Annotated in this window: 50 protein-coding genes and 1 tRNA gene (1 of these 51 running past the window's edge); 31 read left to right on the forward strand and 20 right to left on the reverse strand. The window is 65.1% G+C overall.

Annotated elements, in window-relative coordinates:
• Positions 1-256: 256 nt before the first annotated feature.
• A complete protein-coding gene (gene ligD, locus FNL14_RS10105) occupies positions 257-1,501 on the reverse strand; it encodes a non-homologous end-joining DNA ligase (RefSeq protein ID WP_142059712.1) in 1,245 nt (414 codons plus the stop codon).
• A 108-nt stretch (positions 1,502-1,609) separates the two neighbouring features.
• On the reverse strand, positions 1,610-2,167 hold the full coding sequence (locus tag FNL14_RS10110) for an NAD(P)H-dependent oxidoreductase (protein ID WP_142059714.1): 558 nt from the start codon (positions 2,165-2,167) through the stop codon (positions 1,610-1,612).
• A 128-nt stretch (positions 2,168-2,295) separates the two neighbouring features.
• Between FNL14_RS10110 and FNL14_RS10115 the strand changes: the two genes are divergently transcribed.
• The 6 genes from FNL14_RS10115 (at position 2,296) to FNL14_RS10140 (ending at position 10,433) form a co-directional block, all read left to right on the forward strand.
• The gene (locus FNL14_RS10115; protein ID WP_255470777.1) at positions 2,296-2,904 is read left to right on the forward strand and encodes a TetR/AcrR family transcriptional regulator; all 609 of its coding nucleotides are present in this window, start codon (positions 2,296-2,298) and stop codon (positions 2,902-2,904) included.
• A gap of 353 nt (positions 2,905-3,257) precedes the next feature.
• The gene (locus FNL14_RS10120) at positions 3,258-4,241 is read left to right on the forward strand and encodes an ABC transporter permease (RefSeq protein WP_142059716.1); all 984 of its coding nucleotides are present in this window, start codon (positions 3,258-3,260) and stop codon (positions 4,239-4,241) included.
• Between the two features lie 2 nt (positions 4,242-4,243).
• Positions 4,244-5,233, forward strand: coding sequence for an ABC transporter permease (locus FNL14_RS10125; protein WP_142059718.1), 990 nt, complete (start codon positions 4,244-4,246; stop codon positions 5,231-5,233).
• The gene (locus tag FNL14_RS10130; RefSeq protein ID WP_142059720.1) at positions 5,230-7,467 is read left to right on the forward strand and encodes an ABC transporter ATP-binding protein; all 2,238 of its coding nucleotides are present in this window, start codon (positions 5,230-5,232) and stop codon (positions 7,465-7,467) included. The genes FNL14_RS10125 and FNL14_RS10130 overlap by 4 nt, the downstream gene beginning before the upstream one ends.
• A 61-nt stretch (positions 7,468-7,528) precedes the next feature.
• Positions 7,529-9,244, forward strand: coding sequence for an ABC transporter family substrate-binding protein (locus FNL14_RS10135; RefSeq protein WP_142059722.1), 1,716 nt, complete (start codon positions 7,529-7,531; stop codon positions 9,242-9,244).
• A gap of 133 nt (positions 9,245-9,377) precedes the next feature.
• Positions 9,378-10,433 (forward strand): Gfo/Idh/MocA family oxidoreductase, encoded by a 1,056-nt coding sequence (locus tag FNL14_RS10140; protein WP_142059724.1) that lies wholly within the window; start codon positions 9,378-9,380, stop codon positions 10,431-10,433.
• 59 nt (positions 10,434-10,492) lie between these two features.
• Here the strand turns inward: FNL14_RS10140 and ald are convergent, their stop codons facing one another.
• On the reverse strand, positions 10,493-11,611 hold the full coding sequence (ald, locus tag FNL14_RS10145; protein WP_142059726.1) for an alanine dehydrogenase: 1,119 nt from the start codon (positions 11,609-11,611) through the stop codon (positions 10,493-10,495).
• 233 nt (positions 11,612-11,844) lie between these two features.
• On the opposite strand from ald, the gene FNL14_RS10150 reads away from it, so the two are divergent.
• Entirely contained in the window at positions 11,845-13,065 is a 1,221-nt protein-coding gene (locus FNL14_RS10150; protein WP_142059728.1) for a CdaR family transcriptional regulator, read from the forward strand.
• Here the strand turns inward: FNL14_RS10150 and FNL14_RS10155 are convergent.
• Entirely contained in the window at positions 13,062-13,484 is a 423-nt protein-coding gene (locus FNL14_RS10155; protein WP_142059730.1) for a helix-turn-helix domain-containing protein, read from the reverse strand. The genes FNL14_RS10150 and FNL14_RS10155 overlap by 4 nt on opposite strands.
• A gap of 84 nt (positions 13,485-13,568) precedes the next feature.
• On the opposite strand from FNL14_RS10155, the gene FNL14_RS10160 reads away from it, so the two are divergent.
• The gene (locus FNL14_RS10160; protein ID WP_142059732.1) at positions 13,569-14,372 is read left to right on the forward strand and encodes an alpha/beta fold hydrolase; all 804 of its coding nucleotides are present in this window, start codon (positions 13,569-13,571) and stop codon (positions 14,370-14,372) included.
• Between the two features lie 27 nt (positions 14,373-14,399).
• On the opposite strand, the gene ptsP is transcribed toward FNL14_RS10160, so the two are convergent.
• The gene (gene ptsP / locus FNL14_RS10165) at positions 14,400-16,085 is read right to left on the reverse strand and encodes a phosphoenolpyruvate--protein phosphotransferase (protein WP_091419566.1); all 1,686 of its coding nucleotides are present in this window, start codon (positions 16,083-16,085) and stop codon (positions 14,400-14,402) included.
• Between the two features lie 162 nt (positions 16,086-16,247).
• On the opposite strand from ptsP, the gene FNL14_RS10170 reads away from it, so the two are divergent.
• The 10 genes from FNL14_RS10170 to FNL14_RS10215 all read left to right on the forward strand — a co-directional run bounded on the left by FNL14_RS10170 (position 16,248) and on the right by FNL14_RS10215 (position 26,622).
• The gene (locus FNL14_RS10170; protein WP_091419568.1) at positions 16,248-16,976 is read left to right on the forward strand and encodes a TetR/AcrR family transcriptional regulator; all 729 of its coding nucleotides are present in this window, start codon (positions 16,248-16,250) and stop codon (positions 16,974-16,976) included.
• Positions 16,977-17,059: 83 nt separating this feature from the next.
• The gene (locus tag FNL14_RS10175) at positions 17,060-19,141 is read left to right on the forward strand and encodes a PTS mannitol transporter subunit IICBA (protein ID WP_142059734.1); all 2,082 of its coding nucleotides are present in this window, start codon (positions 17,060-17,062) and stop codon (positions 19,139-19,141) included.
• Positions 19,141-20,304 (forward strand): mannitol-1-phosphate 5-dehydrogenase, encoded by a 1,164-nt coding sequence (locus tag FNL14_RS10180; RefSeq protein WP_142059736.1) that lies wholly within the window; start codon positions 19,141-19,143, stop codon positions 20,302-20,304. Before FNL14_RS10175 ends, FNL14_RS10180 begins: the two co-directional genes overlap by 1 nt.
• Positions 20,305-20,480: 176 nt before the next feature.
• Complete coding sequence (locus FNL14_RS10185) at positions 20,481-21,428, forward strand: siderophore ABC transporter substrate-binding protein (RefSeq protein WP_142059739.1); 948 nt, start codon at positions 20,481-20,483, stop codon at positions 21,426-21,428.
• Positions 21,429-21,449: 21 nt separating this feature from the next.
• A complete protein-coding gene (locus FNL14_RS10190; RefSeq protein ID WP_142059741.1) occupies positions 21,450-22,457 on the forward strand; it encodes an ABC transporter permease in 1,008 nt (335 codons plus the stop codon).
• Positions 22,450-23,499, forward strand: coding sequence for an iron chelate uptake ABC transporter family permease subunit (locus FNL14_RS10195; protein ID WP_255470778.1), 1,050 nt, complete (start codon positions 22,450-22,452; stop codon positions 23,497-23,499). Before FNL14_RS10190 ends, FNL14_RS10195 begins: the two co-directional genes overlap by 8 nt.
• Complete coding sequence (locus tag FNL14_RS10200; RefSeq protein ID WP_142059743.1) at positions 23,496-24,257, forward strand: ABC transporter ATP-binding protein; 762 nt, start codon at positions 23,496-23,498, stop codon at positions 24,255-24,257. Before FNL14_RS10195 ends, FNL14_RS10200 begins: the two co-directional genes overlap by 4 nt.
• Before the next feature lie 124 nt (positions 24,258-24,381).
• Positions 24,382-24,882: a GNAT family N-acetyltransferase gene (locus FNL14_RS10205; protein WP_142059855.1), complete on the forward strand. Its 501-nt coding sequence runs from the start codon at positions 24,382-24,384 to the stop codon at positions 24,880-24,882.
• A 38-nt stretch (positions 24,883-24,920) separates the two neighbouring features.
• A complete protein-coding gene (locus FNL14_RS10210) occupies positions 24,921-25,370 on the forward strand; it encodes a MarR family winged helix-turn-helix transcriptional regulator (RefSeq protein ID WP_370455847.1) in 450 nt (149 codons plus the stop codon).
• Positions 25,371-25,398: 28 nt separating this feature from the next.
• A complete protein-coding gene (locus tag FNL14_RS10215; protein WP_142059745.1) occupies positions 25,399-26,622 on the forward strand; it encodes an MFS transporter in 1,224 nt (407 codons plus the stop codon).
• A gap of 88 nt (positions 26,623-26,710) precedes the next feature.
• Here the strand turns inward: FNL14_RS10215 and FNL14_RS10220 are convergent, their stop codons facing one another.
• From FNL14_RS10220 to rraA, 3 genes are all read right to left on the reverse strand, one after another.
• Positions 26,711-28,150 (reverse strand): sugar porter family MFS transporter, encoded by a 1,440-nt coding sequence (locus tag FNL14_RS10220; protein WP_142059747.1) that lies wholly within the window; start codon positions 28,148-28,150, stop codon positions 26,711-26,713.
• 304 nt (positions 28,151-28,454) lie between these two features.
• Positions 28,455-30,107 (reverse strand): MDR family MFS transporter, encoded by a 1,653-nt coding sequence (locus FNL14_RS10225; RefSeq protein ID WP_142059749.1) that lies wholly within the window; start codon positions 30,105-30,107, stop codon positions 28,455-28,457.
• Between the two features lie 98 nt (positions 30,108-30,205).
• A complete protein-coding gene (gene rraA / locus FNL14_RS10230; protein WP_142059751.1) occupies positions 30,206-30,700 on the reverse strand; it encodes a ribonuclease E activity regulator RraA in 495 nt (164 codons plus the stop codon).
• A 156-nt stretch (positions 30,701-30,856) separates the two neighbouring features.
• Here rraA and FNL14_RS10235 point away from each other — a divergent pair, with 156 nt between their 5' ends.
• The 5 genes from FNL14_RS10235 to FNL14_RS10255 all read left to right on the forward strand — a co-directional run bounded on the left by FNL14_RS10235 (position 30,857) and on the right by FNL14_RS10255 (position 35,395).
• Complete coding sequence (locus FNL14_RS10235; RefSeq protein WP_142059754.1) at positions 30,857-32,161, forward strand: MFS transporter; 1,305 nt, start codon at positions 30,857-30,859, stop codon at positions 32,159-32,161.
• A 136-nt stretch (positions 32,162-32,297) separates the two neighbouring features.
• The gene (locus FNL14_RS10240; RefSeq protein ID WP_091419589.1) at positions 32,298-32,906 is read left to right on the forward strand and encodes a TetR/AcrR family transcriptional regulator; all 609 of its coding nucleotides are present in this window, start codon (positions 32,298-32,300) and stop codon (positions 32,904-32,906) included.
• 281 nt (positions 32,907-33,187) lie between these two features.
• Positions 33,188-34,387 carry an NADP-dependent malic enzyme gene (locus FNL14_RS10245; RefSeq protein WP_142059756.1) on the forward strand — a complete coding sequence of 400 codons (1,200 nt, stop codon included), beginning with the start codon at positions 33,188-33,190 and terminating at the stop codon, positions 34,385-34,387.
• 88 nt (positions 34,388-34,475) lie between these two features.
• Positions 34,476-34,979 (forward strand): DUF456 domain-containing protein, encoded by a 504-nt coding sequence (locus FNL14_RS10250; protein ID WP_142059758.1) that lies wholly within the window; start codon positions 34,476-34,478, stop codon positions 34,977-34,979.
• A gap of 41 nt (positions 34,980-35,020) precedes the next feature.
• The gene (locus tag FNL14_RS10255; RefSeq protein WP_142059760.1) at positions 35,021-35,395 is read left to right on the forward strand and encodes a nuclear transport factor 2 family protein; all 375 of its coding nucleotides are present in this window, start codon (positions 35,021-35,023) and stop codon (positions 35,393-35,395) included.
• 1 nt (position 35,396) lies between these two features.
• Here FNL14_RS10255 and FNL14_RS10260 read toward each other — a convergent pair whose 3' ends face one another.
• Positions 35,397-35,603, reverse strand: coding sequence for a hypothetical protein (locus FNL14_RS10260; protein ID WP_091419595.1), 207 nt, complete (start codon positions 35,601-35,603; stop codon positions 35,397-35,399).
• A gap of 152 nt (positions 35,604-35,755) precedes the next feature.
• On the opposite strand from FNL14_RS10260, the gene FNL14_RS10265 reads away from it, so the two are divergent.
• Positions 35,756-36,733: a hypothetical protein gene (locus FNL14_RS10265; RefSeq protein ID WP_142059762.1), complete on the forward strand. Its 978-nt coding sequence runs from the start codon at positions 35,756-35,758 to the stop codon at positions 36,731-36,733.
• Positions 36,734-36,739: 6 nt separating this feature from the next.
• Here the strand turns inward: FNL14_RS10265 and FNL14_RS10270 are convergent, their stop codons facing one another.
• Positions 36,740-37,387, reverse strand: coding sequence for a LysE family translocator (locus tag FNL14_RS10270; protein WP_142059764.1), 648 nt, complete (start codon positions 37,385-37,387; stop codon positions 36,740-36,742).
• Positions 37,388-37,492: 105 nt separating this feature from the next.
• On the opposite strand from FNL14_RS10270, the gene FNL14_RS10275 reads away from it, so the two are divergent.
• The gene (locus FNL14_RS10275) at positions 37,493-37,948 is read left to right on the forward strand and encodes an Lrp/AsnC family transcriptional regulator (RefSeq protein WP_142059766.1); all 456 of its coding nucleotides are present in this window, start codon (positions 37,493-37,495) and stop codon (positions 37,946-37,948) included.
• A gap of 8 nt (positions 37,949-37,956) precedes the next feature.
• Here the strand turns inward: FNL14_RS10275 and FNL14_RS10280 are convergent, their stop codons facing one another.
• The 3 genes from FNL14_RS10280 to FNL14_RS10290 all read right to left on the reverse strand — a co-directional run bounded on the left by FNL14_RS10280 (position 37,957) and on the right by FNL14_RS10290 (position 40,641).
• Positions 37,957-38,610 carry a hypothetical protein gene (locus tag FNL14_RS10280; protein ID WP_142059768.1) on the reverse strand — a complete coding sequence of 218 codons (654 nt, stop codon included), beginning with the start codon at positions 38,608-38,610 and terminating at the stop codon, positions 37,957-37,959.
• Positions 38,607-40,094 carry a WXG100 family type VII secretion target gene (locus FNL14_RS10285; RefSeq protein ID WP_142059770.1) on the reverse strand — a complete coding sequence of 496 codons (1,488 nt, stop codon included), beginning with the start codon at positions 40,092-40,094 and terminating at the stop codon, positions 38,607-38,609. Before FNL14_RS10285 ends, FNL14_RS10280 begins: the two co-directional genes overlap by 4 nt.
• A 79-nt stretch (positions 40,095-40,173) precedes the next feature.
• Positions 40,174-40,641: an Lrp/AsnC family transcriptional regulator gene (locus FNL14_RS10290; protein WP_091419606.1), complete on the reverse strand. Its 468-nt coding sequence runs from the start codon at positions 40,639-40,641 to the stop codon at positions 40,174-40,176.
• Between the two features lie 351 nt (positions 40,642-40,992).
• On the opposite strand from FNL14_RS10290, the gene gluQRS reads away from it, so the two are divergent.
• The 3 genes from gluQRS (at position 40,993) to FNL14_RS10305 (ending at position 42,855) form a co-directional block, all read left to right on the forward strand.
• A complete protein-coding gene (gluQRS, locus tag FNL14_RS10295) occupies positions 40,993-41,892 on the forward strand; it encodes a tRNA glutamyl-Q(34) synthetase GluQRS (protein ID WP_142059772.1) in 900 nt (299 codons plus the stop codon).
• 82 nt (positions 41,893-41,974) lie between these two features.
• A complete protein-coding gene (locus tag FNL14_RS10300; RefSeq protein WP_255470780.1) occupies positions 41,975-42,175 on the forward strand; it encodes an AsnC family protein in 201 nt (66 codons plus the stop codon).
• A gap of 26 nt (positions 42,176-42,201) precedes the next feature.
• The gene (locus FNL14_RS10305; protein ID WP_142059776.1) at positions 42,202-42,855 is read left to right on the forward strand and encodes an HD domain-containing protein; all 654 of its coding nucleotides are present in this window, start codon (positions 42,202-42,204) and stop codon (positions 42,853-42,855) included.
• Here the strand turns inward: FNL14_RS10305 and FNL14_RS10310 are convergent.
• Together FNL14_RS10310 and FNL14_RS10315 are read right to left on the reverse strand one after the other, a co-directional pair.
• Positions 42,833-44,092, reverse strand: a complete 1,260-nt coding sequence (locus FNL14_RS10310; protein WP_142059778.1) for a low temperature requirement protein A — start codon at positions 44,090-44,092, stop codon at positions 42,833-42,835. The genes FNL14_RS10305 and FNL14_RS10310 overlap by 23 nt on opposite strands.
• Positions 44,093-44,101: 9 nt before the next feature.
• A complete protein-coding gene (locus FNL14_RS10315) occupies positions 44,102-45,418 on the reverse strand; it encodes an ATP-binding protein (RefSeq protein ID WP_050057264.1) in 1,317 nt (438 codons plus the stop codon).
• 214 nt (positions 45,419-45,632) lie between these two features.
• On the opposite strand from FNL14_RS10315, the gene ggt reads away from it, so the two are divergent.
• Positions 45,633-47,489, forward strand: a complete 1,857-nt coding sequence (ggt, locus tag FNL14_RS10320) for a gamma-glutamyltransferase (RefSeq protein ID WP_142059780.1) — start codon at positions 45,633-45,635, stop codon at positions 47,487-47,489.
• Positions 47,490-47,577: 88 nt separating this feature from the next.
• Here ggt and FNL14_RS10325 read toward each other — a convergent pair whose 3' ends face one another.
• The 5 genes from FNL14_RS10325 to FNL14_RS10345 all read right to left on the reverse strand — a co-directional run bounded on the left by FNL14_RS10325 (position 47,578) and on the right by FNL14_RS10345 (position 53,561).
• Complete coding sequence (locus tag FNL14_RS10325) at positions 47,578-49,101, reverse strand: amino acid permease (protein WP_142059782.1); 1,524 nt, start codon at positions 49,099-49,101, stop codon at positions 47,578-47,580.
• 76 nt (positions 49,102-49,177) lie between these two features.
• Positions 49,178-50,110 (reverse strand): glutaminase, encoded by a 933-nt coding sequence (locus tag FNL14_RS10330; RefSeq protein WP_142059784.1) that lies wholly within the window; start codon positions 50,108-50,110, stop codon positions 49,178-49,180.
• On the reverse strand, positions 50,107-51,702 hold the full coding sequence (locus tag FNL14_RS10335; protein ID WP_142059786.1) for a CdaR family transcriptional regulator: 1,596 nt from the start codon (positions 51,700-51,702) through the stop codon (positions 50,107-50,109). Before FNL14_RS10335 ends, FNL14_RS10330 begins: the two co-directional genes overlap by 4 nt.
• Before the next feature lie 209 nt (positions 51,703-51,911).
• Positions 51,912-52,904, reverse strand: coding sequence for a patatin-like phospholipase family protein (locus FNL14_RS10340; RefSeq protein WP_142059788.1), 993 nt, complete (start codon positions 52,902-52,904; stop codon positions 51,912-51,914).
• A gap of 567 nt (positions 52,905-53,471) precedes the next feature.
• Positions 53,472-53,561, reverse strand: a tRNA-Ser gene (locus FNL14_RS10345).
• Positions 53,562-53,938: 377 nt separating this feature from the next.
• On the opposite strand from FNL14_RS10345, the gene FNL14_RS10350 reads away from it, so the two are divergent.
• Positions 53,939-55,741: an HNH endonuclease signature motif containing protein gene (locus FNL14_RS10350; protein WP_142059859.1), complete on the forward strand. Its 1,803-nt coding sequence runs from the start codon at positions 53,939-53,941 to the stop codon at positions 55,739-55,741.
• 182 nt (positions 55,742-55,923) lie between these two features.
• Positions 55,924-56,726, forward strand: the 5' portion of a protein-coding gene (locus tag FNL14_RS10355) for a zinc-binding alcohol dehydrogenase (protein ID WP_142059790.1). Its footprint extends 256 nt past the window's final position; the window shows 803 of its 1,059 coding nt (coding positions 1-803); it begins with the start codon at positions 55,924-55,926; the stop codon falls past the right edge of the window.

The following is a 56,726-nucleotide window of genomic DNA, read 5'->3' on the forward strand; positions in this document are numbered from 1 at the left end:
GGGGAGGAAGGGGCAGGAGCGGGAGGAGCGGGGGTGCAGGAGCCGAGCCACAGCGGAAGGGCGAGGGCTGTTGCCGCCACCACAGCACGGACCACCGCCACCCGTTGTCCATCACTGCGCCTGCCTGCCATGCGCGCACCGCAATCCCGTCCCGGTACTTTCCGTGGATTAACGTTACGGCGGGTGCATCCGGCAAAGAATGTCCGGGAGGTACCGGTTGGGACAAGAGTTGGTCACGGCGGTGCCGTTCCCGCCATCAGGAATCCGGTCGCCCCGGCCATACCTTGCCAGCCCACGGATCGTAGTCGGCGATGAGCTCCTCCTGCCTCGGCCGGTCTGCCTCGGGGATGTGCTGCAGGTTCACGCGGACGCGGTACCAGAGGGAGCTGGAACCGCGCATTCCATCAACCAGTACATCCGCCGGATGCAGGGCAGGCAGGAGGCCGGCATGCCGTGACTTCCACTCCTCAAGCGCGGCCAGTGCCTCGGGTTTGGTCTTGGTGCGCGCAACCTCGATCAGCGGCATGACCGACTGCCGGCGTCCAGAGCCGTCCCCGCTGCGCGGCGCCTTCTCCGCCGGACCCAGTTCGGCCGCCAGTGCAAGAAGCCCCTCAAGCGAACCCGCCACGTCGTCTATCCCGGCGTGGGGGTCGCCCACCTCCTCGAAACGTTCGGGAACGGTGAGCACCGTGAACTGTTCGGGCCGCGCGGAGCGCACTTCATCCCAGGCCAGCGGCGTGGAAACACGGGCATCCGGCAGGGGCCGGACCGAGTAGGCCGAGGCCACGGTACGGTCCTTCGCGTTCTGGTTGAAGTCGACGAAGACGCTCTCGCCGCGCTCCTCCTTCCACCACCGCGCCGTGGCGAGGCCCGGGGCGCGGTTCTCCACTTCTCGGGCCAGTGTTTCAGCGGCAAGCCGCACATCACGGTAGGACCACTGCGGTGCAATGCGCACCAGGATATGCAGCCCGCGGGACCCGCTGGTCTTCGGCCATCCGGCCAGCCCGACGTCGTCAAGCACTTCCTGCGCCACGTAGGCGACGTCTACAATTTGCGACCAGTCCACCCCCGGCATGGGATCCAGGTCCACCCGCAGCTCGTCCGGGTGCTCGAGGTCCTCCGCGCGGACGGGATGCGGGTTGAGGTCCAGGCAGCCAAGGTTCACCACCCAGGCCAGGCCTGCGGCATCGCGGATCACGGCTTCTTCGGCTGACGTTCCCGATGCATAGTGGAGCGTCGCCGTATCGACGAAGTCCGGGTGGTTCTCGGGTACGCGCTTTTGGAAGAACGGTTCCGCATCGATGCCCTTGGGGAACCGCTTGAGCACCATGGGCCGGCCGCCGGCGCCGCGCAGGGCTCCGTCCGCCACGGACAGGTAGTAGTTCACCAGGTCCAGCTTGGTCAGCCCGGGCCCGGGGAACACCACCTTGTCGGGGCTCGAGACGCGAACCTCGGCGCCGGCGATGTCAAGGATCCTGGCCGCGGCTTTCGAGGGGTTCATGGCGTCACGCTAGCAACGATCCGGCGCGGCAGCCAGAGTTGCGGACCTGCCGGGTTAAACACGAGATGCCCGGCGCGTAGTATCGCGCCGGGCACCCGGGAAGGCTGCTTAGGCAGCAGGCTGGACGGCTGCAAGGGCATCAAAGACGCCCTTGATCTGCTCCACAACCTCTGCGTCGTCCTTCGGGTGCAGTTCAGCGAAGCGCACCATGGAGCCTGGAACGGCGAGCTTGACGTCCTCGAGGATCTGGGCGCCGGCGATTCCTGCCGCCTTGCGTGCCTCGTCCTGGGCCCAGACTCCGCCGTACTGGCCGAAGGCGGTGCCGACGACGGCGGTGGGCTTGCCGGCAAGGGCGCCCGCGCCGAACGGGCGGGACAGCCAGTCGATGGCGTTCTTCAGCGCGGCGGGAACGGTGCCGTTGTGCTCGGGGGTGACCAGCAGGACGGTGTCCGCCTCATGGGCCGCGGCGCGCAGGGCGGCAGCAGCAGCCGGGACCTGGCCTTCGACGTCGATGTCCTCGTTGTAGAAGGGGATGTTGCCCAGGCTTTCGTGGATGACAACCTCCACCTGCTCCGGTGCGTTCAGCTGGATGGCTTCAGCCAGCTTCTGGTTGGTGGACTCGGCGCGCAGGCTGCCGACGAGGGTGAGGACGGTGCTCTTGGTCATATGGACTCCTGGGGTTGGGGCGGCGGGAGGGGGACCGCCGGCCGGGTAAACAAGAGAGGCTTGATGCCTTCACCCATGTAAACGGACTACGGTCCGCTTCTTATTCCCCCGGGTCTAGAATGTGGGATGTGAGCTCCATCCCAATGCGGCCCGATCTTCCGTCAAAGGGTGCCGCGGAACGCAGCGATGCTGCCCGGAACCGGGAGCGGCTGCTTACGGCAGCCCGGGAACTGATCAGCGAATGCGGCGCGGCAGGGCTGACGATGGACCGGCTCGCGGAGCAGGCGGGGGTAGGCAAGGGCACCGTCTTCCGCCGTTTCGGCAGCCGCGCGGGGCTTATGCTGACCCTGCTGAGCGAATCCGAGGCAGCTTTCCAGGAGCGCTTTATGTTTGGGCCCCCGCCGCTTGGCCCTGGAGCGCCGGGCCTGCAGCGCCTCATCGCGTTCGGCGTGGAACGCATCGCCTATACCGTGGAGTTCGGCGAGTTGGCGCTCGCGGCCCAAAACACTTCCCGCGGGGAGTTCGAGCCTCCTGCTGCCGCCCTGTGGCACCGGCACATCGAACTGCTGCTGCGTGAGGAGGGGCTCGAAGCGGACCCGTGGCTGATGGCCCGCTCACTGGCCGCCACCCTCACCCCGGACCGCCTCCTCAACCTCCTCCAGGTGCATGGCGTGAGTACGGAGCGGTTGGCTGCTTCCTGGCAGGATCTTGTCACAAGGGTTGTCAGCGGAGCGTAGATTACGCCCTTTCCTGCACCCTCGTCCAGTCACATCAACTTCACAAAGTTATTCATAACAATCTGATACGTGCAGTTATGTTTGCGCGCATGGGCCCGTATTTTGCGGGGCCGCTTGTGATAGTTTCCTCTTCGAATGTGACCCGCAACATAGTCCACAGGACTGGCCCACCAGCCGGCGGGTTGCCAGCTACCCGCTGGCAAAGGACCCGGCGAGGCGGCACAACCCCCGCCACCGCCGGGAAAACGGAAGGATCCAGCACGTGATTGTTGATTTGCCCGATACCCTGACCCACCTGCCGGCTCCCTGGTGCCCCGACGTCCGGCTGGCGGCGGCGAAACAGAACTAGGCCCATGCTCAGGTACCTCGCAAAGCGCGGCATCACGTACGTTTTTATGATCTTCCTGACGACCTCGGCGGGATACTTCCTGGCGGTCAGTTCCCTGAAACCGGCCTTGCTGGAACAGGAACGCATTCCCCGCCCCACTCCCGAGCAGGTGGCCAATTCCATGCGCCTCAAAGGCCTGGACCCGGACCTCAGCCCGTGGGAGCGGTACGTGGAATGGCTCACGGCCATCGTCTCCCGCTGGGACTGGGGCCGCAGCCCCAACGGAGCGTACATCAACGCCGAGTTTGGCGACCGCGTCTGGATCTCCACGAGGCTGTTCCTGGCCTCCATCATCCTGACGCTCGTCATCGGGGTGGCGCTCGGGGTCTATTCCGCGGCGCGGCAGTACAAGTTCCAGGACCGCGTCATCACCTCCTACAGCTACCTCGCCTACATTGTGCCTGCCCCCATTGCCTACTTCCTGGTGCAGCTGGGTGCCATCAATATCAATGAAACTGTGGGGGAGCGGATCTTCTTCGTCACCGGCATCTCCACCCCCGGGACAGCGCCGGGGTGGGCGCAGTTCGTGGACATGCTGGCGCACTACGCCGTCCCCACCATCGCCATCACCCTCGTGGGCTGGGGCTCCTACCAGATAGCCCAGCGGCAGTACCTCCTGGACAACGTCAACGCAGACTTTGTCCGGACCGCCCGCGCCAAGGGGCTCACCCGCAACCAGGCCATCTCGCGGCATGCACTGCGGGTTTCGTTCATCCCCGTAGCCCAGAGCATCGCCTTCACCATCCCGGCCATCTTCGCCGGCGGGTTCTTCGCAGAGAAGATCTTCGCCTGGCCCGGCGTGGGCTCCTGGAGCATCGACGCCATCTCACTGCAGGACGTCAACGCCGCCACCGCCACGCTGGCCTACGGCTCCGTCATCTTCGCCCTCGGGGCCATCCTGGCGGACTTCGCCACTACCCTTGTTGACCCGAGAGTGCGGGTGCAGTAACCATGACCAACCTCAACGCCGTCGACCCGGCAGCCGTCGCCCAGGACGCGCACCTGGAAAACGCCGACGTCATTATCGGCAAAAATACCATTATCTTCCGCCGCTTCCTCCGCAACAAGACTGCTGTGGCCGGACTGGTCATCTTCCTCGCCCTGACAGTTTTTTCGTTCGTCGGCGGGTACCTCACCCAGTGGGACAAAGAGACGATCGATCCCTTCAACATCGGCATGCCGCCCTCGGCCGAGCACTACCTCGGTACATCCCAGGCAGGCATCGACCTCTACGCCATGACCGTCGAAGGCACCAGGATCTCCATCCTGATCGGCCTCGTGGTGGGGCTTGTGTCCGTCCTGATCGCCGCCGTCTACGGCTGCACCATGGCGTACTTTGGCGGCAAGGCGGACAAGGTGATGCTCTTCGTCCTCGAGGCGCTCATCATGATGCCCGCCCTGCTGGTGGTCGCAGTGGCCACGAGCGGCGGAGGCGCAGGGCTGAAACGGGACCTGCCCTCCTGGCTGCTGCTGATCATCGTGCTGCTGGTTTTCAGCTGGATGGGCACTGCCCGCCTGATCCGGTCCTTGTCGATGTCGCTGATGCAGCGGGATTACGTCAAGGCCGCCCAATACATGGGGGTCCCGCCGCGGCGCATCGTCTGGCGCCACCTGGTCCCCAACATCGGCTCACTGCTGGTCCTGGACGTCACCCGCGGCGTCACCGGGGCCATTCTCGCCGAGGTGGCTTTCTCCTTCATCGGCATCGGCATCAAGGTCCCGGACGTCAGCCTGGGTGTCCTCATCGGCGGAGCCACCTCACAGGTGCAGACTTTCCCGTGGATGTTCTGGGTCCCGCTCACAGTGATGTTCCTCCTCACCGGCTCGCTGGCCATGATGAATGACGGACTGCGCGATGCCTTTGATCCCAGCTCCAGCTCAAGCGGCAGCGCACGGAAGCGCAAAGCCCGGAATACCAGTGTGAACAGGAACGCCTCATGAGCAGCGAAATCACCGCCGGGCCCGCTGAACAACCCCAGTCAACGGTGGAACGGCTGCACGTCGCGGGGCTGCACGGTCCCACCGACGCCGTCCTGTCCGTCCGTGACCTCAACGTCAGCTTCAATACCGAAAACGGCGTGGTGCACGCCGTCCGGGGCGTCGATTTTGACCTCCTCCCCGGAAAGACGCTCGGCATCGTGGGTGAATCCGGCTCCGGAAAATCCGTGACGTCGCTGGCGATCATGGGCCTGTTGCCCGCCACGGCCGAAATTAAGGGCTCGGTCCGCCTCCATGGCAAGGAGCTGCTGGGCCTCAGTGACAAGGCGATGTGCGCCTACCGCGGCAACGAACTTTCCATGGTGTTCCAGGACCCGCTGTCCTCCCTGACGCCGGTCTACACCGTGGGCACCCAGATCATCGAAGCGCTCACCATCCACCATCCCGGCATGAGCAAGCAGGCCAAAGAAGCCCGCGCCGTCGAACTTTTGGCCATGGTGGGCATTCCCAGTCCCAAGGACAGGCTGAAAGCCTTCCCTCACGAGTTCTCCGGCGGCATGCGCCAGCGGGTGATGATCGCCATCGCCATCGCGAACAACCCTCGTGTATTGATCGCGGATGAGCCGACGACGGCCCTTGACGTCACCATTCAGGCGCAGGTGCTGGAGGTACTCCATACCGCGCAGGAGGAGACGGGCGCCGCCGTCGTGATGATCACGCATGATCTCGGCGTGGTGGCAGGCATGGCGGACGACATCATGGTGATGTACGCCGGCAAGCCGGTGGAAACCGGAGCAGTGGAGGACATCTACTACAACCCCCGGATGCCGTACACCATGGGTCTGCTGGGCGCCGTACCACGGGTGGACGTCGCGGAGAAGGCCTCGCTGGTCCCCATCGAAGGCATTCCGCCCAACCTGATCCACACACCCACCGGCTGCTCGTTTGCGCCCCGCTGCCCCTTGGCTTCTGAGGCCTGCCTTGACGGTGAACCGGCCCTCGCGCCGGTGGCCGGAAGCAGCCTGCACCGGGCCGCCTGCATCAAGTCCGGGTCACTCGGCGGCGAGGTTGACGTCCATGACATCTTCTCGGCCCCGCCTGTCCCTGTGTCCGAATTCGATTCCATCCCCCGCGGGGAGCGCACCACGGTCCTGCAGCTGAAGGACGTGCGCAAACACTTCCCGCTGACCAAGGGCGCCCTGCTCAAGCGGAGGATCGGCACGGTGAAAGCCGTGGACGGGCTCAGCTTCGACATCCGTGAGGGGGAATGCTTCTCCATCGTGGGTGAGTCCGGTTCAGGCAAGACCACCACGCTCCTGGAGATCATGGAGTTCCACAAAGACCAGGACGGCGAAGTGGTGATCGGCGGCCTCAGCAACAAACAGGCTGCCGACGCCCGGACCAAGAGCGCCATGCGCCGGGAACTCCAGATGGTGTTCCAGGACCCCACCGGCGCCCTGGACCCGCGCTTCACCGTCTACGAAGTCCTGGCCGAACCGCTCCAGAACGCCGGCATGGACCGGCAGGCCATCAAGAAACGCATCATGGAGCTGATGAAGCTGGTGGGTCTCCAGCCGGACCACGTCAACCGCTTCCCCAACCAGTTCTCCGGTGGACAGCGCCAGCGCATCGGCATTGCCCGGGCCCTTGCGGTGAATCCGAAACTGGTGGTCCTCGACGAGCCCGTCTCGGCCCTGGATGTCTCGGTCCAGGCCGGGGTGATCAACCTCCTGGACAAGCTCCGCGCCGAGCTGGGCCTCAGCTACCTGCTGGTGGCACACGATCTGTCCGTGGTCCGGCACATTTCCAACCGGGTTGCCGTGATGTACCTGGGCAAGATCGTGGAGATCGGTGAAGTGGACCGGGTTTTCGACAATCCCCGCCACCCCTACACCCGTGCCCTGCTCTCGGCCATCCCGGTGCCGGATCCCAGGGTGGAACGGACCAGGGAGCGGATCATCCTGCAGGGCGACCTGCCCTCGCCGCTGGATGCGCCCAAGGGTTGCAACTTCGCCACCCGCTGCCCCGTGTTCGCCGCCCTGCCGGCTGCGAAGAAGGAAAAGTGCCTCACCCTCGAACCTCCGCTGGAACCAGTGGCACCGTCCGCGGCAGCCCAGGCCCTGGCGGCCAACCCGCTGCCCGTCCTTGACCAGCGTTTCGCCTGCTTCTTCCCGGACGGGGAACTGGACGAGGACATGCTGGTAGTCCACGACCCGGCGGACCACCATGCACCGTAGATTTATTCCATCCAGCACCAGCGGCACCAGCATCACCACCGGCAACAACGAAGGGAACACCATGAGGAATCTGACCAAGATCGGCGGAGCGGCGGCTATTGCTGCGGCTCTGACCCTGACTGCCTGCGGCGGTGGCGGCGCCACCGGGCCGGAAACGGCCAAGGGCCAGGAGGCGGGAAGCGATCTGTCCAAGCTCATCAGCATCAACGAGAAGCCGGCAGCCGATCTTGAAAAGGGCGGGAAAGTCACTCTTCCGCTGGGCAGCATAGGACCGGACTTCAACGGCTTCTCCAACAACGGCAACAGCTCGGACAACTCCGCGCTGATGGCCCCGATCAACCCCGTGGCGGTCACCGGTGGCGGAATCGGCGGCTGCTGGAAGGTGGACTTCGAAGGCAAGGCCACGCCCAACAAGGATTTCTGCGAATCCGTGGAGAGCGAGGTGAAGGACGGCAAACAGGTCGTCACCATCAAGGTCAACGACAAAGCCACCTTCAACGATGGCACTCCCATTGACATCAAGACTTTCCAGAACACCTGGAACATCCTGAAGAGCCCGGATGCCGGCTATGACATCGTCTCCTCCGGGTCCTACGCCTTCGTCGAGTCGGTAGAGGCAGGCAGCAGCGACAAAGAAATCATCACCACGCTGTCCCAGCCCACCTACCCTCTTGAGGACCTTTACTTTGGCCTCATCCACCCGGCCGTGAACACCCCGGAAATCTTCAACGAGGGGTTCGTTGGCGAAATGCACCCGGAGTGGATGGCAGGACCGTTCAAGGTGGACCAGTACGATGCGGCCGGCAAGACCGTGAGCCTGGTGCCGAACGAGAAGTGGTGGGGCAACAAGCCCGTGCTGGAAAACGTGGTGTTCCGCCAGCTTGAAACCAGCGCCCAGATCGCCGCCTTCAAGAACGGTGAAATCGACGCCATGTCCGCCAACACCATCGCCCTCTACAAGCAGCTCGAGGGCACCAAAAACTCCGAGGTCCGCCGCGGCCAGCGGCTCTTCGCCGGCGGCATGAACATCAATGCCCAGAAGATCACCGACGTGGCAGTCCGCAAGGCAATCTTCGCGGCAGTTGACCGTGAAGCCCTCCGCAAGGTCCGCTTCAACGGGCTGAACTGGGAGGAGCCCAGCTCCGGTTCCATGATGCTCCTGCCGTTCTCCGAGTACTACCAGGACAACTACCCCGTCAAGGAAACCGGCCCCGACGCCGCCAAGAAGGTCCTCACCGACGCCGGCTACACCGCAAACGCCGGCGGCATCATGGAAAAGGACGGCAAGCCCGCCGCCTTCAAGATCAGCAACTTCGGTGATGATCCCACCACCCTGGCCTTCACCCAGACCCTGCAGAAGCAGCTGCAGGCCGGTGGTATGGACGTCGGCATCGACCAGCGTGCTTCCGCCGACTTCGGCAAGGTGATCGGCGGCCGCGACTTCGACATGAGCGTCTCCGGCTACACCGTTGGCGCCGACGCCACGTCCGCCGTCAAGCAGTACTACGACTCCAAGACCAACGAAAACGGCCTCGGCGACGCCGAACTGGACAAGAAGATCGCGGAATTGACCTCCATCGAGGACAACGCCGAGCGCAACAAGGCAGCCATGGATGTGGAGAAGGAACACATGGCGAAGTACTTCTCCATGGGCGTGGTCATGAACGGGCCCCAGATCTCCTTCGTCCGCACCGGCCTGGCCAACTACGGACCGTCCCTGTTCCAGAGCCTGTCCCAGGTTCCGGACTGGACCACCCTCGGCTGGGAAAAGAAGTAACCCCGCCCCCGGGACGCTCTCTCACTTAATGTCGGTTTTCCCGCAGCGCCCTCTCACTTTCTTTAAGGAAGTGAGAGGGCGTTGACCGTTAAGGCGCATTAAGTGAGAGAGCGTGCGGGAGTAGCGTAGTCCCATGACCGGAACTGCTGAACGCACCATCCGCACCGCCGTCATTGGCTATGGACTTTCGGGCAGCGTCTTCCACGCCCCTTTGATCGGGGCGGATGCGCGCTATTCGCTGGACGTCATCGCCACTTCCAATGCAGAGCGGCAAAAGGCGGCCACTGCCCGCTACCCGGGCGTCCGGACAGTGCACGACGGCGATGCCGTCCTCGCGCACGCCGCGGACCTTGACCTGGTGGTGCTGGGCACCCCGCCCGCCACCCATTACCCGCTCGCCAAGGCGGCCCTGGAAGCCGGGCTGGACGTGGTGGTGGACAAGCCCTTCGCAGTGACCAGCGAAGAAGGGCAGGAATTGGTGGAGCTGGCCCGGGAGCTCGGCCGCGTGCTGACGGTGTTCCAGAACCGGCGCTGGGACGGCGATTTCCTGACGCTTCGCAAGCTTGTGGCGGCAGAAGCCGTCGGAAAGGTTGCGCGCTTCGAATCGCGGTTCGAGCGGTGGTCGCCCACCATTGCCAAGGCCTGGAAGGCGCGTGCCACGGCGGCGGACGGCGGCGGTGCTTTGTACGACCTCGGGAGCCACCTGATCGACCAGGCCCTCCTGCTGTTTGGCCCCGCCACTGTGGTCCACGCCGAGCTGAAAGCCCGACGGGCGGACGAGCGGGCGGACGACGACGTTTTCCTGGTGCTGCGCCACGAGTCCGGGGTGCTCAGCCACCTCACCATGAACATGCTCTGCGCCCAGCAGGGCGCCCGCTTCCGCGTCCTGGGTTCCGTGGGGGCCTTCACCAAGAACGGGGTTGATCCGCAGGAGCCCTACATCGTGGCCGGCGGCAGCCCCCTTGATGCGGAGTACGGCGAGGAGGCGCCCGAGTGGGCAGGGCTGCTGGGCCGGGACGGCCACCTGGACGCCCTGCCCACTGAACGCGGCGCCTACCCGGAGTTCTACCGCATCCTGGCGGAGAAGATCCTCGACGGCGGCGCAAAATCAGGCCTGCCCCTCCCGGTAAACCCGGAAGACGCCGTCGAGGCCCTCAAACTCATAGAACAAGCACGCGAAGTGGCTTAAAAGAAGAACGGTGGTTGAGCTTGTCGAAACCAGGTCCGACGAGCTCAACCACCGATTGATTAGGCCGAAACCAGCTGGTGCCAGTCGGAGACGAGCGGCAGGTTGTGGGCCTCGGAGACGGAGTGGTGTGCCACGTGGCCGGCGGCGATGTTGAGACCGGCGGCGAGGGCGGGGTCGCGGTCGAAGGCTGCCTTGACGCCCAGGTTGGCCAGGGACACGGCGTACCGCAGGGTCACGTTGGTCAGCGCGTAGGTGGAGGTGTTGGGCACAGCGCCGGGCATGTTGGCCACGCAGTAGAAGATGGTGTTGTGGACCTTGTAGGTGGGTTCCTGGTGTGTGGTGGGGTGGGTGTCTTCGAAGCAGCCGCCCTGGTCCACGGCGATATCCACCAGGACTGAGCCGGGCTTCATCCGGGCCACGAGTTCGTTAGTGACCAGTTTGGGGGCCTTGGCGCCCGGGATCAGGACGGAGCCGATCACCAGGTCGGCGTCCACCACGGACTTTTCGATCTCGTAGGAGTTCGACGCCACCGTCTTGAGCCGGCCCTGGTACTGGGCATCGAGTTCTCGCAGGCGGTTGATATTGATGTCCAGGATGGTCACGTCGGCGCCGAGGCCAAGGGCCATTGCTGCGGCGTTGGTACCCGCAACACCTGCACCAAGAACCACAACCTTGGCCGGACGCACGCCGGGAACGCCGCCGAGCAGGACGCCCTTGCCGCCGGCGGGAGCCATGAGGGATGCGGCGCCTACCTGGACGGAGAGCCGGCCGGCCACCTCGGACATGGGGGCCAGCAGCGGCAGGGTGCGGCCTTCCTGGACGGTTTCGTAGGCGATGGCCGTGACGCCGGAGTTGATGAGTTCGCGGGTGAGCTCGGGCTCGGCTGCGAGGTGGAGGTAGGTGAAGAGGATCAGGCCCTTGCGGAAGCGGTGGTATTCGGCCTTGATGGGTTCCTTGACCTTCATGACCATGTCCGCGCGGGCCCAGACGTCATCCGCCTCGTTAACGATTTCGGCGCCGGCGATGGCGTATTCCTCGTCGGTGATGCCTGAGCCCAGGCCTGCGCCGCGTTCCACCAGCACGGTGTGGCCGTGGGTGCCGAACTCGTGGACGCCGGCGGCGGTGATGGCCACCCGGAATTCGTTGTTCTTGATTTCTTTGGGGACGCCGATGATCATCGTGGGCTCCGTGTTCTCGGCTGGTAGCCGGAAAAGTGGGGAAAGGATTTCGTGTTTCCACGATAAATCCGGTTGTGAGCCAGACGACATCAGGCCGTGGAGGCGGTCGCGGAGGAACGCCGGAAATCCAAGGATTTTGCCAGTGCAGCCTCGACGTTTGTTCAGCTGCAGAGCGTCAAGTGTCGCCTGATGTCCGTTCGTGCCGGATGCCTTGCAAGCAGTAGTGTTGCCCCATGCAGCAACAGGGTGTGGAGCAACTGGTGGAGCTGGTGGCACAGAAGCTGGGCCGCGGCCTTTCCCTGGAGGATCTGGACGGTGTGCTCCTCGCCTACAGCTCTAACCAGTCCCATGCCGACCGCGTCCGGGTGAACTTCCTGCTCAGCAAGAAAGTGCCGGCTGATGTCAGCGCCTGGCAGCTTTCGCACGGCATCGCCACCGCCGTCCGGCCGGTGGCGGTTCCTGCCAACCCGCACCTGGGCATGCTGGGCCGCGTCTGCGTCCCGCTGATGGTCCGCGGCTTCAGGGTGGGTTACCTGTGGGTGCAGCAGGACTCGGTGGAGGAAAATCCGACGGCGATTCTCACCCAGTTGCCTTCCGTCGCCAGCGAACTCGAAATGCTCTCAGCGCTGTTGCTGGATTCCAACACTGCTGAATCCGAATTCCGGCGCGGGCGTGAACGGGAATTCCTGGCCGCCTGTGCAGGGGAAACCAACGCCGTGGCGGCGGTGGGAGGCTGGAAGGAAATCCAGGGCCGCGGGCCCTGGCAAATGGTGACGGTGCTGGACGCCGATGGCGGGGCCGAAGGACCGGATCCCATTGCCGCCACCCTGATCCACCGCGCCGCCGCACTGCAGGCGACAGTGGGTGTGGACGCGGCACTCTTCAGTGCCGGGGCGGAAACCCACTCCGTGGTGCTGTTCCGCGAGTCGTCGGGCAGGGCGAACCATGCGCAGGTCCTGGTGCACTATCAGCTCGAGCTGGCCAAGCGCTCCGGCCGCCCCGTGCAGCGGATCATCCTGGGCATCAGCGAAGGATTTACCAGGCCGCGGGAACTGGCCGAGGCCTACCGGCAATCCAAGCTGGCGGCCCAGGCCGCAGCAGTGGATCCGCAACTCGGGGAGCTCGTGGACTGCCGGTCCACCGGCGTCTACCAACTTCTGGCTTCCGCCGGGGGAGGGGCAGGCGCCTGGGTGGATCCTGGCTCGGTCTACTTCCGGACGCTCGAGGACCACGACCGCAACGGCGAACTCATTCCAGTCCTGGAACTCCTCTACGACAACGACGGTTCCGTCCAGGACGTGGCCGCAAAACTCCATCTTCACCGGAGCAGCATCTACAACCGGTTGGGCCGGATCAGGCAACTGCTGGGCGTGGATCCGCTGAAGGGGATGCCCCGGCTGGAACTCCACGCTGCGCTCAAGATGCGCCGCTGGGCAGCCCGCCCCCGGATTTAAAGCTGGGTTCCGTCGTCGGCTTCTGCACCTTGCTCTCCGGCAGCCTTGTGCCGGTCCTTTTTCTGCTCCTCGAGCCACGCCATGATGGCCGTGCGCGGAATGCGCCGGTGGCTGCCGCGATACTCTACCGGGATTTCCCCCCGGTCGGTCATGTTGCGAAGGTAGGTGTGGGAGATGCCCGCCAGCTCCGCCGCTTTGGAGGTGGTCAGCATGTCCTCCACGCTGCTTACCGTCACGGCCTCACCGCGGCTAAAGCGCCGCAGGAGGTCGACGACGGCGTCCCTCGCCAGGGGCGGGAGGCGGTGGACGGTGCCGTCCACAAAAACAGTAATGTCATCGCTGCCGGCGAGGGCCCGTTCCAGCTTCCGGGCCTCCTCGGGCGGGAGCGCGGCGGCCATCCTGGGAGCAATCAGTGCCATGGCCACAGCCTAGCGTGCCGGCCCGCACCCTGCAGTGCGGCAGGCTTTGAACCGCCTATATTGCTCCGGCGGTATGCTCGCTTGATGGCATTGAATGGTGGCAGGGCCGTAGAAGCCGTCGGATTGCAGGGAATGCTGTATTCCTCCGTCCAGCGCAGGCACGGTACAAAGGGAATCCCCGATACCGGGGCGCGCCCCACCTATGTCCTGCTGCACGGCATTGGCGTTTCCCACCGCTACCTCGCGCGCCTGCATCAGGAGCTGGCCAAGGCAGCGGACGTCTACTCCTTCGACCTCCCCGGCTTTGGCAAGTCGTCACGGCCCGGACGGCAGCTGCAGGTTGAAGACTTTGCGGCGTTTGTCAGCGATGTGCTGACCGACGCCGGCGTCGCCAGCTACGTGCCCGTGGGCCACTCCATGGGCACCCAGTTTGCGGTGGAACTGGCCCTGCGTGAACCCTGGCGGGTGGCCGGAGCCGTGCTGATGGGTCCCGTGGTGGAACCCGGCCGGAAATCGGTGGCGCAACAGGCCCTCGCGCTCACCCGGGACGCCATGTTCAGCGAGTCCCCGACTTCCAACGCGATTGTGTTCAGCGACTACTTCCGCGCAGGCCCCCGCTGGTATCTCACAGAATTGCCGGTGATGATGAGGTACCCGCTGGAGGAGCGGCTGGCCGGCGTCAGCCAGCCGGTGCTCGTGCTCCGCGGCACCAGGGACCCCATCGCGCGGCGTCCCTGGTGCGTCAAGCTCTCTGCTGCCGCCGCGCAGGGCAGCATGGGCGAGATTTTGGGGCAGGGCCACGTCTTCCAGCACACCGCGCCGGCTCTCGCCGCCCAGGCCATCAACGGCTGGGTCCGCGCCCTTAACGGATTCGACGTCACGGCCTGACGTTGCCAGGCCTTGCGGCCCCCGCGGCTAGAGCCCCAGCTCTTCCAGTACAGGCAGCTTCTCGCGGACCCACGCCCGCGCCTCGGTGGCACTCGGGGCTGACAGCGCCAGCTTGGCCAGCTGCTGCGCCTCCTCCAGGGTCACCGTTTTGAGCACCGCAGCCACGGCTGCCAGGGAACGTGCCGTCATGGACAGGGTGCTCACGCCCAGGCCGGTCAGTACGACGGCGAGGGCGGGATCGGCGGCCGCCTCACCGCAGACGCCAACGGGTTTGTTGTTGCCCTCTGCGCGTGAGCCCTCCACTGTCAGCCCCACCAGGCGCAGGACTGCCGGCTGCCAGGGCGTGTTGAGGTTGGCCAGCGGGCCCAGCTGCCGGTCGGCGGCCATGGCGTACTGGGTGAGGTCGTTGGTGCCAAGGCTTGCGAAGCCCACTTCCCGCAGGATGGCTTCGGCCGTCAGTGCTGCGGAGGGAACCTCCACCATCACGCCAGGCGTTTTGATGCCGGCGTCTGCGCACATGGAGGCAAAGCGGGCAGCCTCTTCCGCCGTGGAGATCATGGGGGCCATCACCCACACATCCGCTTCGGACTGTTGCTCGGCCAGCGCGATCGCTTCGAGCTGCCGGTCCAGCACGCCGGGAGTAGTGAAGTCGGTGCGGTAGCCGCGGACACCGAGGGCGGGGTTGGGCTCGGTGGAATCGGTGAGGAAGGGCAGGGGCTTGTCGGCCCCGGCGTCCAAGGTGCGCAGGACAACCTTCTTGCCCGGGAAGGCATCAAAAACGCTCTTGTAGGCTGCGGCCTGCTCCTCGACAGAAGGCTCGGTATCACGTTCCAGGAAGCAGAACTCGGTGCGGAACAACCCCACGCCCTGGGCGCCCAGCTTGGCTGCTGCCACGGCATCCTTGCCGCCGCCCACGTTGGCGAGCAGCGGCACCTGGTGCCCGTCCGCCGTCGTACCTGTCCCCGTGAACTCGGACAGCAGGGAAGCTGTGGCCGCCCACGCTTCCGCGGCCGCGCGAAGGGATTCGTCAGGCTCGGCGATGACGGTTCCGGCCGCCCCGTCCACATACACTTCCGTGCCGTCCGGGACCTCGTCCACCCCTACCGCGGCAACCACGGCGGGCAGGCCCAGGGAGCGGGCGATGATGGCGGTGTGCGACTGGGGGCCGCCGCCTGCCGTGACGAGAGCCAGGACCTGGTTGGGATCCAGGGTGGCGGTGTCTGCAGGGGCAAGGTCGTCGGCCACCAGGATGAAGGGGGTGGCGGAGGCGGGGATGCCCGGCGCGGGAACCCCCCGGAGCTCGGCGACGATGCGGGCGCGCACGTCCAGGACGTCCGTGGCGCGTTCGGCCATGTAGCCGCCCAGGTTGTGCAGCATTTCCGAGACGGAGGAGCCGGACTCCCAGATGGCGCGCTCGCCGGAGGTGCCGCGGGCAATGAGCTTGGAAGCACCCTTGATCAGCATGGTGTCCTTGGCCATCAGTGCCGTGGCTTCAAGGACAGCCTTGCCGTCACCGGTGGCATGGGCTGCGCGGGACTTCAGTTCGTCATGCACGGCCTGGGCGGCTGCCTTCAGGGCTGCGGTGGCTTCCTCTGCGGTGGTGTCCGGTGCCAGCTGCTCGCCGGCCGGAGGTTCACTGATGGGTTTGGGCATCTGCCGGACGGTGCCGATAACGCGGCCTGGACTGACGCCTACTCCTGGGAAGTTCTGCACTGAAGGTCCTCATTCTCTGCCGGTTTGCCAGGCCCGCCAATATGTCCGGCGCCATGCCGGTCCGCCGGCGGACTGCTACGTCCGCCAGGCGGGAAACGTGCCTGAAAAAATTGTATGTGATTCAGTTCATATAGCATTGCTATAGGTGCTAGGGTAGCGGTTATGAGTTTGGATGGCCAGCTTCCCCCCAAAATGCGACTGCTTCGTGCAGCGGCGGAGTTGTTGGCAAAATCCGCGGGAGCCCCCGTTTCCACCCGCCAGATCACGCAGCTGGCGGGGGTATCGGCTCCCACGCTTTACCACCACTTCGGTGACAAGGAAGGTCTGTTCGACGCCGTCGTCGCCGCAGGGTTTGAAGAGTATGTAGCGGGTGAAAGGGATTTTGCCCCCTCCGGACAGCCGCTCGAGGATATCCGGAGAATGTGGGACAACCACGTGCAGTTCGGGCTTAACCAGCCGGAGCTGTACCTGGTGATGTTCGGCAATATCCGCCCGGAAAGCCGCCCGGCCATCGTCGCAGACGCCGAGGCTCTGATGGAGGAGATGCTGAACAAGGCAGCGGCGGCGGGCCAGCTGAACGTCCAGCCCCGGGAGGCAGCCAGGTCCATCCTGGCCGCCAATGTGGGCGTGACGCTGATGCTGATTGCGGAGCCCGCCTCCGAACGGAACCTCGAACTGTCCACCATGACCCGGGACGCCATGATTTTTGCGGTGTCAGCCGAGCCCGCCAGCGGGGCGGCGCCGGAGGACACCGGAAAGTCCTCGGTGGTGGTGGCCGCGATCGCCCTGAACGCCGCACTTCAGGCCTCGCACTCGGACCAGCTCTCCAGCTCGGAACTCAAACTCTTCCTCGAATGGCTTCACCGCATCTCCACCAGCCCGGCAGGCTGAAAAACGCCAGAACGTCCAGCAGTACGTCGTCGTAAATATCGGACCATCCTGCGCAGCCGCAGGAATGACGGTTAGGAAATCACATGGCAACAGAGACAGTTGCAAAACCCCGCACCAGCGCGCGCGTGCACGTCCAAAAGTTCGGGACCTTCCTGTCCGGAATGATCATGCCCAACATCGGCGCCTTTATTGCCTGGGGCCTGATCACCGCCCTCTTCATTGAAAAGGGCTGGATCCCCGTCCCCGAACTGGGCGGCTTCGGCACCAACGCCGCGGGCAAGCCGAACACCGGCCTCGTGGGGCCAATGATCACCTATCTGCTGCCGCTCCTGATCGCCTACACCGGCGGCCGGATGGTGTACGACGTACGCGGTGGCGTGGTTGGTGCCATCGGCACCATGGGTGTCATTATCGGCGCCGGCATTCCGATGTTCATCGGCGCCATGATCATGGGCCCCCTGGGCGGCTGGACCATGAAGAAGATCGATTCGCTCTGGGACGGCAAGATCCGCCCCGGCTTCGAGATGCTGGTCAACAACTTCTCGGCGGGCATTTGGGGTGCCATCTTGGCGCTGCTTGGCTTCTACGGGATCGCCCCGCTGGTTTCGGCCTTCAGCACCGGCGCCGGCAACGTGGTCCAGTTCCTGGTCAACAACGGTCTGCTGCCGCTCACCAGCATCTTCATCGAGCCGGCCAAGGTCCTCTTCCTGAACAACGCCATCAACCACGGCGTGCTCACCCCGCTGGGCATCCAGCAGTCCCTGGACCAGGGCAAATCCATCCTGTTCCTGCTCGAAGCCAACCCCGGCCCGGGACTTGGACTTCTGCTCGCGTACATGTTCTTCGGGAAAGGGGCAGCCAAGGCCTCCGCTCCCGGTGCAGCCATCATCCACTTCCTGGGCGGCATCCACGAGATCTACTTCCCGTATGTCCTGATGCGCCCGCTGCTCATCCTGGCAACAATCGCCGGCGGCATGACCGGCATCGCCACGCTCGCCATCACCAACTCCGGCCTGGTGGCTCCATCCGCCCCCGGCTCCATCTTCGCGGTGCTGGCCCAGACATCCAGGGACAGCTACCTTGGGGTGATCCTGGCGGTCCTGCTCGCCACGGCGGTCTCCTTCCTGGTGGCCTCGGTCATCCTGAAGACCACCAAACACAGCGATGAGGTGGACCTCAACGACGCCACCTCCCGCATGGAGCAGATGAAGGGCAAGAAGAGCTCCGTGGCTTCCACCCTCACCGGTGCCGGCGCAGCTGCCGGGGCAGGCGGAGTGGGCGTCCTCGCCGGCCCGGTGCGCAACATCGTGTTCGCATGCGACGCCGGTATGGGCTCCAGTGCCATGGGCGCCTCCGTGCTGCGGAACAAGATCAAGGCTGCCGGGTTCCCGGACGTCAAGGTCACCAACGCCTCCATCGCCAACCTCAACGACACGTACGACGTTGTGGTCACCCACCAGGACCTCACCGAACGTGCAAAGCCTGCAACGTCCAGTGCCGTGCACTATTCCGTGGACAACTTCATGAACAGCCCCCGGTACGACGAAATCGTGGACCTGGTCCGGGAGAGCAACACCGAGGGCAGCACGGCAACCGAGGGCCCCGACGCGGGTGCGGGAACGCCCGGCGGCGCGTCTGCCTCGGGAGCGGCAAGGGGTCCTGCGGCCGGTGCAGCGGCAGCCGGTACCGCCGCCGTCGGAGGTTCCGAAACCGAAGCCTCAGGGGCGGGCACGGGCGAGATCCTGGCCCGGGAGAGCGTGGTGCTCAACGGCTCAGCCACCACCCGTGACGCCGCCATTGACGAAGCCGGCCGGCTCCTGCTGGCCCGCGGCGCGGTGGATGAGGATTACGTCCGGGCCATGCACGAGCGCGAACAGTCCGTGTCCACCTACATGGGCAGCTTCCTGGCCATCCCGCACGGAACCAACGCTGCCAAGGACCACATCCGCAAGTCCGCGGTGTCCGTGATCCGCTACCCCGATGGCATTGACTGGAACGGCAAGCAGGTCAAGTTCGTGGTGGGCGTTGCCGGCATCAACAACGAGCACCTGCACATCCTGTCCTCCATCGCGAAGGTCTTCACCAACAAGGAACAGGTGGCCCGGCTGGAGGCGGCAACGTCCGAGGACGAGATCCTGGAACTCTTCGGAAAGGTCAACGCATAGTGAAGGCAGTACATTTCGGGGCCGGAAACATCGGGCGCGGCTTCGTGGGCCTGCTCCTGCACGACGCCGGCTATGAGGTGGTGTTCGCCGACGTCGCCGAGGAGCTGATCAACCAGCTCTCGGCGGCGGACAGCTACGCCGTGCACGAGGTGGGCGAAAACCCGGCCGTGCGGACCGTGGACAACTTCCGGGCGTTGAACTCCACCACCCAGGAAGCTGAGCTGGTCGAGGAAATCGCGACGGCGGACATCGTTACCACCGCGGTGGGGCCGCACATCCTCAAGTTCGTGGCTCCCGTGATTGCCAGGGGCATCGTGGCCAGGGAGCCAGGCGTGGCGCCGCTGCAGGTCATGGCCTGCGAGAACGCGATCAACGCCACGGACATCCTGGCCAAGGAGGTGGCCTCCCAGCCGGGGGCCGCCGCCGGGGCACTGGACGGCAAGGCAGTGTTCGCGAACACCGCGGTGGACCGGATCGTGCCCAACCAGGAAGCCGGCCAGGGCCTCGACGTCACTGTGGAAACCTTCTATGAATGGGTCATTGACCGCACTGCCTTCGGTGATTCCGCGCCGGTGATTCCGGGAGCCACCTTTGTGGATGAGCTCTCGCCGTACATCGAGCGGAAGCTGTTTACGGTGAACACGGGCCACGCTTCGGCCGCCTACCTCGGGTTCGAAGCGGGCCTGGAGAAGATTTCCGATGCCATGGCGGACCAGGATGTTGCCGAGGACGTCCGGGCGGTTCTGGAGGAGACCAAGCAGCTCCTGGTCAGCAAGCACGGCTTCAGCAACGACGAACAGGAAGCGTACGTCCAGAAGATCCTGGTCCGGTTCTCCAACCCGTACCTGCCGGACACGGTGAACCGGGTGGGCCGCGCCCCACTGCGGAAGCTGAGCCGGCACGAGCGGTTCATCGGCCCGGCTGCCGAACTCGCCGAACGGGGGGTGGTTCCGGAGGCGCTGCTTGGCGCCATCGCGGCGGCCCTGCGCTTCAACGACCCCGCCGACACCGAGGCAACCGAGCTGGCTGACATCCTGGCAACCGGCAGCCCCGCCGACGCCACGGCCAAAATTACGGGACTGGAGCCGGAGCACCCGCTGTTCAACGCCGTGGCCACGCTCGTGGAGGAACGCCAGGCGGAGATGACCCGCACTCCCGCCTGACGCGGTCCCCAATTACGACGCCGGCACCCGCCTGGGTGCCGGCGTCGTTCTGTGTGATCTCTCCCACTTAGGCCCGAATGCGGCCCCTTCCGCTTTGAAGTTAGCCTGCCCTTACTTATAGGCTCTGGACTATTACGCAACGTCGTTGTGATGTATTAGTCGACTGGAGAGAAAACGTGAAGAAGAAGCTTTCGAGTTACCTGGGGGCACTGGCTGCGGGAGCGGCGCTTTTGACCGTAACGGCATGCGGAGGAAACGCGACGGCCACCCCGGCCGAGGAAGCCACCACGATCACCGTGGAGCACGCGCAGGGCAGTACCGCCAAGGTGCCCGTCAACCCGGAGAAGGTCTTCACGTTCGATCTCGGCGTCCTGGACACCCTCGATGCGCTCGGTGTTGAGCCTGCCGGAGTGCCCGAAGCGGCCTACCCCGAGGCGCTGGCAAAGTACTCGGACGCCAAATACGCCAAGATTGGTTCACTGAAGGAGCCGGACTTCGAAGCCGTCAGCGCCGGCGACCCGGACCTCATCATCATTTCCGGACGCACCGCCGGTGCCTATGAGGAACTGAGCAAGATCGCCCCCACCATCGACCTGTCCATCGATGCGGCCCAGCCGATGGAAAGCTTCAAGGCCCAGACCGAAAAGCTTGGAACCATCTTCAACAAGTCAGCGGAAGTGGAAGAGCAGCTCGCGGCAGTTGATGCCACCGTTTCTGACACCAAGTCCAAGGCGGCCAACGCCGGCAAGGGCCTCATCGTCCTGACCTCCGGCGGCAAAGTCACCGCCTACGGGGCGGGCTCCCGGTTCGGCATCATCCACGACGTCCTGGGCGTGCCCACGGCCGCCGACGTCAAGGTGGACGGCAGCCACGGTGAGGCCATCTCCTTCGAGTACATCAAGCAGGCCAACCCGGACATCCTGTACGTCATCAACCGCGACACCGCTGTGGGCACCGAAGCCTCCGCCGCCAACCCCATCCTGGACAACGAACTGGTCCAGTCCACCAATGCCGCCAAGAACAACAAGGTGGTGAACCTTGACCCTGCCGGCTGGTATGTGGTGGGCTACGGCCTGAACAACGTCAAGGCCATGGTGGACGCCCTCGCCGCTTCCGTGGCGTAACGCGCCGGGCGCCAAACTCCCATGACCGCCACCGCCGTGCGCCCCCTCGCGCCGGCAACCCGCAGCCAGGCCCGCCACAGTGCAGGCCTGGCTGCGGCCGCAGTGTCCGTTCTTGCCCTCGCCGCCGCCAGCATGTTCGTTGGCGTCAGCGATGTTTCCCTTCCCGCCCTGTTGTCTGGGGATCCGGCCACGGCGGAGGTCTTCTGGATCTCCCGCGTCCCGCGCACGCTCGCAGTGCTGCTCGCCGGGATGGCCGTGGCCGTTGCCGGCCTGATCATGCAGCTGATGGCCCGGAACCGCTTCGTGGAGCCGTCCACCGTAGGTACCGTGGAGTCCGCCACCCTGGGAATCCTGGTGGTCACGGTTTTCGCCCCGCAGGCTCCGGTGCCCGCCAAAATGGTAGTGGCCAGCGGCTTCGCGTTGCTGGGGACTGCGCTGTTCCTGGCCATCCTGCGCCGCCTCCCGGCCCGGAACACCCTCCTTATCCCGCTGGTGGGCATCATGCTGGGCGGGGTCATCGGGGCCGTCACCACGTTCTTCGCCTACCGCTACGACCTGCTGCAGACCCTGAGCAACTGGATGATCGGTGACTTCTCCGGCGTGCTGCGGGGCCGGTATGAGCTGCTCTGGATCGTCGCCGTCCTTATGCTGCTGGGCATGCTGGCCGCAGACCGGTTCACCGTGGCCGGAATGGGCCAGGACTTCACCGCCAACCTTGGCCTGAATTACGGCCGGACCATGCGGCTGGGCCTGGTGATCGTCTCCCTGATCTCGGCCGTGGTGGTCACCACCGTGGGGGCCGTGCCCTTCCTGGGGCTGGTGGTTCCCAACATCGTGTCCCTCATTTTTGGCGACAATCTCCGCCGCGCCGTCCCGTGGACCGCCCTGTTCGGCGCCGCGTTCGTGCTGGTCTGCGACATCATCGGCCGGACCATCCGCTACCCCTACGAGGTGCCTGTGGGCATGGTGATGTCCGTGCTGGGCGCCGTCCTCTTCCTCGTCCTGATCCTGAGGAATCGCAATGCCTGAAAGCCCAACGCTGCAGCCGCCGGTGAAGGAACGGCCTGCCTCCACGGCTCCGGCCGAAGTAGGAGTGCGTCGGCTCAAAGCTGCCGTCCGGAACGCCTCACCGCGCCTGGTGACGGGCATCCTGCTCGTGGTGACTGCCGGCGTCGTCTGCTTCTTCCTGTTCTTCGAGCTCAAGGGCAACGTGGGCTACATCCTGCCGCGCCGGGCCATCAAGGTGGCAGCCATGCTGCTGGTGGCCGTGGCTGTGGGGGTTTCGACGCTCCTGTTCCAGACGGTCACCGCGAACCGGATCCTCACTCCGTCCATCATGGGTTTCGACTCGCTGTACATCCTGGTGCAGACGGTGATGACGTTCACCCTTGGCGCTACCGCGGTGGTGGCCGCCCCGCCCATGCTCCAGTTCGGGGCTGAGGTGCTGCTGATGGTGGCGTTCAGCGCGCTGCTGTACCGGTGGATGTTCACCGGTGCCACCCGTTCCCTGCACCTGCTCCTGCTGGTGGGCGTCATCCTGGGCAGCCTGTTCCGCGGCCTGTCCTCGTTGCTGCAGCGGCTGATGGAGCCCAGCGAGTTCATCATCCTGCAGGACCTGTTCTTCGCGAGCTTCAACAACGTGGACCCGGCGTTGCTGGGGGTTTCCGCCATCATTATTGCCGCCGTCTGTGCCGTTGCCTGGCGGGCGCGGCACACGCTGGATGTCCTGGCCCTGGGCCGCGACGTGGCCATCAACGTGGGTGTGGACCACCGCGCGGTGGTGATGCGGGTGCTGCTGGGCTGCTCCTTGCTGGTGGCGGTGTCCACCGCCCTGGTGGGGCCGGTGACCTTCTTTGGACTGCTGGTGGTGAGCCTGGGTTACCAGTTGTGCCGCGGCTTCAGCCACGCCTGGCTGCTGCCCATCGTGGTGCTGATCGGCGCCGTTGCCCTGGTGGGCGGGCAGCTGCTCCTGGAGAAGGTGTTCGGCTTCGGCACCGCGCTGAGCGTGGTCATCGAATTTACCGGCGGCATTCTCTTCCTATACCTCCTCCTGAAAGGGTCGCTGAAATGACCATCGCGGTCCGGAACGTTTCCAAGAGCTATGGCGGCCAAGCGGTCCTTGACGACGTCAGCTGCGTGATCCCCGAGGGCGGCATCACCTCCATCATCGGCCCCAACGGAGCGGGCAAATCCACGCTGCTCTCGCTGATCAGCCGGCTGCAGCCGCTCGAAGCGGGTGTTGTCACCGTTGCCGGACTGGACGTCGCGGCCACGGACAGCCGGGAGCTGGCCAGGACCATGGCGATCCTCCGTCAGGAGAACCACCTGACCATGCGGCTCACCGTCCGGGACCTCGTTGCCTTCGGCAGGTTCCCGCACTCCGGCGGGCGGCCCACCGTGGAGGACCTCGCCAAGGTGGAGGAAGCCATCGCCCACCTGGACCTGACCCCCATGGCGGACAAGTTCGTGGATGAACTTTCGGGCGGCCAGCGTCAGCGGGCCTTCATCGCCATGGTGCTGGCCCAGGACACCCGGTACCTGCTCCTGGACGAACCGTTGAACAACCTGGACATGAAGCATTCGGTGGAGATGATGCGGCTCCTGCGCCGGCTGGCGGACGAGTTCGGCAAGACCATCGTCCTGGTGGTCCACGACATCAACTTCGCGTCCTGCTACTCGGACACCATCCTGGCCATGAAGGACGGCCGGCTGGTCCACCAGGGCAGCCCCCGGCAGATCATGCAGCAGGCCATGCTCCGCGACGTCTACGACATCGACATCCGCATCGAGGACATCGAGGGCAACCGGATCGGCGTCTACTTCGCCTGACCCTCCCCCCGACGCCCCATCACCTCCCGCACTCTTTTGGGTGACGCCCCATCACCTTTCGTGCACTTCCGACGCCCGCTCACTTTCGTGCGAGGCTGGGCTGGTGACCGAGAGCCAAGCTGCCATGCCCTTCCTCCTGACCTCCGACGTCGACGGCGGGACCTTCCGCCTGCGCGGCGCCTTACGGGCGGACCTGCCGGCCATCGTGGGCTTGCTCGCGGACGATTCCCTGGGTTCCGGGCGCGAGCGTGCTGCGGACATGGCGCCCTACGAACGCGCCTTCGAGGCGATCGACGCCGACCCTTCCCACCTGCTCATCGTGGGAGAGCTGCTCCCGCGCGGAGGAGGGGACGCGGCTGTTGTTGCCACCTTCCAGCTCAGCTTCCTGCCCGGCATCTCACGGCAGGGGGCCTGGCGCTCGCAGATCGAGGGGGTGCGGGTTGCGGACAGCCTCCGCGGCAATGGCATCGGCAACATGATAGTGCAGTGGGCTATCGACGAGTCCCGGCGCCGCGGCTGTGCGCTGATGCAGCTGACCACGCACAAAACACGCCTTGCCGCGCATAGGTTCTATGAGCGGCTCGGGTTTGAAGCCAGCCACCAAGGCATGAAGCTGACACTCTGAGCATTGATCATTAGGTAGCCTAACTGTTAGGCTACCTAATGATGAACAAAAGAAGCGATCTCGAGGAGCTGCACGCGCTTGCCGGCGACTTCCGCGAGGCCCTCCGCCATAGCGTGTACTTGGTGCGCAGGCTCGATGCCGAAGGGGAACTCAGCGCCGCCCAGCTCAGCACCCTGAAGATGCTGCTGGACGACGGCGTGCGGGTGGGGGAGATCGCACGGAACCTTGGCGTCCGCGTGCCCAGCGCCACGGAGCAGATCATCAAGCTGGAGCGGGCGGGACTGGCCCGGCGCGAACCCGACCCGGACGACTCGCGAGCCGTACGGGTGGTACTCACCACGGAAGGCCGCGCCGCCGTGGACTCCGCCAATGCCCGCCGCAATGCCGTAATGGCCGGCATCCTCAGCTCCCTGTCTGAGCAGGACCGGCTGGCCCTGGCGGCCGCCCTTCCCGTCATTGGAAAAATCAACGCGTCGCTGCTGCAGTGACGCACGCATCCCTTTAGGAGCAACCTTAATGAACGGCCAAGCAGATACGCTGCCGGCAGCAGAAGCAACCTTGAAGGCCGAAAAGGCCTCATTCCTCAAGCAACCAAAGGCGGTATGGGCCACAGCCCTGGCCGCCGTTTTTGCGTTTATGGGTATCGGACTGGTGGACCCCATCCTGCCCGCCATCGCCACCAACCTCGATGCCAGCCCCAGCCAGGTGTCCTTGCTCTTCACCAGCTACTTCCTGGTGACAGCCGTGGCAATGCTCATCACTGGCTTCGTTTCCTCCCGCATCGGCGGCAAGAAGACACTGCTGATCGGGCTGGCCGTCATCGTGGTGTTTTCCTCACTCTCCGGCCTTTCCGGCAGCGTGGGAGAGCTGGTGGGCTTCCGGGCCGGCTGGGGGCTGGGCAACGCACTGTTCGTTGCGACTGCACTGGCAGTGATTGTCGGTGTAGCCAGCGGCGGTGCCGGTACGGCAATCATCCTTTATGAGGCCGCGCTGGGACTTGGAATTTCGTTGGGCCCGCTCCTGGGCGCCCTGCTGGGCGGCTGGCAGTGGCGCGCGCCGTTCTTCGGGACCGCGGCTTTGATGGCTGCCGCCTTTGTGGCCTTGATGGTGCTGCTCCCGAAGACGCCGCTGCCGGAACGGAAGGTCCGCCTGCGTGATCCCCTGCTGGCACTGGGTCACAAGGGACTGCGCACCACTGCCGTCAGCGGTCTGTTCTACAACTACGGCTTCTTCACCATCCTGGCGTTCACACCGTTCATCCTGGGCATGGACGCCTACGGCATCGGCGGCGTGTTCTTCGGCTGGGGCGTGGCCGTGGCGGTCTTCTCCGTGTTCGTGGCGCCTGTGCTGCAGAACCGCTTCGGGGCCACCAAGGTCCTGGCCGGAACCCTCCTGGTTCTGATGCTCACCCTTGTTGGGCTGGGACTGGCCGCTGGGCACTCGGTACCTGCCGTCGTCGTACTGGTGGTGCTCTCCGGCGCCCTGCTGGGCATCAACAACACCATCTACACGGAACTGGCAATGGGCGTTTCGGATTCCCCGCGCCCGGTGGCCTCGTCCGGCTACAACTTCGTGCGGTGGATGGGCGGAGCCCTTGCCCCTTTCGCCGCCGCCCAGCTGGGCGAGCACTTCGGCCCGCAGGTCGCGTTCTTTGCGGGGGCTGTGGCGATGGTGGTGGCCATCGGCGTCGCCCTGGCCGGCCGGAAGTACCTGGCAGCGCACGAGCCGCACGTGGTCTAGCTGTTTCCCGCTCCAAAGACAGCAAACCCTCCGTCACGCCATGTGATGGAGGGTTTGCTGATTGACTGCGGAAGGTGATGGGGCGTTGCTAGGCCTTCTTGGAGCCCTTGGCCACGAACAGCGTCTCCGCCTGCTCCAGTGACATCCCGTTCGTTTCCGGAACCTTGAACATCACAAAGAAGAAAGACGCCGCCGCGAACAGTGCGTACATGGCATACGTGAGCGGCAGCGAACCGGCAGCCATCACCGGGAAGCTCAGCGTGATGGCAAAGTTCGCCACCCACTGCGCGGCCGCCGCGAGGCCCAGCGCGCGGGCGCGGATCCGGGATGGGAAGATCTCGCCCAGGAGCACCCACACCAGCGGGCCCCAGGACGCTCCGAAGCTGATCACAAAGACGTTGGCGGCCACCAGTGCCACCGGACCCCAGGCGCCCGGCAGGGAGATGTTCTCACCGGAGCCCACTGCGGACGAGAATGCCAGTGCCATGGCTGCCAGCGAAACCGCCATGCCCACTGAACCTGCCAGCAGGATGGGCCGGCGGCCGATCCGGTCCACCAGGGCGATGGCCACGAGGGTGACCAGGATGTTCGTGATGGAGGTGGCCACGGAGATGGCGAGTGAGTCCTTTTCCTGGAAACCCACCGCCTTCCACAGGGTGGTGGAGTAGTAGAAGATCACGTTGATGCCCACGAACTGCTGCAGGACGGACAGGATGATCCCCACCCAGACCACCGCCTGCAGGCCGAACGCCTTGCCGCGCAGTGAGCCCTTCTGGCCGGCGAGCTTGTCCTCCTCGATGGCCTCACGGATCTCGCGGATGTGCCGGTCGGTGTCCTCCGCCGGGGCAATCGAATCAAACACCTTGCGTGCCTCGTCCTCCTTGCCCAGGAACACCAGGAACCGCGGGGATTCAGGAAGCGTGTAGGCAACCCAGCCGTACACCACGGCAGGCACGGCGGCGGCCAGGAACATCCAGCGCCAGGCCTCAATCCCCAGCCAGAAGGACTGGTCGGCACCGCCGGCGGTGGTGGCGAACAGCGCGTCGGAGAGCAGCGCCGCGAAAATGCCTGTGGTGATGGCGAGCTGCTGCAGCGAGGCCAGGCGGCCGCGGACCTTGCGCGGTGAGATCTCCGAGATGTAGGCGGGCGCGATCACCGAGGCCAGGCCGATCCCCAGCCCGCCCACCAGGCGCCAGAAGATCAGGTCCCAGACGCTGAAGGCGAAGCCGGTGCCGATGGCGCTGACCAGGAACAGCAGTGCTCCCAGCTTCATGGCGGGGATGCGGCCGTACCGGTCGGCCACCTTCCCGGCCAGGTAGGCGCCCGCGGCACAGCCCAGCAGCGCAATGGCCACGGCAAAGCCCGTCACGGCCTCGGACAGCGCGAATTCTGCCTTCATGGCGTCCACCGCTCCGTTCACCACGGACGAGTCGAAACCGAACAGGAATCCGCCCACCGCGCCTGCAAGCGCCAGCCAGATCACCCGCCGCGGTATCTGGGCGGTTGTCTGCTCCTGGGCAGTGGGCATGGTTCTCCCTTGGTCTGGGTTGGGTGGATGCGGTGCGGACGTCGTCGGCTGCGGAACCGGCCAGCTGGCCGGCGCACTCGCGCTGTACAGTGTTCCACGCCACCGCGAACTCTTCCAGTCAGCAGGGTTGCAATTGCGCGTCCCGTCCCCACCCAAGGAGGCCGACGGCGGCGGGCCGGGGCCGCCGTCGTCCTCGCCCCACATGCAGGGCGCACCTGGGGCAGGAACGCAGAAACCCTCCTGCGCAAAGGCAAGAGGGTCTCGGCGGAAGCGGCCACAAGGGAGCGGGCGTCTGGATGGAAAGTTAGTGCACCGCGGCCGGCTCCTGCGGGGCAGCCTTCGGGTCCGAGAGCTTCTTGTTCGGCAGGGCGAAGCTGATGAGGAAGGCGATGCCAGTCAGCACGGCTGCCGTGAGCATCACGGCGTCAATCGCGTAGGCGAAGCCCTCGGTGATGGGCCGGGTCAGGGTGCTGTTGGCGGTGTGGAGCCAGCTGGTGTCGTTGAGGGAGTCGTTGGACGCTCCGTTTTGGAAGAACTCGTAGAGTTTGGCGTTGGCGGGGTCGGCTGCCACGGCGGGGTCCCGGAGGACGGCCTGGTAGTCCGTGCTGGCCATGGCCGACTTCATGCTGTCCGCGATCCGGCTGGCCGCCAGGCTGAACAGCATGGAGATGAACACGGCGGTGCCAACGGCGCCGCCCATGGAGCGGAAGAACGCCGCAGAGGACGTGCCCACCCCCATGTCGCGGCGCGGCACGGACACCTGCATGGCCAGGGTGAGCGGCTGCATGCAGAAGCCCAGTCCCATACCGAAGAACACCGCGATGACGCCGGGAACCCAGAGGCCTGTGTCCACGCCCAGGGACAGTCCCATTGCTACTGCGGCCGCCGTAAGGATTGCGGTGCCCATGATGGGGAAAATCCGATAGGTGCCGGAGGACGAGATGGTGCGCCCGGCGGTAATAGAGCCGGTAAGGATGCCGACGGTGAAGGTGATCATCATCAGGCCTGCCTCCGTGGGCGTGAGGCCCTTGACCAGCTGCAGGTACATCGGCAGCATGGCGATGGCGCCGAACATGCCGATACCGATGATGAAGTTCAGCAGCGATGACAGCCCGAAGGTGGCGTTCCGGAACAGCCGCAGCGGGATCAGTGCGTAGTCGCCCGCGCGCTTCTCGGCGAGCAGGAACCAGGCGATGCCCACCACGCCCAGGCCGTAGCACAGGAACGAGTTCAGGGAGGCCCAGCCCCAGGTGCGGCCCTGCTCGGCAACCAGCAGGAGCGGCACGATTGCCAGGGTGATGGCGGCCGCGCCCCAGTAGTCGATCTTCTGCTTCACGTGCTTGGCCGGCAGGTGCAGGAACAGGAATACCACTGTCAGTGCCGCCAGGCCGATGGGCAGGTTGATAAAGAACACCCAGCGCCAGCCGTCAAAGCCCAGGATGTTGGCCGAACCAGCGAACGCGCCGCCTACTACCGGGCCAAGCACCGAGGAGATGCCGAACACGGACATAAAGTAGCCCTGGTACTTGGCCCTGTCCTTCAAGGAGACAATGTCGCCGATGATGGTCAGCGCAAGTGCCAGCAGGCCGCCGGCACCCAGGCCCTGGATACCACGGGCAATGGCGAGTTCGGTCATGGAATGGACCGAACCCGCGTACAGGGAGCCGGCCAGGAAGATGATGATGGCTGTCAGGTACAGCGGCCGGCGGCCGAAGATGTCGCTGAGTTTGCCGTACAGCGGGGTGCTTACGGTGGACGTGATGAGGTACGCGGTGGTGGCCCAGGCCTGGAGCGAGAGCCCGTCCAGGTCGTTGGCGATGGTGTATATGGACGTGGACACAATGGTCTGGTCCAGGGAGGCCAGGAACATGCCCAGCATCAGCCCGACCATCACGGTGACGATTTGGCGCTGCGTGAGGGTTTCTCCGGCGGCGCGCACAGCAGGGGGTTGGGACATGGATGCTCCAGGGAAGTAATACGCTTTGATAGTTGCTTTCAGTAACTATCTTACCCTCGTACCTATTCCCTGGAATCGGAAGTTGTTTTCGTGCGGCTTTAGCGCTCCACGAGGATTCCGTCCGGATCGCACCAGATGGTGGTACCCGAACGGATGGTCACGCCGTCAATTTGCACGTCGACATCGACCTCGCCCGCCCCGGCTTTCGCGCTCTTGCGGGGGTTGCTGCCCAGGGCCTTGACGCCGAGATCCAGGGCGGCAATCGCCTCGCGGTCACGTATCGCTCCATTAATCACGACGCCGGCCCAGCCGTTCGCTACGGCGCTTTCGGCGATCATGTCCCCCATCAGGGCCGTGCCCAGCGAGCCGCCGCCATCCACGACCAGCACATTGCCGTTGCCCGGGGTGGCCAACGTGGACTTCACCAGGGCGTTGTCCTGGAAGCAGCGGATGGTCCTCACCGTGCCGCTGAAGTGCGAGCGGCCGCCCAGTGACTGGAACTGCAGGGAAACCGAGGCCAGCTCGTCCCCGCGTTCGTCGTACAGGTCTGCGGTGTTGATGTTGTTGGCGGGGTTCTGGGCTGGTGCCGTCATGGGATCTCCAGGTCTTTAGTACTTACGCGGTTCACGGGGCCGTTTTGCGGTTGCCGGGCAGCAAGCTGCAGCAAGTTAGGTTGCCGAATAACAAGCCGGGCGATGAAGCCCACGATAGTCTGACTTTTATCGCTAACCGTCCAGGGGGAACCAGCCATGAGCCTGCCAGACACACCCGCAGCGGCGGATCCCGGCTCTTCATCAAAACCCGGCGACGGAGCGGAGCATTCGACGGCGGCGCTCGCCGAGCCAACGGCGAAGGTCACTGCGCGGTGGGTCACGGGGCTGGTGCTGGTCAACGTCGGGATCAATGCCGCGTTCTTCGGGCCCATCAACGTCTTTATCGCCGAGCAGGCCATTGGCATCGACGAAACAAACAAGGAAGCCATCGCTTCCCTCGTACTTGGGTGCGGTGCCGCCGTATCCCTGGTGGCCAATCCGCTGTTCGGGGCGCTGTCTGACCGGACGGTCTCGGGTTTCGGCCGGCGTGCCCCCTGGGTACTGGCTGGTGCCGTCCTGGCCACGGCAGCATTGCTGGCGTTGTCCGGGGCCACGGCTGTTGCCCTGATGGTCCTGTTCTGGTGCCTGGTCCAGCTGGGCGCCAACGCGGCCTATGCCGCCATCACCGCCGCCATCCCGGACCGGGTGCCGGTGCTGCAGCGCGGCGGAGTGGGGGGAGTTGCGGCGCTGGGCCAAACAGCCGGCATCCTCCTGGGCTCAGTCTTCGGGGCGGTGGTGTCGGGAAACTACATGGTGGGCTACGCCCTGTGTGCTGCCGCCCTGTTGTTCTCGGTGCTGCCGTACGTGTTCCACCGGAATGACCCGCCGCTGCCGAGGGCGCTCCGCCCGCCTTTCTCGTGGCGCAGCTTCCTCCGCGGCTTCTGGATCAGCCCGGCCCGCCACCCGGACTTCGCCTGGGCCTGGCTCACCCGCTTCCTGGTGAACGTCTGCAACCAGTTGACCATTGTGTACCTTATCTTTTTCCTCGGGGACGTCCTCAAGCTTGAGAACCCGGCGCTGGGAGTCCTGATCCTGACCGGCATTTATGCGGCGTTGGTGATGGTTACTGCGGTGATCGCGGGGCCGTGGAGCGACCGGTTGGGCCGGCGGAAGCCGTTTGTGATCGGATCCTCAGTCCTCATTGCCCTCGCGGGCCTCACTCTGGCGTTTTTCCCAGTATGGACCGGCGCCCTGGTTGGCGCCGCCATCCTGGGCGTGGGGTTCGGCGCCTACCAGGCCGTTGACTTTGCGCTGCTGACGCAGGTGCTGCCGCAGGCCGCCGACCGTGGCAAGGATATGGGGGTCATTAACGTGGCCGCCTCGCTGCCGCAGGTGTTCGCTACCGGCCTCGCGTTCCTCGCGGTGACGTACTTCGGGGGGTACTTCACGCTGTTCACTACTGCGGCTGTCATGGGCCTCCTGGGTGCGGTGTTTGTCGTCAAGATCAAGGGCGTCCGCTAAGCCTGTGGCAGGCGGAAGTAAGCCGCCTGACTAAATACGCCACATCGCTGTGCCGTATAGTTGAACCGGATCGCAGGCGGTCCGGGATGGGGGACGCTCCTGGCTGCTGCCCGTCAAAACACAACCCGGAATACAGATGCCTGAGACTCTTCCAGACCATCCGCCCATGGCCGCCATGCCCTCTGCCCCGCGCCAGCGGCTGCGCTATTCACGCATGCTTGAAGCGGCCGGCAGTTTTGCCCGCAAGGGCCTGGACTCCGTGGATCTGGCTGAGGTGGCGGCCAAGGCCGACGTTCCCCTCGGTACGGTCTACCGCTACTTTCCCACCCCCACGCACCTGATGCTCGCGCTCTACCGGCACCAGCTCGGAGAGCTGCAGGCCGCAGGGCGTGCCACTGCAGCCAGGTTCCGTGGGCGCGCCCTGGGCGGCCTGGTGATGGAGATCTTCCACATGCGGGTGATGCAGCCGGCAGTGGAGCAGTGCCTGAGCCGTGGCGTATATCTTCCGGACCGGGATACCACGGCCCTGCTGCGCGAGATCGACGCATTGGGCGAAAAGGTGGTGGCCAGCGCCTGCGGCGACGCCATTGTGGCCCGGGTGCTCCTGTTGACGGTCACTGGTCTGGTCCAGTCCGTCCGGAACCGCCGGCTGTCCCTCTTTGAAGCTGAAGAAGACCTCAAAAAGGCCTGCGCACGGCTCGCTCCGGCTGCCGAGGGCAGCTACACACTCCACCAAAGCGCGTAACAGGTCTAGACCAATTGCCCATTAAATCGGGCTTATTGCCGTGGTGTGGATCACAAACGTGGTTGCGGAAACGTTTTAGCATGTGCAGCCGCCGTCAAATCGCCTCCGGGTGACCTTTTCCGCTGTCTACCATGGGGAACGGAGCAGCAGGGAGCATCCCCGACGCTCCCACGGACCCGCCACCCCTGGGTAATCCGCCGCACCTCTTCCAATGCCTCAGGTCCATTCGGGCCCGAGCCCCATGTGCCGTGTGACCACGGCGAGCACCAGGAGACAACGACGTGTCCATTGACGCAATTGCAGCCACCGACAACTCCGCAGCCACCGCGCTGACCGAAGCCGAGATCTTCGACGCACACCAGGGCGGCAAGCTCTCCATCGCCAGCACCGTCCCGCTGTCCAACAAGCGCGACCTGTCCATCGCCTACACTCCCGGTGTAGCCGAGGTCAGCCGTGCCATCCACGCCAAGCCGGAACTGGCCCGCACCCTCACCTGGGCCGAGCGCCTGGTGGTAGTGGTCAGTGACGGCACCGCCGTCCTGGGCCTGGGCAACATCGGTGCCAGCGCGTCGCTGCCCGTGATGGAGGGCAAGTCCGCCCTGTTCAAGACCTTCGGCGACCTGGACTCCATTCCGCTGGTGCTCAACACCACGGATGTGGACGAAATCGTGGAGACCCTGGTCCGCCTGCGTCCCAGCTTCGGCGCCGTCAACCTCGAGGACATCTCCGCGCCGCGCTGCTTCGAGCTGGAGGAAAAGCTCATCGAGGCGCTGGACTGCCCGGTGATGCACGATGACCAGCACGGCACCGCCGTGGTTGCCCTCGCCGCCCTGACCAACGCGGCCAAGGTGACCGGCCGCGAACTGGACAGCCTGCGCGTGGTGGTCTCCGGCGCAGGAGCCGCGGGCATCGCTGTCGCCGAAATCCTGCTGGCCGCCGGCATCACCGACGTGGTCCTGCTGGACTCCCGCGGCATCATCAACGCCGGCCGCAAGGACCTCGCCGCTGACCCGGCCAGCAAGAAGGCAGACATCGCCGGCCGCAGCAACCCCCGCAACGTGGAAGGCGGACCCGCCGAGGCCCTCGCCGGAGCCGACGTCTTCATCGGCGTCTCCTCCTCCAAGCTGGCCGAAGAGCACCTCGCCCTGATGAACCAGGACGCTATCGTCTTCGCGCTGTCCAACCCGGACCCCGAGGTCCTGCCCGAGGTGGCCGTAAAGTACGCCGCCGTGGTGGCCACCGGCCGCAGCGATTTCCCCAACCAGATCAACAACGTGCTGGCCTTCCCGGGCATCTTCCGTGGCGCCCTGGACGCCGGTGCCCGCCGCATCACCCCGGCCATGAAGCTCGCCGCGGCTTACGCCATCGCCGACCTTGCCGCTGAGGACCTCTCCGCGGACTACATCGTGCCCAGCCCGCTCGATCCGAGGGTCGCTCCCGCTGTCACCGCAGCGGTTGCCGCCGCGGTGGAGGCAGAGTAGCGCGCATTCCCCTAGCGGAATATACGACGGCGGTGCCTCCCCTGCGCGGGAGGCGCCGCCGTCGGCATTCATCCATAGACTGGGATCCATGAACTCCGAAACCACAGTGACCATCCTGTGCGGCCTGGCGATTCTGGTCGGCGTGGCCGGCACTGTGATCCCCGTGCTCCCCGGCAGCATCCTGATCGGGGCCAGCCTGCTCGCATGGGCCATCTGGGGCGGTGCCGGCACGGCGGGCTGGGTGGTATTCGCCGTTGCCATGGTGTTCGTCGTGGCAGGCATGGCTGCCAGCGCCGTCCTCACGGGCCGGAAGCTGAAGGAACACGCCATTCCCAGCCGGAGCATCGTTGCCGCGCTGGTGGCCGGTGCGGTGGGAATGTTCATCATCCCCGTGGTGGGACTGTTCGTGGGCTTCGCCGCCGGCCTCCTGCTCAGCGAACTCCTCCGGACCCGGAATCCCGGACGTGCGGCGACCTCCAGTTGGGCCGCCCTGAAAGCCACCGGTCTGGGCATGCTCGCCGAGTTCGGCCTGGCCTGCCTGGCGGCCAGCACCTGGGTGATTGGCGTGTGGGTCGCGGCCGCCAACGGCTGAGGCGCTTGCGGCCCGGACACCCAAGGGCGTAGAACGGCAGCATGACGGAGCCTACTTCAGCACGCGAACACGTACAGGCCTGGATGGACAAGTACCAGGCGGCGTGGACCACCAACCGGCCAGAGGACATCCGCGCCCTCTTCACCGAAGACGCCGTGTACGAAACAAGGCCCCACGATCCTCATGCCTGGAAGGGGCAGGACGGCATCGTGGACGCCTGGCTCGCCGCCCGGGATGAGCCGGACGACTGGACGTTCAGCTGGGAGCTGGTGGGCACCGACGATGATATTGCCTTTGTCCAGGGTGTCACCACCTATTCGGGTGACCGCCCCACATACGACAACCTCTGGGTCATTCGGTTGGACCCGGGCGGCCGCGCCTCAGCCTTTACGGAATGGTTCATGGAGCGGGGCTGAGTCAGAGGCCCAGGCCTCCAAGCTTGTCCCCGAGACCGCCAGGAAGTTTTGCCAGCAGCTCAGCCGGGCTGATTCCCAGCCTGGACAGCAGGTCTGCGTGCTGGTCGGTGTCCACCTGGTCCGGCAGTTCCGACTCCGCCTGTGAAGCTTTGTCGTTGTCGCCCTGTTTCCGGAGGAGCTCGAGGATCTGGGACTTGTCGATCTGCATGACGTTCTCCTTCGTGAAGCGGAACTGCTAAGGGTGCTTACTACCTTTCCGGAAAACCGCGGCCGGGACAAGAGGCCGGAGCCAATGAGCCTGTGTCCACAGGAGCTGGCGGAGCTGTCCGTCCTGAAGGACGTGGCGGTTAGCATGGAAAGATGACCGCCGGGGACCCTGCACCGATCTACTGGGACAGCCGCGACCTCACGCCGTTCGGCGAGCCCCAGTTGCGCACACCAGTCCACGACCTTGCCGGGGGAGTAGGCGGCCTGCTGACCGGCGTCCTCGGCGGACGCCACCCGGCATTGCTCACCGTGGACGGGGAGATTCCGCGGCTCAAGCGGATGCTGCCCAAGCCGGCCAAGGCCGTGCACGAGGCAGTCTTCACCAGCCGCGAGCCCGAACGCCTGATCACACTGGCCCGCACCTACCCCGGCTGGGCCGGACTTTGCTACCTCATGTCCGGGCTGCTCGTGTACAAGCACGGCGGCTACCTGCGTGCCTCGGAACTGCTGCAGCGCGGCCTCACCACCAGGAACGACGAGGAAGCGAACCGCTACTCGTCCACGTACCTCACCAGGATCGTCACCCGGATCGAACTGGCAGAACGCGTGGAGATCCCCGTCCTGTTCAGTGAGGAGTCAGTGTTCCTGGCGCTCGCGCACTCGTTCCGCGAGACGGGCCGCACGGAGGCGGCGCTGGACGCCCTGGCCGGCCTGCCGCCGTCGCTCCCCATGGCTTTGGCGCGCTGCTCGCTGGCGCTGACCCTGGGGCGGAGCCGGACCGTGATCGACTGGACGGAAGGCCTGCTCAACGCTGACGATCTGTCCGCCGCGCTGTTGCTGGTGCGGGCGCGGGCCCTGCGGCGGGAGGGCCGGTTCGAGGCTGCGCACCAGGCGCTTGCCGAGGTTCTGCGCCGGCGCAAGACACACCTGACCCTGCGCAATGACGCCCTCACGGACCGGGCGCTGCTGGTACTTGACTCCAGCAGGCGCTCACTCAACCCCCGCGACTGGGGGCGGCGCCGCGAAGACCCCGTGCCGCAGAAGGAGATCGCCGCGCCGGTGCCCATCCGCAAGGACGAGGAGATGCGCCGGATCTGGGAACAGGACTGGAAGAAACTCAGCGACGAGTAAAAGCCGCTACGCCGCGGCGAGGGCCGGCAGCAGCTGTTCGCCGAGCAGCACCGCGCCCAGCAGCACCATGATCACGCCGCTGGCGAGGGTCACCAGGCGGGCGGCTCCCGGGCGGCTTTGCAGCAGGGTGCGGGAGAGCAGGGCGACGGCGGTGTACACAAGCCCCGCAAGCAGCACAAACGTCATCCCGAGCAGGCCCGACTGCACCGGCACGGGAAGGGACGCGTCGGCGCTCACGAACTGGGGGACCAGCGCCACATAGAAGAGCAGGCCCTTGGGGTTGATCCCGCTGGTTCCCATACCCTGCAGGAATGTCCGGAGCGGGCTGGTGCCGTCGCTGCCTGTTAGCCCGGCGCCGGCCGTAAAGCTGGCCCCGCGCCAGGAGCGGAGCGTGCTGATACCGAGCCACACCAGGTAGGCCGCGCCGGCCAGCGTGATCCAGCCCAGAACCCCGGGCAGCCCCGTGAGCAGGGCGGCCAGCCCCGCCACCAGCAGGACCGTGTGCAGGACATAGCCGCCGCAGAGCCCCGCGACTGCCGGGACAAAACTCCGCTGCCTGAGCCCGGCCGCAATGGAGTATGCCCAGTCCACGCCGGGGGTGCACGCCAGGGCGGCGGCCACCAGCACAAAGGCCAAAAACAGCTCGGGGTTCATTCTTTCTCCTGCCACACGGTGCGTCAGGACAAACCCTAGATAGTTTCGGCGCAGAAGTGCTCTCCTTTTTCGCTGCGGAGCAAGCCTGCGCGGTAAGGTTCTTGCGTGATTGACCACATTGACAGAAATATCTTGCGCCACCTCAAGGACGACGGTCGGATGACCGCCACGGCACTCGCCGCGAAGGTGGGTTTGACCGTGGCCCCTTGCCACCGGCGGCTGCGCGACCTGGAGCAATCGGGCGTGATCCGCGGATACCGGGCGGACATAGATCCCTCCGCCGTGGGGCTGGGCTTCGAGGCAATCGTGTTTGTCACCCTGCGCCAGGTGGACCGGGCCACCATGGAGGTCTTCGAAAACCGGGTGGCGGAGAATCCGAACGTGGTGGAGGCGCAGCGGCTCTTCGGCTCACCGGATTACCTGCTGAAGGTCATTGCGGAAGACCTGCCCGCCTACCAGCGCTTCTACGACGCCGAGCTCACGTCGCTGCCCGGCGTGGAACGGCTGACGTCCACCCTGGTGATGAAGAACCTGAAGTCCAACGCCGGCCCGCCGGTGTAGGGCGTTTCCTAGCTGACCGGCCTGACGTGGACGATGATCACCTGGGTGTCCTTACCGCCGTCGTACCGCAGGTCGTAGTTGATATCGAGCCCTGTTGACCTGCCGGAGGTGATGGAGAAGTCGCTTTTGGAGCCCGGGTTCGCCTGGGTGCTGCTGATCCAGTCCTCGGCCGAGTCCGCAGAAATGCCGTACCGGTCAACGCCGTCCCGAATGAGCTCGAAGTACTCTTCGGGCGTGTCCGCCGTAAGGAAGTATGTGACTTCGCTGAAATCGCTGCGCTTGTCCGTGGTGTTGAAGCGGATGCGGTCCGTCTCGCCGCTGATCTCGCCGGTTGGTGCGGTGATGGTCAAGCTGATTTTGCCCGAGTCCCGGGTGTTGATTTCGGGCCCGTAGCTGTCCTGCGTCACGCGGACGGCTTCCTTGCTGAGCCGTCCCGACGTCATGTCCAGCTTCGCCGCCTTGGAATCGCGGATCGCCGCCACGCCGGCCGCGTCCAGCGTGGAGTATTCGGAGGTGTTCACGGTGCTCCCTTGAGTGGTTGGTTCGGTGGCCGGGCTGCTGTTCTGGCATCCAGCCAAAGCGCAGCCTGCGGCCAGGGTAATGAGGACGACGGCGGCCTGCCGCCTGAGGCGGGCGGCAGCACTGTCCGGGAATGGGGTCACTGGTGCACCTTTGCGTCGAAGCCGTCCAGGAAGCGGTCCATGATGCCGGGGATGCTGTTGGTGGGCCGGTACTGTTCCACCCTGCCATCAAAATCCGAGGCGATAATTTGCTGTGCGCGGCCAGGATCGGTGGCCACCAGGTCCTGGTAAGCCGGCAGGGTGTCCTGCTGGATGAGTGCCCAGCGCTGGTCCGCATCGGAGATATTGCCGGCGGGGAAGCCCGTGGTGAAATCGGTACGGAACTGCGCGGGGTTGTCCCAGTTGGTGAAGGGCACGTTTTCCGGCCCCGGACTTTCCACGCTGAAGGTGAAGGGGAATACCTCCGCATAGCTCTTCGCGCCGGGAATCGAGGGCTCGCCGGCCAGTGTCACCATGTAGGTCACCGCCTCACCGCCGGGGTGGTTGCGCATGGCGTCGTAGTCGTCGGCGATGATCTCGTTCTGCTCCCGGTAAAGCAGGGCTGTGTTGCCTTCCCGGACAAGCTCCGGGTCGCCCGAATCGATCTTTGCCCACTCTTCGGCGGTACCGGGATCTATGGCGCCGGAGTCACGCAACCTGTTGATCTCGTCCAGGCCCCCGTCCATGTACGCCTGGTGCTGGCGGGCCTGGTCCAGGAAAATCTCCTTGTTCATGTCCAGCATGCTGGTTTCGTAGAAGCGGATTTCCTGGTCCGTCATCCCTGCAAGCTGTTCGATCTGGTCCAGGACGGGGAGTGGGATGTCCGACGCAGGGTTGTCAGCGATCTGCTGGGCGAGGTCCCGGAGCATGGCCATATCCCTGAAGCCGCCGGCGAAGGATGGCCCAATCATGTTCGCCATGCCGGCCCACTGCAGGTCCGGGTTGGCAAGGTAGGCCTGGCCGTAGAAGTCGTAGACCTTCTTGATGGTTTCCCAGTTGTATTCGGTGCCCTTTGACGTGTCCCAGTCCTGCAGGTCAATGCCCATGTCCAGCATGGCCTGCTGGTTCCAGTAGGAACTGAGGAAGTCCCTGTATGCCTTGGAGTTCGTGGTGATCAGGCCCGAATCTGCCGCAGCGTCCAAGGCAGCTTTGGCGGCGTCCGGGTTTGCCAGGGCCCACTGTTTGAATTCGTCGCTCTGGAGGTACTCGCGGCGCTCCTCCGGCGTCATGGCGTTCAAGGTGTCCGTCAGGTCCTGGGCTGTACCGGTGCCGCCGCCAGTGCCGCCGCCTGTGCCGCCGGAACTGCCGGAGCCGCCGCTGGTGCTGGCCTTTTCCTGCTCGTCGGCGTTGGCGAGCAGCGCTTTCGATGCCGATTCCAGCCCTGCCGTTGCGGACCGGAGCAGCTTCTGGTGGGCCGAGGTCCATTCGCTGCGGAAGCGGTCGCCGTCCTGCCCTCTCCACGCCGTGGAGGTTATGCTGCTGCCGAGTTGCTGGCTTAGGGCGTCCAGCCTGTTGGCGCCGCCGGCAAGGTCCTTGGCCAGCTGCCGGAGCTGCGCCACATCAGCGCCGTAAAAATTCCCCGCCATATTTCCCCCCGTTTGGACTCCCGTGCCAGCCTAACCGCCGCCCGCTCAAGTGGCGATGGGGAGAGCTCCCCGCCCGTGTCTAGTCCGCCAGCAGGCCGGTAGTCCGGTAGGGGATGACTTCGCGGAGGAACATGCTGGTGGAAGTCCGGACGATGCCGGGGCACAGCCTGATTTCCTCGGAAACCCGGTAAAGGTCATCCGGGCTGGTGGCCACCACGCGGATCAGCAGGTCGGTGTCGCCTGCCGGCGCATGGCATTCGAGGACTTCGGGAATCTTCCGTAGGGCAGCGATGGCCTCGTTGAGGTGGCTTTGGTCCAGCTCCGCGCTGACCGCGGCTGCCACGCCCCTTCCCAGGGCTGCCGGAAGCACCCTGCTGCTGTTGGGCCGCAGGGCTCCCGAGGCGGTCATCCGCTCCAGCCTGCTCTGGACAGTGCCCCTCGCCAGGCCCAGTCGCTGTGCCAGCACCATGATGGGAACGCGGGGGTCTTCGTCCAGGGCGTTGAGGATCCGCTTGTCCGTAGCATCCAGTTCCTGCAATCTGATCATTTCCTGTCGGTGGGAACCTCGGAGGTTAGTCAGACTGATCAATCGAAGTTCTGGTGGTTGCCCCAACTGTAGGGTGTCTGCTCAAATTGTGGCAACAAGGGCAAAAGCTACCGCTGATTCCCGCAGGCTACAGGTTCTCCGGTACACCACCCGGCAACTGCACACCGCTTCCCGCAAGGAGGCCGCCGCTGATTGACGCTTGTTCACACCATGGTCATTGAAGCAACCACGGCAAGAGCCCCTGAGTTACCGACGCCGGTTTACCCGATGTCATCGGTAGCTGAGGGGCTCTTGTGTTTGTCCGCGCACGCAGGGAGCCGGCCCCGCCTGCCGCCCGCATAGGGTGGATCCATGACCTCTGCCGGCCGTTTTGCGCCCAGCCCCTCCGGTGAACTCCACGTAGGAAATCTTCGGACCGCCATCCTCGCATGGCTGTTTGCGCGCTCATCCGGCCGGACCTTCCTGCTCCGCGTGGAGGACCTGGACCGGGCACGGTCCGGTGCGGAAGCGGAGCAGTTGCGGGACCTGGCGGCCATCGGCGTGACGTGGGACGGCGATGTGGTGCGCCAGACTGCCCGGGGGGCCCTTTACACTGCGGCAATTTCCCGGCTCCAGGCCGCGGGCCTCACCTACGAATGCTTTTGCACGCGGCGCGAAATCCAGGAGGCACCTTCTGCGCCGCATGCCCCGCAGGGTGCCTACCCTGGGACCTGCCGGAACCTGGACCCGGCCGAGCTGGAGTTCAAGCGCTCCACCCGGCCCGCTGCCGTGCGGCTCCGGGCCGGTGTTGCGGAGTATCGCGTTCACGATGTGCTCCATGGAGCCTATGCGGGGGTGGTGGATGACTTTGTGCTCCGCCGGAACGACGGCGTCTATGCCTACAACCTGGCGGTGGTGGTGGATGACGCCGAGCAGGGCATTGACCAGGTGGTCCGCGGCGATGACTTGCTCCCGTCCACCCCCAGGCAGGCCTACCTCGCCTCGCTCCTGAATATTCCTGTACCGGAATATGCCCATGTTCCGCTCGTGGTGAATTCCGACGGCGTCCGGTTGGCTAAGCGGGATGGTGCGGTCACGCTGCGTGACCTTGCCTTGGCGGGCATTCCCTCCGATGCGGTGCGGGACCGGCTTCTGGCGTCGCTGGGGCTTCCGGCCGGGAGGCTTGAGCGTGCGGTGGACGCCTTCGACCCGGCCGCCCTTCCCCGGGAGCCCTGGGTGTGGACGGGCATGGGTTCACCGGGTTCCAGCTGATGGGAGCCTTAGCCCGCTACGTCAACTTCGGTTGACGAAGGCAGGAGCGTCAACTAATGTTGACGGCATGGAGGTGGAGCGGATGAAAACGCTGGTGGGATCAATGGACGGCATGGGGCCTGCGGAGGCACTGCACGCTGTCGCGGAATTGCAGAAGGAAGTCAGCCGCACTGAGTCCGCGCTCGTCCGCGGCGCACGGCAGGCGGGACTGTCCTGGGAGGCCATTGCGCTGTGCCTGGGTGTCAGCAAACAGGCGGTGCACCGGAAGTACGGCAAACAGTAGCCACCTGACCCGCCTAGGCTTGGGACATGTCAGAAGAGCAAATGCCGGACCAGAGTCCTGCGCCCAGATTCACCGTTGAGACTGCCAAGGTACTGGCCGAGGTGGCCCACAACCGGCAGAAGGACAAACTGAAGCGCCCGTACAAGGACCACGTCCTGGCAGTCGGTGACGCGCTCGCCGACTTCGACGACGACATCCGGATTGCCGGGTACCTGCACGACATCGCCGAGGACACGCCGATAACACGGCAGGCACTGCTGGACATGGGTGTGTCCGAGCGGGCCGTGGAAATTATCGAACGCGTTACCAACCGGCTGCACGAGAACCCGGACGACTACCAGTCCGGAATCCGCGAGATTGCCGAGGACCACGACGCAGCCCTGGTCAAGATCGCGGACAACGCCCACAACTCACTGCCGGAACGGGTCAGGGCACTGGCGGAGAAGTGGCCGGACAAGCCCCCCGTCACCAAATACCGCGATGCCCGGCCGGTGCTTTACGCGGCAGTCGAGGTGGAAGAGGTTCGAAAAATCCTCGCCCGGGTGAATCCCTGGCTGCTGGAAGAACTGGACGAACGGCTGGATGAGGAAGACACCACCGACTACGAGAACCTGTCCTACGAGGGAACGGACGCCGATGGTGCGGCCGGGCCTGACGCTAGGACTGCTGAGGAGCGGTAGTTTCCGCTTCCAGCTTCTCGAGGGCATGGTGGAGCCGCTCCGATCCGCGGCGCTCATCGATAACAATGGAAGCGCCGAGTGCCAGCACGATCACCAGCAGGCACACCGGGACGGAGACGCCCGCCGCGGCCAGGCCCACTGAGGCGCCCAGCGCCAGCAGCACCCCTACTGCGACGGTGATGACAGTCCGGTCCGGACCAAGCATGACGCTGTACAGCCACGTCAGTGAGGCCTTGAACAGCGCCACCGGAACCGCAATGGCGGCCACCGCCGCTGCTGCGCTGATGTGCGCCTCGTGGTCAATGTAATAGGCGGCCACATGCAGTCCGGCGCCGGTAGCAGCGATCGCGGCGAAGATCGGAATATGGCCGTAGCCGAAGAGGAAGGACCGGTACCGGCGCAGGTGGAGTGCGCGGCCGGCAGGCAGCAGGAAGTAGATCCACCACATGCCGAAGGCCAGCGCCGTCCCGCCGAAGCCCACGAGCGCTGCATCCACGCTCCAGCCGTGGCTGGCCACGATGGCCCGCAGCGTTTCAATGGCACCGATGAGGCACTCGCCCAGAGCGATGATCGCCAGGAGTCCGTACCGCTCGGCAATGTGATGGGCGTGCCACGGGGTCCGCGCCTTGCGCTCTGCCGCATACGGGGTGGCCATCTCCAGCGCAATCAAGGGGACGATCATGAAGAGAGTGGTCGGAACGTCGGCCTCGATGAAGAGCACCGCGATCCAGCCGAGCTGGACCACCACGAGGTACTTGGCGTAGCGCAGGCACGTGTCGCGGCCGGCCGGGTCCTGCCGTGCTGCCCGCAGCCACTGGGCCACGAGCGCCAGCCGCATGATCACGTAGCCGCCCACAATGACCGCGTTGTCTACGTGCTTGCCCTCCACCAATGAGCGGAACATCGGCTCAATCCCCATGGCGAGGATCAGGACACCCACGATCTGGATCATGGTGACCACCCTGAAGATCCAGTCGTCGGTGTCGTAGGCGCTGGCGAACCAGGTGAAGTTGATCCATGCCCAGATCACGGCGAACATTGCGAAGGAGAACCCCAGCAGGCCCGGGATGAAGTGTGCTTCCGCAATTTCGTGGGCAAACTGGCTGCCGGCCACACCAAACGCGATCACAAAGGTCAGGTCGAAAAAGAGCTCAAGCGGTGTGGCAGCCCGGTGTTTCTCGTGCGGGTCGCGTCCGCCCATGCGCGCCATGGCGTGCCGGAGGGGGTTGGAGGACATAAGTAAAAGCTACACGCGGCCCAGCGCGTCGATGTCCTCGAGGAAGTCCTGGTGGACTTCCGCGCTGACGGTGGTCCGGGTTTCGGCGATGGCATCAAGGTAATCCTGGGTGGAGGGCCCCTTCCGCACCGCCTCCCGGACGGACACCGTCCCGCCGGAAGCCAGCCCGCCGTCGTCGTACACTGCTTTTTCCAGCGCGCGCTGGGAAGCGCTCCTCGCCGCGTACTCAATGTCCGCGGGGGAGAATCCCTCGGTGCGTTCCACGAGCAGCTCCACATCCACCGCGTCCACCACAGGCGCGGGGATGAAGCGCTGCCACATGGCTTCGCGGGCCTGCCGGTCAGGCAAGCCGATGGGGATGACGTAGTCGAAGCGGCCGTGGCGCAGGAAGGCGGTGTCCAGGGCGCGGATGAAGTTGGTGGCGCAGACCAGCAGGCGGCCGGGCTGTTCGCGGAAGGCCGGGATGATCTTGAGCAGTTCGTTGGTGACGCCCTGCAGCGGCGAGGGCGGTTCACCGGAGCGCTGGGACGCGATCTCCTCCACCTCGTCGATGAACACCACAGCGTGCTCCAGCTCGGCAATTTCCAGGAACGTTTCGCGCAGCGCTCCCGCCAGGCCCTGCGGATCTGCCGCGAGCCGGGAGGGGAAGACCTCGACGAAGGGCCATTCCAGGCGGGAGGCGATGGCTTTGGCGAAGGTGGTCTTCCCGGTGCCGGGCGGGCCGAAGAGGACCACGGCGCGCGGCGGAACCACGCCGAATTCGTCGGCGAGGTCGGCCTCGGCAAGGGGCAGGACCAGGCGCCGTTCGAGCAGTTCCTTTTCTTTGCGCATGCCCGCCACGTTTTCCCACAGGTCGCGGGCCAGGACGCGTCCCCCGAGCTGGCCGAGCGCGCCGAGTTCCTGGCGCTGGACGGGGATGGTGCGTTCGAAGTAGCGCAGGTTTTTCTTGAGTGCGAAGCCGCGGCCCAGGAATGCCTCCACCCGGGTCTCGGATTCGGGCATCAGTGCCGAGAGTTTGTTCAGCCCATGCGGGGCCATCCGGTTTTCGACGGCGGCCAGCAGTGAGGTGCCGATGCCGCGGCCACGGTATTCAGGCAGGGTGGCGAGGAAGACGATCCAGCCCTGGTCGTGTGCGGCGCGTCCGACGGCGGCACCCACCACCTGGTCGCCCTGGACGGCCACTACGGCGTGGTCCTTTTCGCAGGATGCCAGGACCTCGGAGAGGGCGTAGACCGGCTCCACGTTGTGGGACTTGAGGGTTTCCCAGAGATGCAGGATCCCGTCCAGGTCTGATGAGTGGAAGTCCCTGATCCGCCAGTTGGTCATGCCGTCTCCCGGTCTGTTCGTCGTTGAACGCACGTGCCGCGCGCCGCGGTGATTGAGCTGCACAGGAAGCATATGCGATCCATCCCCGCAGGGACGTTGCCGGCCGGTTGCATGACGCTTTTGGGGTACCCCGTTGGGTAGCTCATTCCGTTGAGGGTCCCCTGCCCGAGGAGTAGCGTGACTGACATCACTCAAAACCCGTTCAGGAGCCATCATGCCAATTCTGGGACGCCGGTTAGCCGCAATAACGGCTGCGCTGGCAATGAGCGTAACCACCGGAGCGTTAGTAAGTCCTGCTTCTGCCCACTCCGGGTCCAGCGATGAGACCAAAAAAGAGCCTACTGCCACAGGCTACGGGGGCGCCGTCAGCACTGTTGACGTGGACGCCTCTGCCGCGGCCATCGAAGTCCTCCGCAAAGGCGGCAACGCCGTCGACGCCGCCGTCGCTGCGGCTGCAACTCTCGGAGTGACGGAGCCCTACTCTGCCGGTATCGGCGGGGGCGGCTACTTTGTCTACTACGACGCGAAGAGCAAGAAAGTCCACACCATCGACGGTCGGGAGACTGCACCGGCGGCTATGCCAACGGATGCGTTCGTTGACCCCAACAGTCCGACTGGCGCGCCGTATAACTTCACACCTGAATTGGTGACCAGCGGTGTTTCTGTAGGTGTTCCGGGCACTCCGGCCACATGGGAACGGGCGCTTCATCGCTGGGGGAGCATGAGCCTCGCGGAAACTTTGGAACCGGCCATCGAGGTGGCAACCGACGGTTTCGAGGTTGACGAAACGTTCAGGCAGCAGACTGAGGACAACCAGGTGCGCTTCGAAGCCTTCCCCTCCACCAGGGAGCTCTTCCTGCCCGGTGGAAAGCTGCCCAAAGTAGGCTCAGTCTTCAAGAACCACGACCTCGCTGATACATATCGTCTCCTGGCCAGCAAGGGCACAGAGGCCTTCTACGAGGGTCCGCTTGCAGAGGACATCGTGGAGGCAGTACAAAACCCGCCAAAATCCGCCGACACGGAATTGCCCGTGCCCGCCGGGTTCATGACCACCAAGGATCTTGCGAAGTACCGTGCGCTGGACCAGGATCCGACCCACGTGAACTACCGGGGCTACGACGTTTATAGCATGGCCCCCTCAAGCAGCGGCGGTACCACCGTAGGCGAGGCCCTGAACATTCTGGAGACGTTTGACCTGCCCGCACTTGCAGAGAATGACGAGGCCGCCGTCCTGCACCACTACCTGGAAGCAACCGCCCTGGCGTTTGCCGACCGGAACAAGTATGTGGGTGACCCCGCCTTCGTTGACGTTCCAGTGAAACAACTGCTGGACCCGGTGTTCGGCAAGGAACGTGCCTGCGAGATCGATCCGCTGCATGCGGCGGAGAAGCCCGTTCCGGCAGGTGACGTGGCGGACTACAACGGCGCCTGCGACATCGAGCCCGCTGCGCTCGGGGACGAGAAGGACACTGAAAACATCAACACCACAAACCTCACCGTCTCCGACAAGTGGGGCAACGTGGTGGAGTACACCCTCACCATTGAGCAGACCGGCGGGTCCGGCATCACGGTTCCAGGCCGGGGCTTCATCCTGAATAACGAGCTGACCGACTTCAACAACGTCTACAACCCGACAGAGGCGAACCGGATCGAGCCCGGCAAGCGTCCCCGCTCGTCAATGTCGCCCACCATCGTGCTGAAGGACTGTGAGCCCTTCCTTGCACTCGGTTCGCCAGGCGGTGCATCCATCATCACCACGGTGCTGCAAACGCTCGTCAACCGAATCGATCTCACGATGAAGATCGAAGACGCCCTGGCCGCTCCCCGCGCGTCGCAGCGGAACGCCGCTAATGTTTCCGCTGAGCAAGCCTTCATCGATTCTGATAACGGCAAGGCTCTTGCATCTAAGTACGGCCACAAGTTTGCCGCGGCAGGTGACCCGGGTACATCGGCGGCCGACATAGGCGCGGCCACAGCCATCGAGTTCCTCGATGACAACAAGGTCAGGGCGGTAGCCGAACCCGTCCGGCGTGGCGGCGGCTCGGCGATGGTCGTCAACCCGTCACGCTAAAACCGGGGTTGAACGACAACTAACGACGGCGGCACCCCGGGCTCTTGGATTCGAGAACCTGGGGTGCCGCCGTCGTGCGCTGTAGGTACTACTTCTTGAACGTCTCGGCGGGTGGGTTGGCGATGACGGGGGAGAGGCCGGTGTGGCCTTCGCGGGTTTCGGCGATTTCGTGGATGCGTTTGCGGCAGGCGTACCAGCCGATGACCATCAGGATGGAGGCGATGGCGGTGACGAGCATGGTCAGGGGTGAGTCGATGAAGACCATGATCAGCACGCCCACGAGGAAGAGGAGGGAGAGGTAGCCGGTGTAGGGGGCGCCGAACATGCGGAAGGAGGGGCGTTCGAGCCAGCCTTTGTCGGCCCAGCGTTTGAGTTGGATCTGGCACAGGACGATGGTGGCCCAGGTCATGACGATGCCGACGGAGGCGACGTTGAGGACGATTTCGAAGGCCTGGGCGGGGACGAGGTAGTTCAGCGGGACGCCCAGGAGGGAGACGGCGGCGGTGATGGCGATGCCGCCGTAGGGCACGCCTGCTTTGTTCATGCGGGAGGCGAATTTCGGGGCGGAGCCGTTGACGGACATGGAGCGCAGGATCCGGCCGGTGGAGTAGAGCCCGGCGTTCAGGGAGGACAGGGCGGCGGTGAGGACCACGAGGTTCATGATGACGTCCACGCCCTGGATGCCGATGGAGCCGAAGAACGTCACGAAGGGGCTGACGCCTTTTTCGTAGGAGGTGTAGGGCAGGAGCAGGGCCAGGAGGATCACGGAGCCGACGTAGAACACGGCGATGCGGAAGACCACGGAGTTGATGGCCTTGGGCATGATTTTTTCGGGGTTTTCGGTTTCGCCGGCGGCGGTGCCGACCAGTTCGATGGAGGCGTAGGCGAACAGGACGCCCTGCATGAGGATGATCATGGGCAGCAGGCCGTTGGGGAAGATCCCGCCGTTATCCGAGAGCAGGCTCAGGCCGACTTGCTGGCCGTCCACGGGGGTGCCGAAGATGACGAAGTAAGTGCCGACGATGAGGAAGATGACCAGGGCGGCGACTTTGATCAGGGCGAACCAGAATTCCATTTCGCCGAAGACCTTGACTGAGACCAGGTTCAGGGCCAGGACGACGATGAGGGCGGTCAGGGCCCAGGCCCACTGCGGGACGTCGGCCATCCAGGGGATGTAGTTGCCGAAGAAGTGCATGTACAGGGCGGCGGCGGTGATGTCCACGATGGTGGTGGTGGCCCAGTTGATCCAGTAGAACCAGCCGGACACGAACGCGGCTTTTTCGCCGAAGAATTCCCTCGCGTAGGACACGAACGAGCCCGAGGAGGGCCGGTGCAGGACCAGTTCGCCCAGGGCGCGCAGGATCAGGAACGCGAAGAACCCGCACACGGCGTAGGCGATGACCAGGGACGGGCCCGCCGCGTTCAGCCGGCCGCCGGCACCCAGGAACAGGCCGGTACCGATCGCACCGCCGATCGCGATCATCTGGATCTGCCGCGGCTTCAAATTCTTGTGATAGCCCTTATCCTCCGCGTGAAGGGAGCTCTCGGAGGCATGCGCATGCCCACCGTCTATCTCGTGTACTGCAACCTCGTCATTGGGGTTGTTGGACATGGGTGATCCTTTCGATCTGGGGAGATCTAACTGGGGTGGGGGAAATTTTTTGTTTGGGGATTCTCTGGCGGCGGTCTTAGAAGACCGACCAGCCGGTGCGGTCGGAAAGATCGGCAAGGGCAGCAGTCCCGGCAAGGGAATTGCCCTTGGCATCCAGCCTGGGGCTCCAGACGCAGATAGCGCATTCACCCGGAACGATGACCAGGATGCCACCGCCCACACCGCTCTTACCGGGAAGGCCCACCCGGTACGCGAACTCTCCGGCGGCGTCGTACATGCCGCAGGTCAGCATGATGGAGCCGATGCGTTTGGCATCGCTGGCGGACAGGACACGTCCGAGGGTTCCCTGGCCCTCCCGGGCCAGGAAGAGCCCGGCCTTGGCGAGTTCGACGCAGGTCATCATGATGGAGCATTGGCGGACGTAATTTTCCACCACGGATTCCGCCGACTGCCTCAGGTTGCCGAAATCCTTCAGGAAGTGCGCAAGTGCCAGGTTTCGACTGCTGCTGGACAGCTCACCGGACGCTGCCGCCTCATCGATGTACGGCCCGCTGCTGCCGGCCTCTGTGGTGAGGAACCGCAAAAGCTGCGTGGCGGCGTCGGACGTTGCTTCCATGAGGTGGTCCGTGACCACCAGTGCGCCGGCGTTGATGAAGGGGTTGCGCGGGATTCCGTGTTCCACCTCCAGTTGGACCAGCGAGTTGAACGCGGTACCGGAGGGCTCACGCAGGACGCGGGTCCACAGGGTTCCGCTCGTGTCGCCCCGGAGTGCCATGGCCAGCGTAAACACTTTGGAGATGCTCTGGATGGAGAAGGGGACCCCAGCGTCACCGGAGCTGAAGAGCTGGCCGGACGTGGTGGCAACGGCTATTCCGAAGGTGTCGAAAGGAACGTCGGCCAGGAACGGAATGTTTGCCGGGACGGAACCGGTCTCCCGCCCCGGGCGGTGGCTTTGGACGAGGTCGTCCAGAAGGGGGCCTAGTGGCGGCGCCTCAAGTGCTGTAGTCATTTCCTGCCTGATTGTTGTGAGGATATTCCGGCCCATTCCTGGATATGGAGCAAGGCCACCAGCGAGTCCCGGGGGTTTCCGAAGTCCAGGCCGGTCACCCTGGAGGCCTTGCTGATCCGGTAGTAGACGGTGTTCTTGTGCAGTTTCATCCGTTGGGCGCATTCGGCAACGTCAAGCGAGGCTTCAAAGTACGTCCGCAGGGTTTCGGCCAGTTCAGGGTCGTCCCGAAGCAGCGCCGAGAGGGTGCGGTGGCGGAAGGTCGAGGACGCAAAATTCTGCACTGCCTCCTGGAAAAGGATCTCAGCCTCAAAGTCGTCCACTGTGGCCACGGATGTTTGGGTTGCCCCGCTGACGCACCTCAACAGCGCCTCGGCGATGCGGGTGATGGAGTGGATGGACAACAGGTCAGGGACCACGGGACCCACCGCCGCAAACGGGGTGATGCCCAGGTGCTTGCGTGCATCGCGCACGATCGACTCGGCCAGTGCCCGGAGTCCCGGTTCGGCTGCTGCGGACTGCAGGCCTGGAACAATTACGGCGGTATCGCCTTTGAACTGACCCACAATTGCCGAGGCTTTGTAGGCGGCTGCGTGGATGGACGCGAGGTTGGCAAGCTCGCCGTGCTTCAGGGCGGCGTCGTCGGCCTGGGCTTCCGCATCGGATATCCCAATCAGGATCAGCGCCGCCGGGCGTTCTGCGGGGATCTTCTCGCTGTGCGCACTGGCTGCTGCCTCCGCCGGGCCGGAAAGTATCCGCGCAATCCGGTCTTCGCGCATGTGCACCGACTGTTGGTTGCGGTAGCGGATCAGCTCAGTTGAGGTCCGGGCGGCTGAACCTTTCAGCACATGGTCAACATCGGGGCCGAAACCGTCGCCGGTCTCCTGCAGCCAGATGTAGCCCATGATCCGGTCCCCGGCGAAGAGCGTGATGGCCACCCGTTCCCGCAGCCCGTCCTGGGGCCTTGCCGGTACGCGCACCGGGAGCCGTGTTCCGTGCAGTTCACGGTAGGCGCCCAGGTCCTTCAACAACAGTTCGTATTTCCGGGGCCCCCGGCGGGCCAGGATGGAGGCTTTGCGAAGCTCGTCGATGTCGTTCGAGACGGTGGAGTACGCCAAGACTTTGTTGGCCGCGTCCTCGATGACCACGTGGCTCGAGGTGAGCCTGGCCGTGGTCTGGGCGATGGCAAAGAGGTCTTCTTCCAGGAGTGTCAGGACTTCGCTCTGGTAGCTGCGCGGCTGGATTCTGTCCTTGGCGATGGAGAGCAGACGGTCCCAGTCGGCAGCCGGGTTCACCAGGAGCAGGCCGGTGCCTGCGTCGCGCAGCAGCTCCTCAGCCTCGGCGAGCTCTTCGCGCGTTCCCTTGACGGCGACCACCGGCGGCGGGTTCTGCAGGAGACGCCGCAACGCGGGCAAAGCCGACCGCCCCCGGACCCCAATCAAGAGGACAAACGCGCCGACGCCGTCGGGCATTTCATCCTCAGCGTCAGCGATCAGGAAACGTTCGATGGGAGAACCGTTCAACGGGCGGAGGATAAGGCTCGCGAACCCCAGCGGGAGATCCGAAAGGATGTGGTCCACCGTAACCGCGGTCATGGGTTCCTTCTGCGTCGATCGGCCACCGGACGGCTCTGTCCGGTCAGCCCATGGTATCCAGCCATGATCCCGCAGAATTTGTGAGGCTACCCCAATTCGGTGGCCCTTTTTCGGACCCTTGTCCAAGCCGGGAAGCCTGCTCTTCCCTTATGCCGGCCGACGGGCCTGGCTGGCGGCGCCGCTGGGAGCTTCAGCGCGTGGACCGGAGCTCAGCGCCAGAAGTCCGCCAGCTGCCCGGCAAGGGCCTCACCTTGCTGGTAACCGGCTTGGGCAGCGGGCGGACGGAGCGAGGGATTCATCGCATTCGCGCCGAACATGTGCTCATCTTTGCTGTCCGGGAAGATCGTCTCGACCCTGCTGCCATGCGCCCGTAACTCGGCGACCTGGGCTGCGAGGTGCAGGTCCCAGTGCTTGGGGACCAGTGATTTTCCGCCGAAAGGTGAGAGCACCAGCACCCTTTGGTATCCGGCTGCCAGATCGGCATTTTCTGCGTTGGACCGGTAGCCGCCGTCGATGTAGGGGATATCTCCGATCCTGTAGGGAAGGCCACTGGAACAGCTGGCGGCGATGGCGTCCACCAGGTCGATTCCGCTGTGGCGGTCGAAGACCGCCGGTTCGCCGGTCTTGGCATTGACAGCGGTGATGAGCACCCTTCGTTGCGGCCACCCCTGACTGTCCAGCCGCGCGGCGACGATGCTGCGCCACTGTGCTTGCCAGGAACCGTCCGACGCCGCCTCCATGCCCAGTGCTGCCGCACCCATCTTCCGGCGCATGTCCGCCGCATTCTCAGAGGAGGCGATGATGTTGTTGATCCTCTCCAGGTGGTCGGTCACAGGCCTGGTGGCAACGCGTTCCGGGACGGATCCAGCCGGAACAGGCCGCTTTTGGGGCGCAGCGGCAAGGATTGCGGCAAAGAGCTCGGACGGCGACGCACCAGCTATCTGGGCTGCGGCCGTGGAGCCGGCTGAAGTTCCAATAGTCAGATCGGCTGTGGTGACGTCCAGCCCGCTATCGAACAGGCCGGCCATGACGCCGATCAGCCAGGCGTTGCCTGTCGATCCGCCGCCGCCAAGGACGAGGGCCCGACTCGTTGAGTGTGCCCATTTTGTGGGGTCAGGCTGCTGCCGATCCTGGTCGGCATTCGACGGGCCAGAAGCCGGCATCGGGGCGGAGTGCAGAGGGGAAGAAGATGTTGTGTTCATGGGAGTCGCCTTTCGCGAATTGCCTGTGGTGGCGCTCCCGGCGGCGACTATCTGTGTCGCGCGATCGTGGAATCCAAGGGAGCGCCCAATGCGGATACTGCGTTCATGGGACTCACCTCCTGTCGATAGATCACGATCACGGGAAAACTACCACGCCAGCCCGTGCTGCACAACGGCATCCTACCGCTGGCTGCCCTGCGCCGGCGGCTCCACGACTTCGGGTTATAGGACAAAACGTGTGTAGGGGAGGGGCTTGCTTCCGACTGATCGCGGGGAAATTCCGTGGTGGCTAAGCTTTTGAAATTTAGCGTGGCTGGGGTGCTTGGGAGTTGTAGCTTTCGACCCTTGTGGGCTGTCCATCCAACGCCCCATCAGGCTTTACCGCTTTCCCTACAACGCTTCATCAGCTCTTGCCGCTTTAGCCCATCGCTCCACTTCTGATGAAGTCCGACGGCGGTGCTGCCGCGGCCGCGTGCGCTCCACAACTCAGATGGCCCACGTGTATTGGAACGAACAGCAGAAAGGCCCTGCTTCCCTTTGTTTCAAGGGAAGCAGGGCCTTTCTTATTGGCGGTGACGGTGGGATTTGAACCCACGTTGGCTTTTACACCAAACAACATTTCGAGTGTTGCACCTTCGGCCGCTCGGACACGTCACCAACCTCAATAGGGTACCGGAGCGAGGCGCCCAACCCCAAAACGGGCTGACGGAGGAGGCCCTTTGCCCCGCTTTCCGTCTTGCTCGTCCGCCCTTCCTGGTGCCTGACCCCGGCGAAGCACGGGCACGCAGCGCGGGCAGGCGATGTCTAGCAGGCGAGTTGGGGAGGAGCTTCAAAACGTTCGGAAGGAGCCTCAAGAAAGTTTTAAGGATTTTGTGGGGGACTGCCTCAACGGGCGCCGTTTTGTCAGACCCTCTCGCGAGGATGGAGGTATGGGAACGGACCGGGCGGTGGTGCAGGTGGAGGAAGTCGCTGGTGCGCCCGCTGCGTGTTCGGAGGCGCCCGGTTTTGTCATACCCCCGCACGATGATGGAGGCATGGAAACGAACCCGGTGGTGGAGGCGGAGGCGGCGGTTGATGCTTCGGTCGCTGCGTTTATGGCTGTGCTGACCGGCCAGGACAGTCCCGGGTCTTGCCCGGACTCTTCCGGTCCTGTTTCCTGTGGCGCCGGCGGATCCGATGATGATCCGTTGCAGCGGTTGGTGGATGGGGCGTTGGATGTTTTGGCTGCGGTGGGGCGGTCGGAGGCGAAGATGGCGGCGGTGAAAGCGCTGGCCGTGGCGGTGGTCGCTGACGGGACGAAGGCGTTGAATGGTCCGGCTTCGTCTCCTTACGAGGCGTCGGCGCAGGAGCGGAGCCTGGTGGCTGAGGTCGGGTGTGCGCTGGCGATCGGCGACCGGGCCGCTGGCGCCCTGCTGGCAGAGTCCCACGCGTTGACCACGTCATTGCCCAGGGCGTTGGCGGCGTTGCAGGCCGGGACGATGTCTTGGGCGCACGCCCGGACCATGGTGGAGCAGACCTCCTGCCTCGACCCTGCCGCGGCGGCGGCGTTGGAGGCCCATTTCCTGGACCCGGATGCCCCGGGCGCGGCCCGCGGGTGCCCGGTCGGGGAAATGCCGGCCTACCGGTTCAAGGCCAGGGCCAGGACCTGGCGGGAACGCCACCACCCCGAAAGCCTGGAAAAACGCCACGCCAAGGGTGTGGCGGACCGGAGGGTGGAGTACTGGCCGGACCATGACGGGATGGCCTGGGTCGCTGCGCTCCTGCCCGCAGACCGGGCCTCGGCAATCTGCAACAGGCTCACGGCCATCGCCCGCGGAAAGCAAGGCCCGAACGAGCCCCGCACCCTGCCCGAGATCAAAGCCGACACCTTCACCGAAGCACTCCTGAACACCGGCACCACAGTTGGCAGTGTTGCTGACAGTACCGGCGGCCACACCAGTGCCGGGAACGACGAGACGGACAGTGCAGGCGCTGAACTCAAGCCCGGGAACAACCTGGCCGGCGCGCCCGGTGGCGATGAATTTGCCGGTGATGGAGGCGGTGCAGGAACAGCGCCGGGCCCGTTGTCGGGGATCCGGGCACAAGTGCTGGTCACCGTGCCGGTCTTCTCCCTCATGGGCTCAACTGATGAGCCAGCAATGCTGGACGGGCACGGGCCCATCCCGCCCTCAATGGCACGCAGGCTCGTCGCCGATGGCGCGGCCTCGTTCTACCGGGTTCTGGTGGATCCGCGGGATGGGGCGCCGCTGGAGATTGGCCGCACCAGCTACCGGGTGAGCAAGGCGATGCGGAACTGGCTTCGGTTGCGGGACGGCAAATGCCCGTTCCCCGGCTGCAACAACAACTCGCTCGACAACGAGGCTGACCATATCCTGGCCTGGCATCAGGGCGGCAGCACCGGGATCAGCAACCTGGGACAGCCCTGCCCGAAGCACCACAAGCTGCGCCACACCAGCGGCTGGAAACCCACCCCGGCCAGCAAAACCGAACCACCCGGCTGGACCTCACCCACCGGCAGGCACTACAAAAGCGAACACCAGGACTGGGAACCACCCCACTGGCCAGACTCCGCCGTGCCGGAAAGCATCCGCGCCTTTGACGACCTCCTGGACCTGTGGGAGCCGCCCGATGACCCGTCAGATCTGTGCCCACCATCCGGCGACCCCTTGGAGAAATGGCCACCGCCGGACTACTCAGCTGCCGCTGAATCTTGGCGAAACGAGATTCCCGAAGAGACGTTTGCGGACTGGTTCCTATCGGCAGACACCACCAAAGACCCGATCCCGGAAGACCTCTTCCCGGAGACAGTCCGGGAGTCAAGTGCGGGCGTCACGTGAACCGTCGTGGAGGGCTTCGTAATGCTTGAAGCTGTGGACATTGAGTGCCATCGAATGTGACCGGAGCGAGTGTGTACGGAACCAAAGGTCGTGCGAATCGAGCGAGCCTTGGAACTCTGCGCGTGCGGCTCGGCTGCCTCAACTTTCCCCAACGCACCAAGGCCGCTAGATTCATCAGCAAGATGACTAATTCACGCGCGCCAAGACATGCAACGGCTTACTGGACGACGGCCCGGGAGCACGGTGAGCTCCGGCCCGAGGAGTTGCCGGCACCCGGAGCAGGTGAGGCCCTGGTCCGTACCTTGTACTCGGGAATCAGCAAAGGCACCGAGATGGTGGTCCACCACGGCTCGGTCCCGCCCCGGGTCGCAGAAAAGATGCGCGCCCCGCATCAGGAGGGGCACTTCCCCGGTCCTGTGAAGTTCGGCTACCTGTCCGTAGGCGTGGTGGAGGAAGGGCCGGCGGAGTGGATCGGCCAGCGCGTGTTCTGCCTGAACCCGCATCAGGACCTGTACGTAGTGGAGTTGGCTGCGCTCACCAAAATTCCGGATGACGTACCGTCCCCGCGCGCGGTCCTCACCGGAACAGTGGAAACAGCTGTTAATGCCCTGTGGGAGGCCGGTCCGCGCCTGGGTGACCGCGTCGCCGTCGTCGGTGCAGGCCTGGTGGGCGGCATGGTTGCTGCCCTGCTGCGGAGCTTTCCATTGCAGCGCCTGCAACTCGTGGACCTGGATCCGGGGCGGAAGCAGCTTGCAGACACCGTGGGTGTGGAGTTCGTCCACCCGGACGATGCCCTTGCCGATTGCGACATCGTTTTTCACTGTTCCGCTTCCCAAGAAGGGCTGGAGCGCAGCCTGCAGCTGGTGGGTGATGAAGGCGACGTCATCGAGATGTCCTGGTACGCCAACCGCGAGGTCACCCTCCCGCTGGGAGAAGACTTCCACGCCCGCCGGCTGTCCATCAGGGCCAGCCAGGTAGGAGCAGT

The sequence above is a fragment of the Pseudarthrobacter sp. B4EP4b genome, assembly GCF_006680095.1.
GTDB lineage: Bacteria > Actinomycetota > Actinomycetes > Actinomycetales > Micrococcaceae > Arthrobacter.

What these genes read in the sequence shown, in the direction of transcription:
- ligD (WP_142059712.1), bottom strand. Translation starts at nt 1,501, where the DNA reads ATGAACCCCTCGAAAGCCGCGGCCAGGATCCTTGACATCGCCGGCGCC.
- FNL14_RS10110 (WP_142059714.1), bottom strand. Translation starts at nt 2,167, where the DNA reads ATGACCAAGAGCACCGTCCTCACCCTCGTCGGCAGCCTGCGCGCCGAG.
- FNL14_RS10120 (WP_142059716.1), top strand. Translation starts at nt 3,258, where the DNA reads ATGCTCAGGTACCTCGCAAAGCGCGGCATCACGTACGTTTTTATGATC.
- FNL14_RS10125 (WP_142059718.1), top strand. Translation starts at nt 4,244, where the DNA reads ATGACCAACCTCAACGCCGTCGACCCGGCAGCCGTCGCCCAGGACGCG.
- FNL14_RS10130 (WP_142059720.1), top strand. Translation starts at nt 5,230, where the DNA reads ATGAGCAGCGAAATCACCGCCGGGCCCGCTGAACAACCCCAGTCAACG.
- FNL14_RS10135 (WP_142059722.1), top strand. Translation starts at nt 7,529, where the DNA reads ATGAGGAATCTGACCAAGATCGGCGGAGCGGCGGCTATTGCTGCGGCT.
- FNL14_RS10140 (WP_142059724.1), top strand. Translation starts at nt 9,378, where the DNA reads ATGACCGGAACTGCTGAACGCACCATCCGCACCGCCGTCATTGGCTAT.
- ald (WP_142059726.1), bottom strand. Translation starts at nt 11,611, where the DNA reads ATGATCATCGGCGTCCCCAAAGAAATCAAGAACAACGAATTCCGGGTG.
- FNL14_RS10150 (WP_142059728.1), top strand. Translation starts at nt 11,845, where the DNA reads ATGCAGCAACAGGGTGTGGAGCAACTGGTGGAGCTGGTGGCACAGAAG.
- FNL14_RS10155 (WP_142059730.1), bottom strand. Translation starts at nt 13,484, where the DNA reads ATGGCACTGATTGCTCCCAGGATGGCCGCCGCGCTCCCGCCCGAGGAG.
- FNL14_RS10160 (WP_142059732.1), top strand. Translation starts at nt 13,569, where the DNA reads ATGGCATTGAATGGTGGCAGGGCCGTAGAAGCCGTCGGATTGCAGGGA.
- FNL14_RS10170 (WP_091419568.1), top strand. Translation starts at nt 16,248, where the DNA reads ATGAGTTTGGATGGCCAGCTTCCCCCCAAAATGCGACTGCTTCGTGCA.
- FNL14_RS10175 (WP_142059734.1), top strand. Translation starts at nt 17,060, where the DNA reads ATGGCAACAGAGACAGTTGCAAAACCCCGCACCAGCGCGCGCGTGCAC.
- FNL14_RS10190 (WP_142059741.1), top strand. Translation starts at nt 21,450, where the DNA reads ATGACCGCCACCGCCGTGCGCCCCCTCGCGCCGGCAACCCGCAGCCAG.
- FNL14_RS10195 (WP_255470778.1), top strand. Translation starts at nt 22,450, where the DNA reads ATGCCTGAAAGCCCAACGCTGCAGCCGCCGGTGAAGGAACGGCCTGCC.
- FNL14_RS10200 (WP_142059743.1), top strand. Translation starts at nt 23,496, where the DNA reads ATGACCATCGCGGTCCGGAACGTTTCCAAGAGCTATGGCGGCCAAGCG.
- FNL14_RS10205 (WP_142059855.1), top strand. Translation starts at nt 24,382, where the DNA reads ATGCCCTTCCTCCTGACCTCCGACGTCGACGGCGGGACCTTCCGCCTG.
- FNL14_RS10210 (WP_370455847.1), top strand. Translation starts at nt 24,921, where the DNA reads ATGATGAACAAAAGAAGCGATCTCGAGGAGCTGCACGCGCTTGCCGGC.
- FNL14_RS10215 (WP_142059745.1), top strand. Translation starts at nt 25,399, where the DNA reads ATGAACGGCCAAGCAGATACGCTGCCGGCAGCAGAAGCAACCTTGAAG.
- FNL14_RS10220 (WP_142059747.1), bottom strand. Translation starts at nt 28,150, where the DNA reads ATGCCCACTGCCCAGGAGCAGACAACCGCCCAGATACCGCGGCGGGTG.
- FNL14_RS10225 (WP_142059749.1), bottom strand. Translation starts at nt 30,107, where the DNA reads ATGTCCCAACCCCCTGCTGTGCGCGCCGCCGGAGAAACCCTCACGCAG.
- rraA (WP_142059751.1), bottom strand. Translation starts at nt 30,700, where the DNA reads ATGACGGCACCAGCCCAGAACCCCGCCAACAACATCAACACCGCAGAC.
- FNL14_RS10235 (WP_142059754.1), top strand. Translation starts at nt 30,857, where the DNA reads ATGAGCCTGCCAGACACACCCGCAGCGGCGGATCCCGGCTCTTCATCA.
- FNL14_RS10240 (WP_091419589.1), top strand. Translation starts at nt 32,298, where the DNA reads ATGCCTGAGACTCTTCCAGACCATCCGCCCATGGCCGCCATGCCCTCT.
- FNL14_RS10250 (WP_142059758.1), top strand. Translation starts at nt 34,476, where the DNA reads ATGAACTCCGAAACCACAGTGACCATCCTGTGCGGCCTGGCGATTCTG.
- FNL14_RS10255 (WP_142059760.1), top strand. Translation starts at nt 35,021, where the DNA reads ATGACGGAGCCTACTTCAGCACGCGAACACGTACAGGCCTGGATGGAC.
- FNL14_RS10260 (WP_091419595.1), bottom strand. Translation starts at nt 35,603, where the DNA reads ATGCAGATCGACAAGTCCCAGATCCTCGAGCTCCTCCGGAAACAGGGC.
- FNL14_RS10265 (WP_142059762.1), top strand. Translation starts at nt 35,756, where the DNA reads ATGACCGCCGGGGACCCTGCACCGATCTACTGGGACAGCCGCGACCTC.
- FNL14_RS10270 (WP_142059764.1), bottom strand. Translation starts at nt 37,387, where the DNA reads ATGAACCCCGAGCTGTTTTTGGCCTTTGTGCTGGTGGCCGCCGCCCTG.
- FNL14_RS10285 (WP_142059770.1), bottom strand. Translation starts at nt 40,094, where the DNA reads ATGGCGGGGAATTTTTACGGCGCTGATGTGGCGCAGCTCCGGCAGCTG.
- FNL14_RS10290 (WP_091419606.1), bottom strand. Translation starts at nt 40,641, where the DNA reads ATGATCAGATTGCAGGAACTGGATGCTACGGACAAGCGGATCCTCAAC.
- gluQRS (WP_142059772.1), top strand. Translation starts at nt 40,993, where the DNA reads ATGACCTCTGCCGGCCGTTTTGCGCCCAGCCCCTCCGGTGAACTCCAC.
- FNL14_RS10300 (WP_255470780.1), top strand. Translation starts at nt 41,975, where the DNA reads ATGAAAACGCTGGTGGGATCAATGGACGGCATGGGGCCTGCGGAGGCA.
- FNL14_RS10305 (WP_142059776.1), top strand. Translation starts at nt 42,202, where the DNA reads ATGTCAGAAGAGCAAATGCCGGACCAGAGTCCTGCGCCCAGATTCACC.
- FNL14_RS10310 (WP_142059778.1), bottom strand. Translation starts at nt 44,092, where the DNA reads ATGTCCTCCAACCCCCTCCGGCACGCCATGGCGCGCATGGGCGGACGC.
- FNL14_RS10315 (WP_050057264.1), bottom strand. Translation starts at nt 45,418, where the DNA reads ATGACCAACTGGCGGATCAGGGACTTCCACTCATCAGACCTGGACGGG.
- ggt (WP_142059780.1), top strand. Translation starts at nt 45,633, where the DNA reads ATGCCAATTCTGGGACGCCGGTTAGCCGCAATAACGGCTGCGCTGGCA.
- FNL14_RS10325 (WP_142059782.1), bottom strand. Translation starts at nt 49,101, where the DNA reads ATGTCCAACAACCCCAATGACGAGGTTGCAGTACACGAGATAGACGGT.
- FNL14_RS10330 (WP_142059784.1), bottom strand. Translation starts at nt 50,110, where the DNA reads ATGACTACAGCACTTGAGGCGCCGCCACTAGGCCCCCTTCTGGACGAC.
- FNL14_RS10335 (WP_142059786.1), bottom strand. Translation starts at nt 51,702, where the DNA reads ATGACCGCGGTTACGGTGGACCACATCCTTTCGGATCTCCCGCTGGGG.
- FNL14_RS10340 (WP_142059788.1), bottom strand. Translation starts at nt 52,904, where the DNA reads ATGAACACAACATCTTCTTCCCCTCTGCACTCCGCCCCGATGCCGGCT.
- FNL14_RS10350 (WP_142059859.1), top strand. Translation starts at nt 53,939, where the DNA reads ATGGAAACGAACCCGGTGGTGGAGGCGGAGGCGGCGGTTGATGCTTCG.